The organism is Proteus sp. fly-1008 (assembly GCF_040140305.1).
GTDB lineage: Bacteria > Pseudomonadota > Gammaproteobacteria > Enterobacterales > Enterobacteriaceae > Proteus > Proteus vulgaris_B.
Genome location: NZ_JBEEWH010000003.1, coordinates 298,617 through 356,287, shown reverse-complemented (window position 1 = coordinate 356,287; position 57,671 = coordinate 298,617). Strand labels below are relative to the sequence as shown.

General features: G+C 37.4%; 49 protein-coding genes (1 of these 49 only partly in view). 14 read left to right on the top strand and 35 right to left on the bottom strand.

The annotated features are described in order from the left end of the window. Window positions 1–404, bottom strand: the 5' portion of a protein-coding gene (locus ABN256_RS08060) for a type I restriction endonuclease (RefSeq protein WP_197268921.1). Its footprint begins 751 nt before the window's first position; the window shows 404 of its 1,155 coding nt (coding positions 1–404); it begins with the start codon at window positions 402–404; its stop codon lies beyond the left edge, outside the window. A 522-nt stretch (window positions 405–926) separates the two neighbouring features. Between ABN256_RS08060 and ABN256_RS08055 the strand changes: the two genes are divergently transcribed. Together ABN256_RS08055 and ABN256_RS08050 are read left to right on the top strand one after the other, a co-directional pair. Beyond that, window positions 927–1,454: a hypothetical protein gene (locus ABN256_RS08055; RefSeq protein WP_196553931.1), complete on the top strand. Its 528-nt coding sequence runs from the start codon at window positions 927–929 to the stop codon at window positions 1,452–1,454. Window positions 1,455–1,905: 451 nt separating this feature from the next. Continuing rightward, window positions 1,906–2,199, top strand: coding sequence for a helix-turn-helix domain-containing protein (locus tag ABN256_RS08050; protein WP_196553932.1), 294 nt, complete (start codon window positions 1,906–1,908; stop codon window positions 2,197–2,199). Window positions 2,200–2,347: 148 nt separating this feature from the next. Here the strand turns inward: ABN256_RS08050 and ABN256_RS08045 are convergent, their stop codons facing one another. The 27 genes from ABN256_RS08045 to tssB all read right to left on the bottom strand — a co-directional run bounded on the left by ABN256_RS08045 (window position 2,348) and on the right by tssB (window position 36,286). Beyond that, the gene (locus ABN256_RS08045; RefSeq protein WP_196553933.1) at window positions 2,348–3,085 is read right to left on the bottom strand and encodes an ankyrin repeat domain-containing protein; all 738 of its coding nucleotides are present in this window, start codon (window positions 3,083–3,085) and stop codon (window positions 2,348–2,350) included. 401 nt (window positions 3,086–3,486) lie between these two features. Then, window positions 3,487–4,125, bottom strand: coding sequence for a hypothetical protein (locus ABN256_RS08040; RefSeq protein WP_340893563.1), 639 nt, complete (start codon window positions 4,123–4,125; stop codon window positions 3,487–3,489). 9 nt (window positions 4,126–4,134) lie between these two features. Next, on the bottom strand, window positions 4,135–5,511 hold the full coding sequence (locus ABN256_RS08035; RefSeq protein WP_340893561.1) for a VasL domain-containing protein: 1,377 nt from the start codon (window positions 5,509–5,511) through the stop codon (window positions 4,135–4,137). A gap of 90 nt (window positions 5,512–5,601) precedes the next feature. Further along, window positions 5,602–6,030, bottom strand: a complete 429-nt coding sequence (gene tssE, locus ABN256_RS08030; RefSeq protein ID WP_072070789.1) for a type VI secretion system baseplate subunit TssE — start codon at window positions 6,028–6,030, stop codon at window positions 5,602–5,604. Between the two features lie 2 nt (window positions 6,031–6,032). Further along, window positions 6,033–6,596, bottom strand: a complete 564-nt coding sequence (gene tssJ / locus ABN256_RS08025; RefSeq protein ID WP_196553936.1) for a type VI secretion system lipoprotein TssJ — start codon at window positions 6,594–6,596, stop codon at window positions 6,033–6,035. Beyond that, a complete protein-coding gene (gene tssG / locus ABN256_RS08020; RefSeq protein WP_349439338.1) occupies window positions 6,571–7,668 on the bottom strand; it encodes a type VI secretion system baseplate subunit TssG in 1,098 nt (365 codons plus the stop codon). The genes tssJ and tssG overlap by 26 nt, the downstream gene beginning before the upstream one ends. Then, a complete protein-coding gene (gene tssF / locus ABN256_RS08015; protein ID WP_196553937.1) occupies window positions 7,632–9,395 on the bottom strand; it encodes a type VI secretion system baseplate subunit TssF in 1,764 nt (587 codons plus the stop codon). The genes tssG and tssF overlap by 37 nt, the downstream gene beginning before the upstream one ends. Window positions 9,396–9,427: 32 nt before the next feature. Continuing rightward, window positions 9,428–11,050 carry a type VI secretion system protein TssA gene (tssA, locus tag ABN256_RS08010; protein WP_196553938.1) on the bottom strand — a complete coding sequence of 541 codons (1,623 nt, stop codon included), beginning with the start codon at window positions 11,048–11,050 and terminating at the stop codon, window positions 9,428–9,430. Between the two features lie 45 nt (window positions 11,051–11,095). Continuing rightward, window positions 11,096–14,452, bottom strand: coding sequence for an ImcF-related family protein (locus tag ABN256_RS08005; protein ID WP_349439337.1), 3,357 nt, complete (start codon window positions 14,450–14,452; stop codon window positions 11,096–11,098). After that, window positions 14,439–15,572: a KPHS_23130 family T6SS system protein gene (locus tag ABN256_RS08000; RefSeq protein ID WP_197268923.1), complete on the bottom strand. Its 1,134-nt coding sequence runs from the start codon at window positions 15,570–15,572 to the stop codon at window positions 14,439–14,441. The genes ABN256_RS08005 and ABN256_RS08000 overlap by 14 nt, the downstream gene beginning before the upstream one ends. A gap of 59 nt (window positions 15,573–15,631) precedes the next feature. Continuing rightward, entirely contained in the window at window positions 15,632–17,986 is a 2,355-nt protein-coding gene (locus ABN256_RS07995; protein WP_349439336.1) for a T6SS phospholipase effector Tle1-like catalytic domain-containing protein, read from the bottom strand. Next, the gene (tli1a, locus tag ABN256_RS07990; RefSeq protein ID WP_349439335.1) at window positions 17,971–18,522 is read right to left on the bottom strand and encodes a Tli1a family immunity protein; all 552 of its coding nucleotides are present in this window, start codon (window positions 18,520–18,522) and stop codon (window positions 17,971–17,973) included. The genes ABN256_RS07995 and tli1a (ABN256_RS07990) overlap by 16 nt, the downstream gene beginning before the upstream one ends. Next, on the bottom strand, window positions 18,507–19,052 hold the full coding sequence (tli1a, locus tag ABN256_RS07985; RefSeq protein WP_349439334.1) for a Tli1a family immunity protein: 546 nt from the start codon (window positions 19,050–19,052) through the stop codon (window positions 18,507–18,509). Before tli1a (ABN256_RS07985) ends, tli1a (ABN256_RS07990) begins: the two co-directional genes overlap by 16 nt. Continuing rightward, window positions 19,037–19,561, bottom strand: coding sequence for a Tli1a family immunity protein (gene tli1a / locus ABN256_RS07980; protein WP_349439333.1), 525 nt, complete (start codon window positions 19,559–19,561; stop codon window positions 19,037–19,039). Before tli1a (ABN256_RS07980) ends, tli1a (ABN256_RS07985) begins: the two co-directional genes overlap by 16 nt. 50 nt (window positions 19,562–19,611) lie before the next feature. Beyond that, window positions 19,612–19,869, bottom strand: a complete 258-nt coding sequence (locus tag ABN256_RS07975) for a PAAR domain-containing protein (RefSeq protein ID WP_349439332.1) — start codon at window positions 19,867–19,869, stop codon at window positions 19,612–19,614. A 48-nt stretch (window positions 19,870–19,917) separates the two neighbouring features. Next, complete coding sequence (gene tla1 / locus ABN256_RS07970; RefSeq protein WP_196553946.1) at window positions 19,918–20,700, bottom strand: toxin Tle1 chaperone Tla1; 783 nt, start codon at window positions 20,698–20,700, stop codon at window positions 19,918–19,920. Beyond that, entirely contained in the window at window positions 20,693–23,092 is a 2,400-nt protein-coding gene (locus ABN256_RS07965) for a type VI secretion system Vgr family protein (RefSeq protein ID WP_349439331.1), read from the bottom strand. The genes tla1 and ABN256_RS07965 overlap by 8 nt, the downstream gene beginning before the upstream one ends. A gap of 108 nt (window positions 23,093–23,200) precedes the next feature. Continuing rightward, window positions 23,201–25,873 (bottom strand): T6SS phospholipase effector Tle1-like catalytic domain-containing protein, encoded by a 2,673-nt coding sequence (locus ABN256_RS07960; RefSeq protein WP_349439330.1) that lies wholly within the window; start codon window positions 25,871–25,873, stop codon window positions 23,201–23,203. Next, window positions 25,858–26,325 carry a Tli1a family immunity protein gene (gene tli1a / locus ABN256_RS07955; protein WP_349439329.1) on the bottom strand — a complete coding sequence of 156 codons (468 nt, stop codon included), beginning with the start codon at window positions 26,323–26,325 and terminating at the stop codon, window positions 25,858–25,860. Before tli1a (ABN256_RS07955) ends, ABN256_RS07960 begins: the two co-directional genes overlap by 16 nt. A 47-nt stretch (window positions 26,326–26,372) precedes the next feature. Further along, window positions 26,373–26,903: a Tli1a family immunity protein gene (gene tli1a, locus ABN256_RS07950; RefSeq protein WP_349439328.1), complete on the bottom strand. Its 531-nt coding sequence runs from the start codon at window positions 26,901–26,903 to the stop codon at window positions 26,373–26,375. A 36-nt stretch (window positions 26,904–26,939) separates the two neighbouring features. After that, window positions 26,940–29,612: a type VI secretion system ATPase TssH gene (gene tssH / locus ABN256_RS07945; protein ID WP_349439327.1), complete on the bottom strand. Its 2,673-nt coding sequence runs from the start codon at window positions 29,610–29,612 to the stop codon at window positions 26,940–26,942. A gap of 358 nt (window positions 29,613–29,970) precedes the next feature. Continuing rightward, complete coding sequence (locus ABN256_RS07940) at window positions 29,971–30,462, bottom strand: Hcp family type VI secretion system effector (protein ID WP_023583757.1); 492 nt, start codon at window positions 30,460–30,462, stop codon at window positions 29,971–29,973. Between the two features lie 22 nt (window positions 30,463–30,484). Continuing rightward, a complete protein-coding gene (locus ABN256_RS07935; protein ID WP_349439326.1) occupies window positions 30,485–32,203 on the bottom strand; it encodes an OmpA family protein in 1,719 nt (572 codons plus the stop codon). Beyond that, window positions 32,203–32,871: a type VI secretion system protein TssL, short form gene (gene tssL, locus ABN256_RS07930; protein WP_349439325.1), complete on the bottom strand. Its 669-nt coding sequence runs from the start codon at window positions 32,869–32,871 to the stop codon at window positions 32,203–32,205. Before tssL ends, ABN256_RS07935 begins: the two co-directional genes overlap by 1 nt. Further along, window positions 32,868–34,205 (bottom strand): type VI secretion system baseplate subunit TssK, encoded by a 1,338-nt coding sequence (gene tssK / locus ABN256_RS07925; RefSeq protein WP_196553955.1) that lies wholly within the window; start codon window positions 34,203–34,205, stop codon window positions 32,868–32,870. Before tssK ends, tssL begins: the two co-directional genes overlap by 4 nt. 12 nt (window positions 34,206–34,217) lie before the next feature. Then, complete coding sequence (tssC, locus tag ABN256_RS07920) at window positions 34,218–35,765, bottom strand: type VI secretion system contractile sheath large subunit (protein WP_072069331.1); 1,548 nt, start codon at window positions 35,763–35,765, stop codon at window positions 34,218–34,220. 23 nt (window positions 35,766–35,788) lie between these two features. Further along, window positions 35,789–36,286, bottom strand: a complete 498-nt coding sequence (gene tssB / locus ABN256_RS07915) for a type VI secretion system contractile sheath small subunit (RefSeq protein WP_072069330.1) — start codon at window positions 36,284–36,286, stop codon at window positions 35,789–35,791. A gap of 1,221 nt (window positions 36,287–37,507) precedes the next feature. Here tssB and ABN256_RS07910 point away from each other — a divergent pair. After that, window positions 37,508–39,214 (top strand): phospholipase D-like domain-containing protein, encoded by a 1,707-nt coding sequence (locus tag ABN256_RS07910; protein ID WP_349439323.1) that lies wholly within the window; start codon window positions 37,508–37,510, stop codon window positions 39,212–39,214. 86 nt (window positions 39,215–39,300) lie between these two features. Here the strand turns inward: ABN256_RS07910 and ABN256_RS07905 are convergent, their stop codons facing one another. The 7 genes from ABN256_RS07905 to ABN256_RS07875 all read right to left on the bottom strand — a co-directional run bounded on the left by ABN256_RS07905 (window position 39,301) and on the right by ABN256_RS07875 (window position 46,861). Continuing rightward, the gene (locus ABN256_RS07905; RefSeq protein ID WP_349439322.1) at window positions 39,301–39,882 is read right to left on the bottom strand and encodes a DJ-1/PfpI family protein; all 582 of its coding nucleotides are present in this window, start codon (window positions 39,880–39,882) and stop codon (window positions 39,301–39,303) included. 5 nt (window positions 39,883–39,887) lie between these two features. Next, a complete protein-coding gene (locus ABN256_RS07900; RefSeq protein WP_197268927.1) occupies window positions 39,888–40,529 on the bottom strand; it encodes a bifunctional 4-hydroxy-2-oxoglutarate aldolase/2-dehydro-3-deoxy-phosphogluconate aldolase in 642 nt (213 codons plus the stop codon). Continuing rightward, window positions 40,510–41,481 (bottom strand): sugar kinase, encoded by a 972-nt coding sequence (locus ABN256_RS07895; protein WP_349439321.1) that lies wholly within the window; start codon window positions 41,479–41,481, stop codon window positions 40,510–40,512. The genes ABN256_RS07900 and ABN256_RS07895 overlap by 20 nt, the downstream gene beginning before the upstream one ends. Further along, complete coding sequence (locus ABN256_RS07890; RefSeq protein ID WP_072069325.1) at window positions 41,478–42,332, bottom strand: tagatose bisphosphate family class II aldolase; 855 nt, start codon at window positions 42,330–42,332, stop codon at window positions 41,478–41,480. The genes ABN256_RS07895 and ABN256_RS07890 overlap by 4 nt, the downstream gene beginning before the upstream one ends. A gap of 114 nt (window positions 42,333–42,446) precedes the next feature. Next, the gene (locus ABN256_RS07885; RefSeq protein ID WP_196553959.1) at window positions 42,447–43,922 is read right to left on the bottom strand and encodes a DUF2264 domain-containing protein; all 1,476 of its coding nucleotides are present in this window, start codon (window positions 43,920–43,922) and stop codon (window positions 42,447–42,449) included. Window positions 43,923–43,976: 54 nt separating this feature from the next. Beyond that, complete coding sequence (locus ABN256_RS07880) at window positions 43,977–45,587, bottom strand: sulfatase family protein (protein WP_196553960.1); 1,611 nt, start codon at window positions 45,585–45,587, stop codon at window positions 43,977–43,979. Window positions 45,588–45,625: 38 nt separating this feature from the next. After that, entirely contained in the window at window positions 45,626–46,861 is a 1,236-nt protein-coding gene (locus ABN256_RS07875) for an anaerobic sulfatase maturase (RefSeq protein ID WP_349439320.1), read from the bottom strand. Between the two features lie 535 nt (window positions 46,862–47,396). On the opposite strand from ABN256_RS07875, the gene agaR reads away from it, so the two are divergent. The 11 genes from agaR to ABN256_RS07820 all read left to right on the top strand — a co-directional run bounded on the left by agaR (window position 47,397) and on the right by ABN256_RS07820 (window position 57,416). Continuing rightward, window positions 47,397–48,176, top strand: a complete 780-nt coding sequence (agaR, locus tag ABN256_RS07870; protein WP_036912386.1) for a transcriptional repressor AgaR — start codon at window positions 47,397–47,399, stop codon at window positions 48,174–48,176. A 53-nt stretch (window positions 48,177–48,229) separates the two neighbouring features. Next, window positions 48,230–49,510, top strand: coding sequence for a tagatose-bisphosphate aldolase subunit KbaZ (gene kbaZ, locus ABN256_RS07865; RefSeq protein WP_349439319.1), 1,281 nt, complete (start codon window positions 48,230–48,232; stop codon window positions 49,508–49,510). Between the two features lie 12 nt (window positions 49,511–49,522). Continuing rightward, window positions 49,523–50,713 (top strand): SIS domain-containing protein, encoded by a 1,191-nt coding sequence (locus ABN256_RS07860; protein WP_349439318.1) that lies wholly within the window; start codon window positions 49,523–49,525, stop codon window positions 50,711–50,713. A gap of 24 nt (window positions 50,714–50,737) precedes the next feature. Then, window positions 50,738–51,232, top strand: a complete 495-nt coding sequence (agaV, locus tag ABN256_RS07855; RefSeq protein WP_349439317.1) for a PTS N-acetylgalactosamine transporter subunit IIB — start codon at window positions 50,738–50,740, stop codon at window positions 51,230–51,232. 49 nt (window positions 51,233–51,281) lie between these two features. Next, window positions 51,282–52,049, top strand: a complete 768-nt coding sequence (gene agaW, locus ABN256_RS07850) for a PTS N-acetylgalactosamine transporter subunit IIC (protein WP_069367637.1) — start codon at window positions 51,282–51,284, stop codon at window positions 52,047–52,049. Further along, window positions 52,039–52,929 (top strand): PTS system mannose/fructose/sorbose family transporter subunit IID, encoded by an 891-nt coding sequence (locus ABN256_RS07845; protein ID WP_072069318.1) that lies wholly within the window; start codon window positions 52,039–52,041, stop codon window positions 52,927–52,929. The genes agaW and ABN256_RS07845 overlap by 11 nt, the downstream gene beginning before the upstream one ends. A 99-nt stretch (window positions 52,930–53,028) precedes the next feature. Then, window positions 53,029–53,463: a PTS galactosamine/N-acetylgalactosamine transporter subunit IIA gene (agaF, locus tag ABN256_RS07840; RefSeq protein ID WP_072069317.1), complete on the top strand. Its 435-nt coding sequence runs from the start codon at window positions 53,029–53,031 to the stop codon at window positions 53,461–53,463. Then, window positions 53,460–54,629, top strand: coding sequence for an N-acetylglucosamine-6-phosphate deacetylase (gene nagA / locus ABN256_RS07835; protein WP_072069316.1), 1,170 nt, complete (start codon window positions 53,460–53,462; stop codon window positions 54,627–54,629). Before agaF ends, nagA begins: the two co-directional genes overlap by 4 nt. Window positions 54,630–54,671: 42 nt before the next feature. Then, complete coding sequence (kduI, locus tag ABN256_RS07830; protein ID WP_196553967.1) at window positions 54,672–55,502, top strand: 5-dehydro-4-deoxy-D-glucuronate isomerase; 831 nt, start codon at window positions 54,672–54,674, stop codon at window positions 55,500–55,502. Window positions 55,503–55,581: 79 nt separating this feature from the next. Further along, the gene (gene kduD, locus ABN256_RS07825) at window positions 55,582–56,337 is read left to right on the top strand and encodes a 2-dehydro-3-deoxy-D-gluconate 5-dehydrogenase KduD (protein WP_196553968.1); all 756 of its coding nucleotides are present in this window, start codon (window positions 55,582–55,584) and stop codon (window positions 56,335–56,337) included. Window positions 56,338–56,354: 17 nt separating this feature from the next. After that, window positions 56,355–57,416 carry a glycoside hydrolase family 88/105 protein gene (locus ABN256_RS07820; protein ID WP_197268936.1) on the top strand — a complete coding sequence of 354 codons (1,062 nt, stop codon included), beginning with the start codon at window positions 56,355–56,357 and terminating at the stop codon, window positions 57,414–57,416. Window positions 57,417–57,671 lie beyond the last annotated feature (255 nt).

The window sequence follows — 57,671 nt, the reverse complement described above, 5'->3', positions numbered from 1 at the left end:
AAAGGGGTTGGGTCCATTACATTTTTCTGTTTTAAATCAGTAAAAAAACGCCATTCAAGTCCATTAGTTATCGCTGATATTGTCACTTCTGGTGTAGAGTTAAAATATCGTGACAACTGAGGACAATGGTTATCAAGTTTTTCTGAATATCCTTTTGCTTCAATAAACATGACGGGAACATCTTGGCAGAATAAGGCATAGTCAACTCGCTCATTCGCTTTAACTCCTGGAAAATCAGCACCATATTCTGCTTTAACTTTTTGAGGATCATAAGGATTAAAACCAAGGATATCTAAGAATGGCAATATTAGTGCTTGTTTAGTCGTTTCTTCTGTTGAGCAGTGTTGCCCTACATTCTTAACATGATCCATGTGATTTTTTAGCTTCAATTTAAAACTTTCCATTATCCTCACCTTTAATAATTAATGACTAAATTCCCAAACATAAAACTAAACACATCAACGGCTTTCATTACTATATATGTGTAAATATATTCAAAATATGCCCTATTAACATTTACTTTAAAAATTTTAATCTATAATTTAAAAGATCAATAGCGATGTGCTCACATTTACAGTAAATCAGGCGGGAAGTTTTATTTCGATTTTTAATGTATTGATATGTATAGATATTTTTTAATATTTAATAATGTGCATAGTAGTTTGAAAATAATAAACACAATATATAATTTTTATTTAGAATAAATAATAATAGTGTTTTTTTATTTTTATAATATCTTTTTTATAATCTATTTAAGACTATAAATATTATTTATCTTTTTAAATAGAATAAAGCTAATTTTTTTATTCGGAATTATATTAACATTAGGATAAAACTTGTGTTTTTTAATGATTAATTAGGATATATATTGATTCATTTGCTTTCGAGAACTTTGATCTCAACTTTATTAGGTAAAGGATAAAATAATGAAAAAAACGCTCTTAGCTAGCATGGTGTTGTTGGTTTCATCCAGTGTATTTGCGACTGAATCACAAGATACAAGTATGATTAAAGATGGTGTAAAAGGATTAACCTCCAGTATTACGACTATGAGTAAAGACGCTTTATCTGGCTTGAAAGATGGTGTTGATGAAGGCCGTAAATCAGGTAGTAGTATTGATGGTGCTATCATCATTTATGATAAAGAAAACTTAAATAAGTATACAACGATCAGATCACTTTCAGTAGGATCTACAGGTGAAAACAGCTACCTAGTTACGCTTGCGGTTAAAAATAATTCTGACTCTCTCATTCGCTTAACTAACTTAAGTGAGAAAAAAAATATTTATGCGATAGATGCTGACGACTTTGTTGCTTATTTAGATGGTATTCAAGAAGATGTCAATATCCCAAGTAAAACTGCAGTTAAATTACGTTTGGTATTTAAAGATACAGAAGGTGAACCTGTAAAAATACGCTTATATGAAAATGAAGTTGAATTAAATAAAAAATAACATTGTAGGCGATTTTATTTTAAAGTCGCCTATTAAATAAAATAAGCTAGCGTAATATTTTAAACCTTTCTAAATTTCTTTCGTTAGTTAAATTACTAATCTTATATCTCTCGCATATATATTATATAAATTAATCATTATTTAATAATAAAATAGCAGATAGCTTCAATCACAACTATTGTGCCTTTCTTTTGATTACTCTATATCAAGTGTTTAATACTATAGTATTAATCTAAATTTGATTTATTTTAAAATAACATATAGAAATGTAAATTATTTTAAAGTTAAAATATCGGAATAACCTTATTAACAGAGTTCGTGAAAGTAAGTACTGTTACGAGTGTTCAATAAAAAATGGTTAAGTATTTTCAGTTTATGATTTGATCGTTTTTAAACTGTAATTCGGTGTTTTTTCGATATGATCATCTAATAAAAGAAGGAGAACAATGGGATGATTAACACCAAACTTGGAAATAGAATAAAAATGATAAGAAGACAATTGAAAATAACAGAGAATGAAATGTCTGAAAGGTTGGGAATAAGCATATTACATTATTCTCAATTAGAAGGAGGGCATTTAAAAATAACGGTAGATCAATTAATTACTATTTCTTTTGTACTGGGGGTTACACCTCAAAGCCTTATTTTAGAGGCTAAAAAAACAGATTTTATGATTTTTGAAGATAGAGAATCGATAACACAACCTAGTGAGATCGTAATATTTAGAAAGAAAAAAGTAGTTTAAAGAAATAGTATTATCATATTTTTATTGATATAAAATTAAGATGAATATATAAAACTGTATTTTTAGTTTTTTTATTAAATTTATACTTCTTAACATTTTATAAATAATAGCATAAATGCCATCTTATAATGAGATGGCATTTATGTATTTAATGGCAGGACGTTGTATTTGTTCTATGATTAATAGCACCATTTTTAATTAGTAGTTTCTGCATATCTTTAAGATCATTTTGGCAAGCATAGCTCAATGCACTTTGATCGTAAGAAAATAATGACTTATCCTGTGTTGTTGTGACAAGGTTAACATCAGCACCTTTAGAAAGAAGATATTTAACCGTATCAATGCGATTATTGCTTGCAGCAATCATAATAAAGGTTTCACCATCACTTTCTACTCTTTGATTATTGATCTCAATATCACTTCTCATTAAGGCGTGAATTTTTTTAACGACATTAACATTATTGCCTAATACGGCAGATTTAAAGACATTATAGACATCTCCTTTATCTGTAGCCCAAAGGTTAGCACCTTGAGAAATAAGATAATCCACCATTTCTTCATCACCAATAAATGCAGCCCAGCCTAGTGCTGTTTGGTTTAAGCTTCCTGTATCTTTTGCTTCAATATCTTGACCATTGGCAAGCATCTTTTTTACTTCATTTAAATCACCGTGTTTAACAGCATCAAACCATAGCGCATTTCTACCTGTACTTGGCGAAGTATAAAATACCCGATGTGGTAACCGTGATTTATTAGCTAATTCAACCATATCAGAATAATTTGATTTAAAAGATTGATATTCTGGTGGGTTATTTTCATTAATAATCAATGCTTGTGCACTAAAAGAAACTAATGCTAATGAAATAACAAACATTTTCATATTCATTTAAACACCTTAAAATATAAATAATTAACAAAACTGATTTAAATTAGTTTATTAAAAATTAATATTTATTAGTGTTGTGATTTGAAACAAAATGTAAGTAAGGTGAGCTTTGTTAATACGTATTTGTAATGAAGATAAATCTTATTAATTGATTTGTTATTATATTGATTAAATATACGTGATTTTACTTGTTTTTTTGAATATAATAAGGATAATTATTTTTTTATCTTTATATGATGGTTTTATTATGATGTATACTTATAATTTAATATCGTGATTCTATCATTTTCTTATTTTTTTATTTTTAATTTAAAGACTGTTTTGTAATAACTAGTTACTTTTTAATGGATATTGCTATCATTATAAAAAACAGTGTGATTATGATATTATTAATTCTTAAATTAATAATAGGTGGCTTTGTCAATTTTATAATCTTTTTCATCTATTATTATTTTTGATTTCAATATAGAGTGTTCGTTTTCAATTATTATATCTTCATTTTGGCTGTGGTTTTTTTCTGATTGAGAGTTAATAAGGGTTATTTTTAGTTTAAAAGTGTTCTTTTTGCTAAAAATATAAAGATCAACATAGGATAATTTATAATCAGGATAGCGAATATCTCTTTTACTATAATCAATTAATGGTAATTTATTTTCTCTATTGTTCATAAATAAATTTATTTTCGATTCTAGTACCTGATATTTGTCATTTTGATAATTAAGCTCTAATATAATCTTATATTCATCTTCATCAGGAAATATAAAGTCTATTGAGCCAATATTATTTTTAGATGAGAATATATCTTCTTGATTTAATGTGATATCTGCAACCGTTACTGTTCTTGGTTTATTATTATAATAAATAACAGGGTTTGATTGAGTATTTTGAGATGGGATTTTTCTTTCATCTTTGGATTCTAAGGTTATTTTAATTAAATCTATTGGACCAACAAAGATAAGTCCGCCATAAGGTGAACCCATAATACAGCCATTTAATAAATTAACAATGACAATAAGTATTAAATTTCTTATAACGTACATATTGTTTCCTTATTTAGACTGTAATAACGAATATCGATTTAATAGTTGTTTAAAATGATTGTCTATTCGTTGATACTCATAGTCTGGAATTGAATTTGGTGTTGGTTGTTTTTCAAGTAAGCGTAACTCTTCTTCTAAAGGTTTAGCTTGATTGAAATGCTGGCGAGCTTTAAAAATAATAGATTTTAATTCAGAGCCTGTAATATAGTTTTTAGGATTACCATCGAAGCTATCTAATCTTTTACTTAACCCATCCAGTTCGGTCATACCTTTAGACCATTGATTGAGTTGTTCATCTGTAGTGGCATTTATTTTTAGATTATTTTTCCAAAGCTGTGTAAATGATAAAAGTTCTGGATTGTCTTGATACTGCTCATTCAAATAACTGATAACTTCAAGCCCATAACTCTGGGCCCATGTGGGAGAAAGTAATGCGAGCTCATTTAAACGCTGTTGTATCACATTAATCTGCTCTGAATTGAGTGTCTGTGTTATATTTCTGCCACTTGCAGGTTGTTGTTCAATAAGAGAGCCTGCATGTGCATTAATGGTTGGAATATAAGGAAAAGCATCTGCTAGATTGTTACTTTTTAATTCAGATAACCAAAAATAAAATAAGATAATAAAAACCAAACTACTGGTTAATGTACCAATTAAAATACCTTTCCATAATTCTCGGTGGTTGTTTTTTTTTGCTGACGTCTGTAATGCAATCGATGGGGAGATGTAGGTTTTAGGTGGTATGGTATTTTTAGTTAAATGAGGGAGGGGTGATAATACTGATTTAGTACTTTGAGATTGATTGTTTTCCTCTGCATTAATAACAGGCGATAAATCAGGAGAATAAAAATTATTATCTAATGTATCTGCATTTTCTAGTTGTCTCGCTTGGGTGATAATTAAATTTTGTAAGTAATCAAACTGGACAAGATGTTTAATTTCTAATGTTTGAAGGTGATGATTAATGTTTTTTAATAATTCTTCAATTTGATAAAGAACAGGTAAGTCGGCATAAATAAATATTGTTCCTCGAATACCTGAAATTAATTGTTGGTTTAATACAGAAAGAATATTAACACGAGTATGTGTTTGTACAGGCCATACTGTTTGCCAATGTTGAGTTAATATCTTATGGGTTAGATAAAGGCCTTCATTTAAACCATCTAATCCAGACTGGTGCTGCCGAGACAAAACAAACCAAGCAACTGTTTGAAGATCAACCCCATTTTGATTAAATAAAGAAACACACAATTCATGGATATATTGCCAGTTAATATCAGGGCGTGCTGGATGAAAACGTTTATCAAGTTCTTCTTTAATATTAAGAAATTGATTAAATACACGAGGATCACCTCCAATAGGAAGTGAGTCTAAATAAGAGTTCATAGAAGCCTCAAGTTAATTTAAGGTCTAAATGTTATAAAATAAAGTAAAACAAAGAAAAATAGGCTAAGAATAAAATGAATAGAAATACGTTTATGATAAGTTAAATTGTTTTTTTAAATGATGGAGAAATATTCGTCCATCAGGAGAAAACTCTGTACCATAACGTATAAGTCCTCTTTCATGTAATTCAATATCTAAAGAATAACATAATTTTCCAAATTCATTCTCAGGTAATATACCTAGTGTTACTGATTTTATTCTAGGTTCATATTTGAGTAATGTTTTTGATAATATTGCCATTACTTTATGTGAGCTTCCTGGTAATCCTTGAATAAGTTTGCTCATATCAGGTAAGCCATAATCAGGTAAATGTTTTAATGTTCCTGCTCGTGAGTTTAATATTCGACGAATATTATCCATAACAGACAGAATAACTTGGTTTTCTTCGGAGATGGTATCAACTGGCAATCCGCCAGAAAAATACCCCGTTAGCATTTCATAAAGAGAGGGTTGTGGCATCGTTATTTTTTATCCAAAGGTTGTAATGTTAGTGTATTTTCAGCAAGCTCAATTTTTCGTGCTTTATTTGGATCGAGCTCATTTTTAGGAATAACAATTCGCCAGTTATTTTTAGTTTCATCAGGTGTGTGAAACATTACCGCTATTGCAACAAATTCTGTTTCTTTTTCCATTGGCATATCTAAAGAAATAGATTCTCCAGGACGAATACGTAAGTCTTTTTGTGCTAGCAATGAAGATTTTAAAATATCGTTATTTTGATTAAACAGTGATAGGTAATCACTATCATTAAAGGTGTCAGCAGATTTTAGTTGGAATACTCTAACAATGACGGAAAGCGAAGAACCGTTATCGTCAGTATTAAGTGCTTCTCGTGCAGTAAAATCTAAATGTAGTACTTTAATTTGCTTATAGAAAATAGATTTAGTTAGAGAGACAGTACCATCGCTAATAGTTTGTGTTAGACCACATCCGGCAAGAGTAAAAACACCAATAAGTAATAGTGCTAGCCGGTAAGTATGGGGGAGAAATATTTGTGGTTTAGAATTGATAATTGCCATATTCATCACTTTTATAATGTTGAGTGCGGAGTGTTAGATATTGATAAAAACCAAGGCCGATGGTGATAAAAGAGTTAATTGGCGGTTTTTCAATAATGTTATGAGGTCGCATTACTGCTGTTCTACCCAGTTGCACACCTTGGCTTTTAGAGGTGCTCAGTGTTGCATCAGGTAATAAATCTCTTGGTAGTGTTAAACGCAACCGTGCATTAACGCGTGAACCTAAATAAACACGAAGCAATGCCATAAAATCTTGATAAATACTACCATCAGGTAGCCAGCCTTTTGCTTCATCTTTATTTTCAGTATGTAACTTTATTAATACTTGGCTATTTACATCTATCGCATAACTGCCCAAAACGGGTTTATTTTCTAATGTAATAGGAGATGAACACGACATTGCAGTGGGAGCTTCTAGTGCTATTCTTCGTGGATCATGAGGAATAATATTGACCTTTGTTGATGGCGCTAATAATTTTACTAATGCACTAATTCCTTCCGCTGTACGTGTAGGTAGGCGTAAGATTCCTAATAGCGCTAAAAAGCGAGATAGGGGGGATTGCACCTGATTAGCACAACCTGGAATACCTAAACCAATTAAACCATAGAGGTATTGTGATGTATTATCACAGCCTCCTTCATCGAAAGTCGCAGGATAAGAATATTTACGCCAAATCCGATAAAATTGTGTAGTCAGTCGATGATTAAAAATATCTAAAAAATCAGTTAGTGGATCTGTGCCATCTCGATATTGTGCAATATCATCGAGATAAGAAGTAGGAAGCGGTGAGGTGATACCATAAAGCCCCAGAAAGGTAGTACGTAAGCTTGGTACTGTACTTTTACGGTATCTATCAAGGGAGTCAATTCCTTTGATTTCAGTCACTGGAAAACCCATACCGCGATGAGGGCGAAAACGAATAGGGTCGTCTTTAGGATCGTGAGAACGTCCTAATTCATAGAACTTAGCATTAGATTTTTCAAGTAATTGGCAAAAGCGATAGAAATTTATATAAGGTAATTTTTCGCCTAAAGCTTCAATTAACGGGGTAGCTGTGGATTGTGGATCTCTTTCCATTGAATACGTTTTCCTGTTGGTAAGATAATCAGTGTTAATTGATTAAACAGATGAACATCGGCATAAAGTGCAAAAAAGCGATTAAGCATTTCACCAAATAAATACATATCCCCTTCACCATTAAAACCATTACTGTCTAATGTCACTTCAATATCAATGCCTCGTTGTAAAAAGCCTTTCTCAAAACGCTCAATTAAATGGTGTTCAACATGAATAATGGCATCGAGTTTTCGATGATTCATATCATCATCTCGCCAGTCATAGAGTGCGAGCGTACCCCGAAGCACTTCGGCATTGTCCATCATATTAAGAAAACTTGAACCAAGGTGGCTGAGCACTCGCCAATGAAAGCGATCTTCTGAAGGTGGATAAAGCGGTAAAGTGGGTTTACATAAATTACGTACAGTTAATGGAATTTGTAAGGTTTGTTCTGTTCTATCAAGCAATGTGCTTTGTAGTGCTTTACGAGGTAATTGCCCATTAGTTCCAGTGAGTTGTAATGAAAGTGTTTCTGTTTCGGTAGCCAAATCAAGATTTTGTTTTTCACCACCTAAAATAAGCCAAGTATCATGAAGTCCCGCTACCCCACGTTTAACTCGAGTATGGTAATAACGTTCAGGGGCATTATGGCGTAACATGCCACCACGATGACGAAAGCTAGTAAATGGCACATAAATAGATTCATTTGTCCGTTGAGAACCATGTACGCTATCAACACTATAAATTTCAGTATGCCCATCTTGAATACGACGCGGGCGTAATAAATATTCACTTTCTAGTCCATTAACAGTGAGGGGATCGGCTTCTATATTAAAAAGGTTAATGACAGGAACACAATGTAAACGGATATTTTCCTCACTTAATGTGAGCGAGTTATCCCATAAAGTATTTAGAACAATATCTAACTCAAATTTTGATGTTTCTTCAGGAAAATGGATATCACCTAATCCATTAAGCGACACAAACATAAATTTTTCACGAAAAGAAAAATATTCCAACAGCAATTGATAGCCACTAAAAGTGGTATCACCTTTAGGCCAAAGGGCATCCGTATTTTTAAATCCTCCCGGCGAAAAAGAGAGAGGCACGGCTATTCTGTCTTTTGATTGAGGGAGTTTTAAATAGGTTTTTGAAACTTGTTTGGTTAATGCTAAATGCAGTGCATTAGTTGTTGGAATATCACCCGATAAATAAAACGAAAGTTTATGAAGGTTAACTTCAGGCCAATTAATCATTTCACTACATGTAAATTTCAACCGAATAACTGAACGTCCATCTGGCTCGGCCGTTAAATTAACGGTTTCTATTCTTATTGGATTAAGTGTTAAATCTTGCGTTGTTCGATAGTGACAAATTGTTTTTTTCGGACCAATAGGACGAGAAAGTACCTCAAATTGAGCCGATATTTTATCTGTCATTTTCATTTTTTGAATATCTGGTGTTAATTCAATGATTGATAATGAAGGAATTGTTTGTAAATAATGAGGCCACAATAAACTAACAAGGCCTTCTGTTAATTCAGGTAAATCATCATCAATTTTTTGTCTTAATTGCCCCATTGAAAAAGCAAAGCCTTCAAATAAGCGTTCAACAAAAGGATCGGGTGTACCTACTTTATCTAAATCGAGCATTGCGGCTCTATCGGGATGTGCTTGTGCAAACTCTTTTGCTGCTTCTTTAAGATAGCGCATTTCCGCATCAAAATAGCGAAGGGTTAAATCATCCATTAATTTGATACCTTGATTTGTTGAGTAAAATATTAAGAATATAAAATTGAAGAGCGTACAGGATCGATAGCCGTTAATTCACTGAGTAACAGTTCCATTTGTTGTTCAATGCGGTTTTTATCTGAAGTATTACGTTGAATTTTGGCTCTATAAAGGTGGAGTTGTCGTGCTTTTACTTCAAAAATATAGTTAGGCTCCCATTGTGTTAATGGCATCGAAAGTGCTTTTTTATCGAGTTCTCGTAATAAATTTAATGCCAGATCCTGGCGAGCAAATTGTTCTGCTACTCTTGCCATAACGAGGCTTAATAGCCATTTTTGTCTTGGTGTGTTGATATCAGGACGATGTTGTAGCCATTTTAAGGCAATCTCAATGCCTTCATTGTCTGCTTGAGTCATGGCTTCAGGCTCTAGTGCCAATATAGGCTCATCTTCGGATTGGTGAGATGATGAACACGATAAGCCCTGTATGGCATCAAAATTCTCTTCCATAACATGCTGTTTTATCCAACTTAAGGTTACTTCATCAGCAAAGGGAGTTCCATCTTCCCATGACAGTTTTTCTAAATCAGGGAGGCGAGTAAGAAATTGTTTTAAATCGTTTTTTATAACATCAGACCATGCATTCCAAGGAGCAGGAGATTTGCTGAGTGCTTGATATAAATACCATTGCACATCTAACCAAAAATGGTTAACACCTTCAGCAAAAAGCTTGTCAGCTTGTTCTGCAAGTTCTCCCCAACTTTGTTGTAAATAGAGGCGTTTAAGTTGGGCTCTTGCATCCGTTCTTGGGGGGGAAAGGCGAGTGCAACCTTGCTGATCTTGTGGTGGAAGTTGATGAAGCGTATCCCATCTCACTACTTTCATTAATCTATGTCCTGCTAACCAGCCACTAGGTTGATTTCGTAAGTAGTTAGCAAGCACTTTGGATTGATCTAATAATTCGCGACCTGATTGTATTGTTTCTATTGGCGTACTTTGTGATAAAGAAGAGGGCGTTGAAGACGAGTTATAAGAGGATTCATTTCTGCTGATATTTTGTGGTACTAATGAGCTTGTGCCACCAGACTGAGCAAGGCGTTTTTCGAGTGCTTGATGTAATCCAGCAAGTTGAGGTCGTTCAGCTTCATTCCATGTTGTAAGTTCTGTTTCAATTATCGCTAATAGCGCGATAATACGAGAAAATTCATTATGATCGACTTCGGGATAAAGCGATAAGCTATCTAAAACACGTTGTCCTGATAACCACTCTAAGGCAGATTTTCTACTGGTGGCTCGGCTAGGTAATAACGTATCGTGATAGCGAGTGAGCAATCCAGCCAAAAGTCCCAACGAATCCGCAAATCCATGTTCACCTTCTTTGTGCAAGCGAGCCCAAATATAATAAGTTACAACGCGCACATCTTTACAGGCGTTGAGCAGTAAATTTTCAGCAAGTAAGCAAATTAGTTCAGTATCGGCACCAGAGAGTTTATTGACTTCTTCTTTCATGCGTTCAAAGTCATCTTCATAGCAGGGATCATCACCTACAGGTTGATTAGGCGTAATGGGTAATAGCCAACGATCCCATAAAGCGATTTGTTGTTGAGCAAGTTGTTGCACTTTGTTTGTATCATCAGCAAAGCATGATGAAATTAAGGTATCCAATAAGGACATAGTGAGCATATTTCCTTTTAAGATAGTCGGGAATGTGATTTTTATTTAATCCAAAAAGATCTTTTCGGGTAAAACAAAATTGCGTAGTTGCAATAGCGCGATGGGGCCATCGCCCATTTCTGTCCTTAAAGTGTAGTTGAGGGATTGCCCATTTAAGGTTTTCCAACTGACAGAGTAACTACTGGTGCTGCCGGCATAAGGGGCTATATTGGCATCTTCCAATAAACGAATAATGCCCCAGACGCCACGATAATCGCCATAAATACGTGTACCTGTATTGGTGGTGATCCAACTGAGTGATGCACCTGAGGCGACAGTATCCGCTGGCCAAACGAAGCGTTGCCATTGCGGTTGTTGGTTATCATAGATAAGGGACTGTTTATCTATCATTAAGTGGGTTTGCATTATATTGGGTGATGTACCCGGACGTAATTCAAAATAAAGGCGCGCTTCACCATTCGCAAAAACCACATCCCCTAAATAGCTTAATTTATCTAAGGCTTTTAAGAACTCAGGGTTAAAGGTTAAGCCTTGGGCATTGGTGGTATCGGGTACCCAGTGCGTTCCTTCTTTATGTAAAACACCGTTAAGATGGGTTTCAAGGAAGCGTTGAATACGGCCATTATCAGGGCGTAGATATTGCGCCATTAAAGGTAATGAGATTTCACTTTGTGTATTTTTGAGGGGATAACGCCCCCCAAATGCCCTATTCCAATCATTCACAACGGCATTTCGCCATTGGGTATTGATACCTTGTGAGGTCGGCGCTAATAACTGTTGCCATGCCTGAGACAGGGGTTGTACAAGCAGTGTTTGCCCAAAGCCACTCCATTCTTGCCCAAAGCTTGCTGCGATTAAGCTGCCATAATCTTGTGTTTCGGATAAATCGACCGTTTTCCCTTCAAAAACACTTCGGGCTAAGGCTTGAGACATCGCTTGGGGATCGGGCGCATTCACTACTTGCTGGAGTTTTAAGCGCACTCGCGTTACACGTGTGAGATAGGCTTGTAAGCTCAATGTATCGCTGTTTTGTGCGGAAGATTGCGGATCAGTAAAAGCCAGTATTGGTGCAAAAACAGGCTCAAGTGGCCCTGTGAATTCCGCCTTTTGACTAATAACTGGTTGCTGTTCTTTGTTTAATAGATCTTTGGCAGAATTCACAAAAGAGTCTGCTAGCTTTTCTTGCTGACGACCGGTTTTACCTTGATAAGAGAGTGTATTCATTAAGGCAATAATGGGGGATTGTCTGACATCACTCATTAATGTGAGTTGATCAATCGTATCGGAGAGGCTTTGTGTTTCTCGCCACTGTAAGCCATTGAGAAAGCTTAACCAACTGCCCGAAAAATCATTAAAATAGCGCTCGGTGAGATTTTGTTGCAGTTTTTCCGGTGAGATATCAATACCCGTCTCTTTTTGTGTGTCACTTAATACCCAATCTATTTCTTCTCGTCTTTCATAAACGGCTTTTTTAATCGCCGGCTCAATAGAGTCTTCCCACGCTTTACGGGTAAAAATACCGGGTATAGTTTCTGTTGAGCTTAATAAGAAACTGACATCGGTATCCCCCGTCATATCATCCAAGGTCATATCCGCAAAGTTGTGTTGTGCTTGTTGTAAGATTTTTTGGTAAAGCGCAGACTCGCCATTACGTTGACCAATTTGACGAATAAGAATAGTACGGCTTCCGGCAACTAAAGTGCGATTAGGCTTGATTTTCCACTCATCGTGATACGGTAACTGAGAAGCATAGAAAGTGAATAGTTCTGTGCCTAATGTTTGCCATTCACCGTCTTTTAATCCGTGATATTCAGGCCAGATATTCAATGCACTTTCAGTGAAGAAAGCCGGATCAATACGGGACGGATCACTCATCATCAAATAGGCTTTCAGTGTTTGATAAGCAGATTGAGCGCCTTCAATTCGTTCAGCACTTTCAGGAGGGAGCTGCATAAATGCGTGAAGATAATTTTCGAGACGTTGTTGGGTCGAATCACGTAATAATGGCAACATTGCTTGGCTATAAACCGGCCATAAATGACTGAGCAATTGATTGTTGCTACTTAAGCCAAAGCGTAACCAAAATGGCACCGCAGTCTGTTCTCTATAACTCAATAACCCCAAGGTTTGTTGTAAGCCATATTGTGCCTGCAAACGGGCAAATTCAGATTGATGATTGTCTGTTGCCAACTGCGCTTGTTGGTGGCTTTGGGTAATTAATTGGCGATTCATAAAGTAAGAGACCACCATACCAATGCCCCACAGCGTCATGGCGGTTGCAACGGTATATTGCAAAATACGTTTTGAATTTAAACCTAACGGCGAGGCTTTTAACGGATAGGGCAGCTGTGAATTTGCCGTGAGGAGTGCTTTCCAATGGTGATTTAAAATCCATTGATTATTTTGTGATGAAGTTGCAGACACGTTATTGTAAGTGGGTGTACTAAAGAGCATGCCAGCAAACGGTAACGAGCGATAACCAGATAAAAGTGGCGCCAAGTTATTGGCGAGTTTTTCACCGCCTTCATGCTGTAAAAAGCGGGCTAAAGCCAATAAATAAGTGTGTGCTTGATTGTGTAATACAGCGAGTGTGCCTTGCTCAATAAGAGCAGGTAACAGCTTATTCATATCGTTTGAGAGTATTTCTGAAGTGGCATTTAATGGTGCAGAGTAAAGTACTGTTGGTGCCTCTTCCGTGGTCATATCTCCATTATTACTGATATTCCAAAGCCAAATAGGCGCTTGCCAGCGTAATTGACGAAAGAGCTGGTGGAAATAACGGCTTGCGGTGTCTGTATTGGCTGGGTTTAAGTGATTAAATAAAGAATGACCCAACGGTTGTTGCGATAAGCTGTTCTCAGAGACCCAAATAACCGCATCAAGCGGACGACGTCGGCGCAGTTGTTTTAAATCTTGAATTAAATTTTCATCCATACTTTGATTAATATCGCCCCCATAGATAAGTAACGTGCCGTTGTTTTCTTGCCAGATGTCCGTTGTTAGATTGGGAGTGAGTTTTTCGACAGAAAGGGGCGTGCCGATAAGGAGTATGCGTATTAAATTTTTTGAATTACGATGACCATATTGTTTAAATATATCATCAATAAATGAATTATTTTTTTTGTTTATTTCTGGTAATGTTTTTGTATTATATAAGAAAGGTTTACTGAGTAATGGAATAACTTTCTTCCATCCATAAATAAAAAATGGAAAAGCTAATAATAAAGCTATCCAACTGGAAAAAGTAAAAAATATAATTTCTTTAGGGGAGTAATCTGTTTCTAAGATCTTATTACCAAAAAGATAATAAAGTATACTTAATGTAAAAAGGGATATTGTAAGAATAACAGTATAAATAATAAATAAATCCCGAGTTGAAGAAAGCTTATCATTGATTTTCATCTTTATGAATAACCCCTGCTATATATTGATCGTTATAATATCCTGAAATCCATCCACAGCTACTAATGTCGTTATTCATACAATGTAGAACAGAAAATGAAATAGCTAAAAATGGTGATGAGCAACTACTGTTACCAAAGTAATCTTGTACGATATTATCGGCTGAATAGAGTTGTGTTGATAAAAAAGAATAAGATGCTTGAGTATCAATCGATATATTTACTTCTGGTGAGTTTTCTATCCCTGAATATTTCATTATTTGAGATGCTAACTCATTAGTGTTTTCATTATTTGATACTTCACAACGATGTAAATAGTAAGCATCTTTATTTGGAAATATTGTCCATAAAAAACCGGTTTCAGCCAATCTACCTGTATTGATGTCATCAAAAATATTAGAACCACCAACAAGATTATAATACTTAGCTTTATAGTGAAGATAATAATTATCAATAATGGTATCTAATGTGTTTACTGAGTCAATAAATATAGTTTTTAGTGGTGGTAAAATATGGTGACTTTTTAGATGCTCAATAAATTCATTTAGGCTGGATTGACTTCCTTTCCAATAAATATTATCGATTTTAATATTGTCTATGTTGTTTTCTTCTCCATTTATAAAATGATCTGCTAGTAATTTAGCCATCATTTCTTCTCTATTTTTTTTATTTCCGATAAGTGCAGAGCAAGGAATGCGCTCTTGACCATCTTCTATTATAGGAAGTGGTGAAACAGGTCTAATTTTTAAAACTTGATGCCATTTATGTTGATTCTCACCAAGAGAGCCGATAATAATTGCGTCTTTTATGGGGATTGAAGCACTATGGTATAACCACCATTTTTTATTATCATCATCGAATTGTTTTTTAAATAAGTTATTGTTGTGATTATTTAATGTTTTTAAAAAAAGATAAAGTAAAAATAAAAATGATGAAACAAAAATGGGAATGAAAATGCTGGATATTAAAATAAAATATTTATTTTCTACTTTACTGTTTGATGAAATAACATTGGTAAAAAATAAAGATAAACCAATAAGGATAAGCATCCATTTTAATAACTTTTTCCAATTTATTGGTTTATCTTGTGAAAATTCAGGGTAACGCGGAGGGTATCTCACGAAAAATCTCCTGATTTTTTAAAGACCGAATTTAAATAAATAGGATTGTTAATAATAATTTAAGCAATCTGTAAGATTTTTTTTGTATCAATAACTTGAGTCAAACTATTAATAACACCTTGTGTTTGCTCAATAACTGATTGGGCTACAGCAATTGATTGTACAGGCCCTGCATTTTTAGTCGGTTTAACATCCTCTGGATTAATAGGTAATGCTAATCCAGTTACCGCATTTACCACTTCATATTCCATTGACATAACGCCTAATGTGCCGGCAAAAGCACCTAATGCATTTTTAATATTCTTTTGTTTAACTACATACGCCATACCGCCAATAAATGTGGCAACACCAATGATTTTTCCGGCAATTGCAACAGGGGATAAAAATTTATTAGTTTCGCTACCTGCATAGATCATTCTATAACTAAAATAACTTGCCCAAGGTTCTCTAGATTGTAATGCATCATGCATAAACCAAGCTCGAGAATCATGAAATTGATTATCAAATAAATCTCTTGTTAATAATTCATCAGGATCAGGCGTATTGTTTTCTTTAAATAGAGGAAACCCTTCACCTTTTTGATAAATATCATCACCACTTTTTTTCATATAAAAATATTCAGTTTTTTCATCATCAGTATTTAATAAGCACATTATATTATTTAATAAATTATCGACAGAAAACTGTTTCCAATTTCGAATTTCTCTTCGCCCATTATAATAGTCAGCTTTAAACTCTTCAGCTGCTTCTCTTAATTGTGTTTTACCTAGCATGGGTTCATAAATACGAGGCCCTACAAGATCTCCTAGTGAAAGGGTGTCTGTACCATTTTTTATTTTTTCGTTTTGTGCTTTTTTTATATCACCTTTAGTAGTTTCCCATGTTTCTTTATCTTCTTTGATCTGTTCAGTTTTATGTTGTAATGCATTTTTATAAAAATCTTGATTAAAGAGATTCATATCGGCATATCTATCAATACGCCAAGCCGTCATCCATGCCATTTGTAATTCCACTATTTTTTCTAATGACATATTTGCACGGCAAGCATTGAATCTTCCTGAGAAATTGGTGGTAGAGACAGGTGGTAACCCTAAGGTGATTTTTCGCCAAGCATTAAAGCGTTGAATTAAGGTTGGGTTTATTTCAAATAAATTGAGAATTTCTGGTTCTACTGGTTCACTCATATTCTTTTTTGAAATTGTTAATGGAGATCGAACCGCTATATTAAGGGGGGAGCCAGCTTGAAATGCTGAAAGGTAGAGATCATGTAAGACGATTTGTGAAACTAACATGGAAGGATCTTCAAATGCCTTACCCTGATCACCGACCAAATATCCCCCTCCAATATCAGAGTGAACACCAGGGTAAACCACTTCTTCAATATCAGATATTTTAGGATAATAACCATGTTTGTTATCTTTATTATCCCAAACATAAGGACGCCTTATTGTGTCTAATGGAAAACAAAAACGTTGTTCATGGGCAGAAATAAAATGACGACAACATTTAATAAAACGAGGAAATAGTCTTTCATTAGGGAGTTGTTGAGTGTCATTTGCCCAATCCATATGGCCCGAAAAGAAGGGCGCTAAGTGCACTATACCCACAGAGGGTACGGTATCTAAAATGCCGATAAATTCGACTTTTACGTCAATACCACATAATTGCTGAATAGGTTTATCTGCATCTTTTGGGGTATCAAATAATTGAGTCACCCAATTAACAAAGGTTCTTGCTTCCGCCGCACCACGAGAGAAACCATAAACATAAAGTTTAATCGCTAATGTTTTAGGTTTAAGTTGCAACCCTTCAATAATCTCTTTTTTATTAATTAAAGAATGGATAACGGCACGGCGACGCCCTTTACCACTAATAGGAAGGTATGTGGGGGTCGCCATATCGTTTAAATGTGTTCTACATTCAGATATATTTAATCTCTTATTGCCAGAAGCTACGCTTAATGTATTGGCTAGCATTAATAAAGCCCAGTTAATACGATTCTCACCACCTGTTGCAAATATTAACCCCGTATTAGTGAAATTATATTCTGCTATTTCAGGAAAGGCTGTGCCGACACCAGGCATATAATATTTAAAATATTCTCTTTCTTTTTTATTAGGATTGTTTTCATCTTCATTGGTGGCTTCAAATAATCGAGTAATATTGGTGGCTGTTTTAGGCTTAGCCTTCATATCTTTATCTCGATTATTATTGGTGCCATCAAAAAAGAAACTGATATGTAAATTACGACAGCAGTTATTTTTTACGCCAGCAAGGCTGGAATTATGATTTCGTTTCTCTTCTTCTCGTATTTTATAATTATTCTCTATTTGTTGTTGCGTTAGTTCTAGTCGCCCATCATCTGGGAAATGATTAGGCACCCAAACTGGATCTGCTTTTATTTCTTCGAACATACGGCTGGCTCCTTCATATTATGAGGCTCATTAATTGGGTATTCAGGATCACCATAGCTATAGCAAGAGGTGGTAATTTTCACCTCATTACAAGGTAAAAAGTGGACATCGACACCACACACTTCTTTATCATATTGTGGAATAGGCACCCAGGCTTCGTGGCTTGAGGTATTATCGTGTAGCTTTTGCTTCCACTGACGATAGGCTTCTACTTCGTTAAAGTTAGGTGCCGGGAAGGGTAAATTATTTTTATCTACTTTATTCCATTGAATATGTGCGATTAAATTAGGGTGCCATTTTTCAGGGATCATTACACAGCAGACGGTGCCACCAATACTACCGTAACCTTCATTGATCGAAAAACCAGTGATACTGTATTGAGTGTGGTTATAGCCTTGAAGCCCTGCTCCTAACATCGGGTTTTGGGGTTTCGTACCCCAAGAGCCGGTATTGGCGCAACCAGAAAGGAAAAAAGAGATAATTAAGAGTGAGACAAGCTTGGGGAAAATTCGCCAAAAGGTTATTTTTGGGGACATACGGCGGGCTCCTTCATTTTCATTGGTTCAGTGATTGGGTATTCAGGATCGTGATAGCTATAACAGGACGTGGTAATTTTCACTTCGTCACAAGGTAAAAAATGGACTTTAACACTACAAGGTTCGTCATATTGCGGAATAGGCACCCAAGCTTCGTGGGTCGAGGTATTATCGCGGAGTTGTTGTTTCCAGCGTTTATAGGCTTCGACTTGACTAAATTTAGGTGCTGGTGGGAATTTTGTGGTATCGACCTTTTTCCATTGAATATGTGCGATTAAATTAGGGCGCCATTTTTCGGGGAGCATCACACAACAGACCGTGCCGCCAATACTGCCGTAACCTTCATTAATTGAAAAACCTGAAATTTCAAATTGAGTGTGGTTATAGCCTTGAAGCCCGGTCCCTAACATCGGGTTTTTCGGTTTTGCCCCCCAAGAGCCCGCATTGGCGCAACCAGAAAGGAAAAAAGAGATAATTAAGAGTGAGACAAGCTTGGGGAAAATTCGCCAAAAGGTTATTTTTGGGGACATACGGCGGGCTCCTTCAAATTATGAGGCTCATTAATCGGGTATTCAGGATGGCCATATCCTTTGCAAGACGTGGTGATTTTGACTTCGTCGCAAGGCAAAAAATGGACTTTAACGCTACATGGTTCGTCATATTGCGGGATCGGCACCCAGGCTTCGTGATAAGTCGTATAACGGTCTAATTCTTTTTCCCAGCGGTTATAGGCTTCGACTTGGCTAAATTTAGGTGCTGGTGGGAATTTTGTGGTATCGACCTTTTTCCATTGAATATGTGCGATTAAATTAGGGCGCCATTTTTCGGGGAGCATCACACAACAGACCGTGCCGCCAATACTGCCGTAACCTTCATTAATTGAAAAACCTGAAATTTCAAATTGAGTGTGGTTATAGCCTTGAAGCCCGGCCCCTAACATCGGGTTTTTCGGTTTTGCCCCCCAAGAGCCCGCATTGGCGCAACCAGAAAGGAAAAAGGAATAGGCTAGAATTAATAATATTAGTTTTAATTTAATCATATTACCTACTTTATTTATTATAAAATAATGATGAAATATAAATAATTAGTTTATGATTTAATATTTATATCAGAAAGGGAACTTACTAAAGTACAGCCACAAGCGCAATGATGTCCATCTAATGCAATTGCTTTTTTATTTATTATTGAGTTTGTTGCTCCTTCAATAATTTTATTTTTACCATGTTTATTACAAATAACAGTATCACCAATACAAGCGACAGGTTTCCCATATGCTAAGTATCTTCCGGTCATCACTTTTCCACCATAAGGATTTAAGGTATCTCCAACTCTAATTATTTTTTTCATTTTATGTTCTATCTAAGTATGAATTTAAAAAATAGTAATATGAATAATTTAATTATTAAAAGAGTGTTTGCGAATATATTCCTCTGTAGTGCCTAAGTAATCGCTGTTATTAGCTTGAATAGCAAGGTGATATAAGCGATTAAAGTTTTCTTCTTGAGTTATTGATGTGTTATTAAATTCAGAATATGACCTTAGTTCTTCAGCATCACTAATACAGCCAATTTTATTAATTTGTTCATCGTTAAATTGTATTATTGAAAAAGACTTATCCTCAATTTCTGGGTGATAGCTACCTAATAACCAACTCATATCATTATCTCTATCTAGCCAGCCCCAAATAAATGTAATATCAGTAAATCTTTTTTGTTGTTCAGGGGTAAGAATATCTTTTATTAATGTTGGAAATACTCGTGTATCATAAAAACGAAGTAAACAAGATTTAAATCCCCATTCTACTTCTGCAAGAGAAAGTAAAAAAGTAGATAACATATTAAATGAAAGAGGGGATGATGTTATTAATAATCTAGGCTCTGAATAAAGTAATTCAAACAACGCTTCTAACAAAATTAAGTGTGTACTTTTATTCCACTCAATACGAATAAGCAGGGGGGCTTGTTCCAAAAAACCTTCTTCTGGCATATTAGTGAAAAGAGAAAACCATCTAATGTCATTATCCATTTTTATTAACGCTGGAACAATAGGGTTCTCTATCCCCGCTTGATCAATAATAATATCAATATAATCTAGATGCGTTTTTTCTGAGATCAATTTTAATTGATTTATCCACTGCGTTGTTATTTCTTTTGAGGGGGCTTGCAATGTATTATTCACGAATGGCGACTCCCATAGCATTTTCTTGTGCTTTCTTTAAACACTCTTTACAAACAGATTGAGGAAGGTCAGGCAATGGAAAATCTTCACTCGCCGGCTCACTCCAAATGTGTTGTCCTTTTAGACTTAATCGGCTTGGTGAGTGGATTTCAATTTGCCCATCAGGCATTATTTTTATATATCCACCGCCACAACCTAAAGTAATTCCATTTTTAGCAGTTAATTGAATATGACCTTGAGTTGATTGAACGGTAATATCTTTAAGTGCTGTCGCTTCAAAGATATCGCCATGCGATTCTAATTCAAAAGGCCCTTTTCCTGAGACAATGCGTATTCCTTCTTTTTGAGATAGCATCGAAATTTTTTTATAAGCATTGACAGCTATATTCTCTGTACTAGATAAGTGCATTTCACCTTTCGTTTGAGCATAGAGTGCTTCAACACTTTGCATAAGTAATGTTTCATTGGTAACAATGCCTATTCCTTCTGGTGCATGCATTAGAATAGAAGGGGATGCTAGTTTATCTGTATTTTTTAAAAGATTATCTAACTCTTCTTTTTCTGGTTGGAGATTGTGGTGTGCTTGAGTAATTTCTCTGCAATCATCTAGTTGACTTATTGCACCTTTTATTAACGATATTGCAGGTTCCATTGCCAGCACTTCACCACCGGCTTTGGTTTGATTATCTGCACTAATAAATAATCCTTTACCCGCTCTTATTGCTCCCCAACTATCAGTGCGTAATTCAAAGCCTTCGCCACGTTTATCACGATTGGCATCAACAATATGCCCTAAGTTTAACTGAGATTTGCCCCCGTATTCAGTGCTGATTTTGATATGTTCTTGCCCGCGTTTATCTTCCATACGTAGCTTATTATTAGCCGGAGTACGAATAACATTACGAGTGTTATTTCTATCCGTTACATGATCGGGATGGCGTGAATCATGTAATGCATGGGCGATATAAGGTCTATCAGGATCGCCTTCATGAAAGGCGATAGCCACTTCTGTGCCTTGAATTAACGGAAAATGCATCCCATAGGTATCGCCGGCATAAGGTTTTGCCAAACGTACTGGCATACTTTCATAGCCCATCGGTTTTTCATCACGATCGGCATCAAATTTTACCCAATAAAAGCCGTCTTCATTTTGGTGTGCGTAAATATCGTTATCTTTAGCACTAGTAATACGTGCAGTCAGTGTGCCTGTAATCATGGGGCGGGGTTTAACAATAGGGCGCCAACAAAGTGTTTCACTATAAGGAATAGCATTAAATCGTACTTGTAGTGCTTTTTCTCGACCACCACTAAAGCGTACGCGGGTAATTAAAATCGGTGACTGAAACACAGACGGCAACGATGAAGGTATTGTGCTGTCAGTGATGGAAAGCACTTGTAGCGGTGATAAAAAATCCGCATTACTTTCGCCTTTTAAGCGCGTTTGACGAGTTAGAAAACGTTCATGATCAAGCCGTGCCCAAAAGTTTGCGGTTTCGGCTTCTGGTGTGATTTTATCACCACGAGTAAGGTGTCTTGCTTGGTAATGATAAACTTCACCATAATGAATATCATCCCCTTCACCACGGGTCATATCCGTTACTGCTGAAATCAAGGTGTCTTGTGATTGGCGGTGGTTATAGTCTTTGGTGAATACATTTTGTTCAACTACTTGATGATGTAATGATAATCCCCATACGCTTTCTTGGTGATTATCATTCATACCTGATGGGCTGTTTAAAGGCAGAGTTTTATCAAAGGTATAAGCACTTTGGCGATCAGCAAAACGGATCACTTCGGTTTGTGTTTGGTCTTGTAAATAGAACGAATAAAAAATACCGACTTCACTTAATAGTCGTTCTATAAATTGGCGATCACTTTCATTGTATTGGTTGATTTGCTCACGCTTGGGATATTCATTTTTAAGTGTAAATTCAAACTCCCAATCTTTGAAATTATGCTCACGTAAAATTTGGCTGACAACATCGGGCACCGACTGGTTGAGGAAGAAACGATGTGTACGGATTTGATGGCGTAATAATGCAAAAACAGGCTCAATCACGAGTTGATAACGCGCTTCATCAACCGAACCTGATAGACGCCGAAATTGGGTGACAACACCATGAACTTGCTTGGTGATGGGTTCTTGTGTAGCTAAATCAGTCAGGCTATTTAACGGTGGTGTAAAAGATAGCGTTGCACTACGGCGCAACAGTTGTTGCGGTTGTAAATCCTGAGCTTGGCAAGTAAACATTATTTGATAATGATAGGTATCACTTATTGCTTCGCGTCCGGTGAAGTGTTCTACATCAAATAAAATATCACAACCTTGTACATTAAGATGATAGCGATTTTGTCCATTAAGTAGAGTCTGAGCTGTTTTTTTCAAGTTCATAGCTGAGTTATATAAACATATCCCGTCTGTTTATTATGAACAAACTTTCTATGTTTATCCTTTTGAAAGAGTTTTAATTGATATAATAACGTTTAATAATTGTAGATATTATTTTTCAATGATTACTTGTAAATCTTGCATAGTATTATTTAATTCTTCTTTTTTTTGTTTCTTAATAAGCTCTGATATTTGATCAGCTAAATAATATGTTGGAGGGGGAAGTTGAGCCATATCTATAGGAATTTCTTTTCCTGTCGATAAATCTAAAAATATAATTCCGTATAAAGGTTTATATGCTATGCCTAGTAATTTTATTGTATCTAAATAATTAGATGTTTCTTCAGGTTGCATAATTAATTGCATAGATTTATTTGATCTATGGCCAAAGTAGATCATTCTTGATAAAAAGTAACTACTAAAAGGCTCTCGAAGTCCACTCTCTGAGTGCATAAACCATGCACGAGAATCATGTATTTGATCATCAAGTAAACTAATAACATTTTTAAGGTCTATGTCTTGAGTTATTTTTCTCATCGATAAAGACATTATTTTTTTAAATATGGTACTGCTCATAGCTTTTAAACTTAAATACTCTTGCCTTTCATCTTGAGTTGTAGCTATGTAAACAAGCTTATCAGCAGATTGAAATGCTTTTAGTAAATTTGCTTTTGATATAACATCAGGTGGAAAAGTAACTTCAGGATTATTTTTACAGTTTTCTAATTGTGTTTGATATATTGATGATCCTTCACCATGTACTTTTTTAAACCATTGTGCTTCTTGTTGACATTCTATTTTTGATTTTTGGTTTATTTTTATTAGTGGTGTAGGTCTGGATATTCCTTTTAAATCTTCTAGTTCAAATTTAAATTCTAAAGATGCCTCCCATAATTGCCCTCTGGCATTTGTTGCATCAAAAAGTGGTGGTCCCATATTTTTATCGCTTGGTTTCCAATTGGAAAGGTCGGTTATTTCTTTTTTTTCCTCGTTTCTTATTGATGCTTTTTCAGCAATATCCTGTATTTTTTTCTCATATTCTAATGCTAATGTGGTAGTTGCTTGTTTTGAAAATTCAGCTTCATAAGGTTGAGCTAAAATATCAGAATGTTGTGGTGCATTTTTAAAAAATGATTGATGCGTTAAATTAATTTCGTCACTTTGTTCTGTACCATAGCGACCAATTCTCCACGCTGTGATTAAAATAAGCTGAATTTCCATCGCATATTCTAAAGTACTCGCCGCAAAACGCGGAGGCATAAAACATGAGGTATTATCAGTCGTATTATGTGATAAGGCAGATTGTTCAGGTAGAGTATAGGTTCGCCAAGAGTTAAATTTATCTACTAAATCTTCTGATATTGCAAATTCATCGAGTAACTCATCACCCATAACTAAAAAAGAATATTCTTTTTTTATGTTAGGAACTAGATCAATACTCTTTGAGGAAAAAAGTAATGGTGCTCCAGCATCGATTGCTGCTGCATACATATCATGTAATGTAATTTGTGATAATAATTCTTTATGCTGGTTTCTTGCTTTACCTTGGTCGCCGGCTGGATAACCTCCACCAATATCAGAGTGTACTCCTGGGTAAATAACTTCAACAGAATTAGGGGGATAATGACCTTCGGGTGTCCGAATTGAGTCAACAGTAAAACATTGTCTTTGTTCATGGGCAGCAACAAGATGGCAAATATTTTTGACAAGTGATGACTTTGGCAACTGCTGTGTACCACTTGCCCAACCATTATGCCCTGTAGCGCCAGGGACAACATTAGCTAATCCCACTGCGGCAACAGTGTCAAATAAACCTAAAAATTCAACGGAAACAGGTAAACTATAAATGGTTCCCAAAGGACACGGTTTTTTCCATGCGTGGGGTAATTCTTCAAAATGATAATTTAAAAATTGATTAAGCCAGTAAACAAAAGTGCGTGCTTCTGCTGCACCTCGAGAAAATCCATAAGCATAGATTTTTAAAGCGACAATATGCGGTTTTACTTTAGATATTTTCCATTTTAAAGGCTTAAGAAAATCGTTTAACGGTTTGACGGGATTATAGGTTTTATTGAATTTACTGTATGCGGATCCAACGATTAACCCTAAGATCCCCATAGTAGCAGCTCCTGCAGTGCCATAAAAAGCATCAGTAGAGTCTAGATCGGTATTTGTCATTGATTCAAAATTTAAATCTGTACTCATTTCTTTAAGTAAGGCTCGTTTATCTGATAAAGAGAGCCCATCACCTGTTACTGCATGATAAATGGCATCACAAACTTGAATTAATCCCCAACTTATTCTGGCTTCACCACCGGTTGCAAAAATTAACCCATCGGAATAATACTCATCTGTACCAATATCTGGGAAAGGGGTACCAACACCAGAAATATAATAACTATAAAAACCTTGATTCTTAACTTCATTCTTTTCAGGAGAAGAGGCATGATAAAGCTTAGCAACATTAGAGGGATGAGGCGGAATTGATGCTTCAGTATCATTATAATTGTTATTATTTGTGCCATCAAAAAACAAACTTACGTGTAAAGTTTTACAACATAGTGCTTTTTTTTGTTTTTTAGCGTTTTGATAATATTCTATTTCTTTATTCGTTAGTTTTTCATGATTAGTACTGATTTGTTCTTTTGTGAGCGCTAGGCGTCCTTTTTTAGGAAATAGAGGTGGAGCCCAACAAGGATCACCTTGGGATCTTATGGTTGAAATAGCTTTAGTGGCTTCGGTTTCTATCGTTTCAATAAAGATGGAGTTTACTTGCTTGGACATATTTCTGGCTCCTCCATTTTTGTTGGAACCGAAATAGGATAATTAGGATGCCCCGGAGAATAACAAGACAAGGTGATCCGAACTTCTTGGCAGGGAAGAAAATGCACTTTGACATCACAGGGGTCGTCATATTCAGGGATTTCTACCATTTTGCTATAACGACGATAATTGGCTTCATGTAACCTCATATAGTCATCGTAAGTAGGATCATTAAACTCAGGAATATCACCGGGGTAAGCATCAGGATCGACTTCCCATTCCACGTTGACCCATTGATTCGGCGTCCACTTGGCGGGCACAACAATGCAACAGGTTCCGCCCCCGCCTTTGCCATAATAGCCATTGACTTTAAACCAGTTAACGGAGGTGCCTTTGACATGGTTAAAGCCGTGTAAATTTCCAGCTAGGTAGTCATCTTGTGGTTTTTTTTGGGGGAAAAACAGTGAACTCACGACGATAATGGCCAGAATAGCCCCAACGACAATAACTTTTTTACGGGTTAATTTTTCGAGCATACTGCAGGCTCCTCCATATCATCAGGTTCATTGACAGGGTAGTCAGGGTGCCCCCATGATTTACAAGACAAGGTGATCCGAACTTCTTGGCAGGGAAGAAAATGCACTTTGACATCACAAGGGTCATCATATTCGGGGATTTCTACCATTTTGCTATAACGACGATAATTAGCCCTATGTTGTTTCATGTAGTCATCGTAAGTAGGATCATTAAACTCAGGAATATTACCTGAATAAGCATCAGGATCGACTTCCCATTCCACGTTGACCCATTGATTCGGTGTCCACTTGGCGGGCACAACAATGCAACAGGTTCCGCCCCCGCCTTTGCCATAATAGCCATTGACTTTAAACCAGTTAACGGAGGTGCCTTTGACATGGTTAAAGCCGTGTAAATTTCCAGCTAGGTAGTCATCTTGTGGTTTTTTTTGGGGGAAAAGCAGTGAGCTCACGACGATAATGGCCAGAATAGCCCCAACGACAATAACTTTTTTACGGGTTAATTTTATAGGCATGCTTAGATTTCCCTATTCCTTAATGATATGCATTAATCAATGCTGCAACTCATCACTAAAGCTCAGCGTTATTCCATCTTCATCGTTATAGCCCAAAATGACATACTGTGATTTCTCTGCATTGGCTTGGCGTAAAAGAAGTTGTTGGCTAAGAATAGGGAGTATTTGTTGATTAAGCAGACTATCGATATTTCGTGCACCGGTGTCTGGTAATAAACAGGCATCTACAATGGTGTCGTAGAGGGTTTCTTCAACAATTCCCGTTAATCGATAGTGAGTGTAAAGTCGCTTGATCACATTTTTTAATTTCATCTCAACAATAATACGTAGTGCTGTTGCATCAAGAGGACGGTAAATTAATGTTTGGAATCGAGCCAATAATGCGGGTTGAAAATGATCACGTAAAATAGGGCGAAGTGTTTCTTGTAAATCGCTATCGGTACTTAATGGTGACTCTTCCAGTTGTTGCATTAAATAATCACTGCCTAAATTTGCAGTCATTAAAATAACGGTATTTCGAAAATCAATTTCTCGCCCCTCACCATCACGCATAAAGCCTCTATCAAATACTTGATAGAAAAGATTGAGAACATCACGATGGGCTTTTTCAACTTCATCTAATAACACAATGCTATAAGGGCGTTTTCTTACAGCTTCAGTTAATACACCACCTTGACCATATCCCACATAACCCGGAGGTGACCCCTTTAATTGGCTGACAGTATGTGCTTCCTGATATTCAGACATATTGATAGTGATTAAAGACTTTTGACCACCAAATAAGCATTCGGCTAACGCAAGCGCAGTTTCTGTTTTACCGACACCACTTGGACCCACTAATAAAAATACGCCTTGAGGGCCATTTTCAGACACTAATCCTGTTCTGGATGCACGTAAACGTTGGGCTAACGCGAGTAAGGCACTGTCTTGACCAACGACATATTTTGATAAGTTACTTTCTAGCTCTAACAGGCCAATTTGTTCATCTTTAAGTAGGCTTGAAAGCGGAACGCCAGTCCAATCAGCAATAACAGTTGCTACAGTACGAACATCAACATCGGGATTTAATAATGGAGCGTCTTGTTGTAACTGAATAAGTTGTTGCTGAAGTTGTGCTGAAAGCTCTGCATTTTCAGGATCTCGACGACTTTCAATTAACTCATAGATAATCTTTTTTTCTTGTTCAAATCGTTGTTTTAATGTTTCGAGTTGAATAGCAAGCTGGGCATCTTGAGTAGATAAATCGGGTAGTTTGATTTGATTCGCTAAATTACCAATAGTGATATCATCAAAAATCGCTTTTTGTTCTAGTTCGAGTGCATGACGCTTGGCTTTAATGCGAGTGAGTTCTTCAGGTAAGGTATCTAAACTCATCCGAATACGCGCACTGGCAGTATCAAGTAAATCAACGGCTTTATCAGGAAGTTGGCGACCAGTTAAATAACGGCGAGATAAGGTGACGGCTGCTTTTACTGCATCATCGGTAATATGTACACCATGATATTTAGCATAACGGGATTTAAGTCCTCGTAACATTAAAAAAGCTTTTTCATCATCCGGCTCGTCAACTTTTACGATTTGGAAACGACGTTCTAATGCCGCATCACGTTCAAAATATTGTTTGTATTCTGACCAAGTGGTTGCTGCGATGGTACGTAATTCACCACGTGCTAATGCTGGTTTTAATAAATTAGCGGCATCGGCACCACCGGCTTGGTTACCTGCACCAATAATGGTATGAGCTTCATCGATAAAAAGCAGTATTGGCGTGGGTGATTGTTGAACGGCATCAATAACATTTTTTAGTCGTTGCTCAAATTCACCTTTTACGCCAGCTCCTGCTTGTAATAAACCTAAATCGAGGGTGCGTAATGAGGTGGTTTGTAAGCTGATAGGGACATTTTTTTCAGCAATACGTAATGCTAATCCTTCAACCAGTGCGGTTTTACCGACACCCGGTTCACCAACAAGAATAGGGTTGTTTTTACGCCGACGAGAGAGAATATCAACCATTTGGCGAATTTCGTCATCTCGACCAAATACGGGATCAATTTCACCAAGGCGCGCTTTTTCTGTTATATCAAGAGTGAATTTATTTAAGACAGCAAGAAGGGCATCACTTAATGTATCGCCAATAATGGCACTATCTGCTGTTGAAGATGTTGTGGTGGCTTCATTATTTGGCGCAAGCGGGGCTTTAGGTAAATGATTATAAGAAGCCAATTGCTGAATTTCTGGCCTTTCATCAGATTGAGCATCAAGTAGAGGTCTTAATCGTTGTAGTTGTGTCTCCCCCAATGTCATTAAAGGCCAGAGTGCATCAAGTTGAATTAATGCTGGCTGTTTTGTCATGGAATGCAAGAGATGTACACTGCGAATGTGTTCTATATCTTCATCAAGAGATGCAATAACCCAAGCATTTTTGATTAATTCTAGTAAGGGCTTGGATAATTGAGGTCGGCTATGTATAGAGCGAGGTAATTTATCAATTGCATCAAGTAAGCTTTGCCAAAGTGCCGTTAAATCCCATTCATAACGACGGGCTAATACAGTAATGTCACTTTCACCGAGTTCGAGAATTTTTAATAACCAGTGTTCAATAGTCACTTCTGCATGGGCACGGGTTTGGCATAATGAGGCCGCAGCTTCCAGCGCTTTTGCACAATAAGGATTTAAGCGACGTAATAGCATGACAGATTGATTTTCCATATTTTTTCCCAGTATTGAAGTTCCTATTGAGGGGGTTTAGGTACGCTACCGCCCTTAGCCATAGACCGAGGCTCATAAGGTCATTTCTTACTCGTCATATTTCGAGTTGTAGCGTTACTCGTCATATTTCAAGTTGTAGCGTTGTTGACTGCACTCACTCGCACTAGTCACATACTTATGTATGCTCCTAGTGACTCATTCATTTGTCGCCTAGCTACACCTTGAACTATTTAGACGTACTTTGAGCTATTCAGAGTATTGCTCGTCGTGCTTTGAATTATTTAGGGTGTAATTAGGTAATGGTGTTTTAATTTAAATGTTTTTAAAAACAGGCGGTTAACCGCCTGTTTTTTTAGTGTTACGCAGTAGCGCGTTCATTCCATGAATCTGAATGAATGATATTTCCGTCTTTGTAAGTCCAAGTGATTTTTTCGTAACGCAATTCAACTTCTTCAAGGTGATTGTGTTTCTCTTTGGTTGGATCTTTGATGTTGTGCATCTTAGGAGCCACTTTTACGACTTTGACGTTTTCAAGTGTGGTGTTGAAATATTCAACTTCTTGACCTGCGTCATCGATGCGATACCACTTAAATTCTGCCTTTTTCAAGGTTTGTCCCGTTGTAACTGCCTTGTACAAATACGGGCTAGAGGCATCGATTTCTTTAACGAAGATAAATGGAGTATGGATACGTGTACCGGTTAATTTGCCAGTATTGTTATCTGTTGGAATGTACAAGTTGTGATCTTGAGCGACGACTTCAATACTGCCTTCACGATCTTGAACATTCACAGAGCCTTTGATATCAGCATTACCGTCATCTTTTAACCAGAGGTATACAGGAATAGCCATAATTACATCTCCTTTCTAAGGTTTAGTTGCCACCATCCTTCAGTGGCGTAAGGTCATCAGCTAATACCTGACAAGCATCGGCTTGAGGTATCAGGCGAATTTCAACTCGACGATTACGGGCACGCCCGTCGAGTGTTGAGTTATCTGCAACAGGTTGATGTTGACCATATCCTTGCACTGCAAAGCAAGATGGTGCGATATCACTAGTTTTGATCATCCAGTCGCGTACAGCTTCAGCTCTTTTGAGCGAGAGTTTTTGGTTTAAATCAGAGTTACCGGTATTGTCGGTATATCCTGAAATGACAATTAACCAACCCGGCTTCGCTTTGATATTGATAAGTGCATCAACAAGGACTTTGGTGGCTTCATTTTTTAATTCATATTGACCAGAAGCAAAGAGAGTAAGGCTATCTAAAGTCACCATTTCAGGGACTTCTTGTACGATAATGGGAGCTGGTGGTAGTGGTGGGGACCATGAACTGAGTAAAGCATGCAAGTAAGGCAGTATATTATTACCTTGGTATAATGCTAAAGAGTAGCGAGCAGGAATACCTTCTCGTTGCCAATGGGAGAGAAAAGCTGCATCTGAAAGTAACTGTTTATAAGCTACTTTTTTAGGCTCTAAGTTTTCATCGGTAAGACTTTTAAAGTGATGAATATCATTACCTATATCATAAATTAGCTGTTTGTTATGATGATAACTTCCTGATATTGCTCCAATAAGAAATAATCCACAGATCATGCCAACAACACCAAAGGTGGTTTCTATTTGCAGTAAGTTGACATCGTGGGTGAATTTATTAATCAGGAGATCAGGTAATGGCAATTCTTCACTTTGATTGGGTGCTTTAGTAATAGATGGGAATAATGTAGTTTTATGATGAATAAACTGAGCCCAGCAGCTATTTGAAACAGTGGATACAGTAGTGAATTGTATTGCCCAAGCTACAGGAATAAGGCTTGGAGCACCAGATTGAGCAACTGTAAGCAGGGGAATAAACGTATTTTTTAACCAAGCAAGTAATTGATCAATCCAGAGTGCCATAGTGAGTTGATGTTCAACGTGCTTAGTGTTTCGTGATAACCATTTTGAAATAGGCTGTGTTGCTAAGTTATCAGAAACAACGAGTAATTCTTGCTGATCTTTTAAATGAATGATCCATGGTGTAGTGTCATCAAGATGTGAGTTTAGATAATCAATGGGTGAATTAAGATAGAGAGTCACCCAAAATGGCAGTGATTTACCCGCTTTCTTATTACATTCATTAATAGCTCTACGCCAATTTAGTGTCTCTTGGGTAACTTCATCTATGTGTGATAGTTGTTCCGGTAAGAGAGAATATAACAGTGATAAACGGTTAAATTGAGTAGGAGAAACATCACTAATATGCTGAGTAATGTTAATCAAATCAATTGGTGATGACGCACAGATATACCAGCCTTTAGCTGTTTCTCGATAAGTTTGATTTTCTTCAAAAAGAGCTAGTGATTGACCACAAACAATAACAACATCACCTTGGTAATTTTCAGGAGGAAGTTGGTTTGTTTGAGTATCTTTAAGATAAGGTATGCTTTTTTGTTGTCGGAGAAACCAAATACATAAAGAGAGTGTGACGATACAAATAAATGCCGTCAGGAAAAAAGAGATCTCTTTACCAAAAGACCAAAATCCCCAAATTAACCATAATAGTAAGCTTGCTGAAAACAATGTAACACACTGTTTTATTCTATTTTTTTGCATCACTGTCCTTGAATTACCCATTGTTGAAGTAAATGTTCTAATGACACAGAAAAGCCCCACCACAATGCTGCAATCACGATAAATCCGCCTAACCACCCTAACCAATATAGGTGGCGACGATTCATTCGGTTTTTGGGTTTTATTACTAAAGGTAAATCACTTGATAGGGCATAAGTGGGAAGTTGGGTATTAAGTAACTCAATTATTTGCTCCCGCTCTGGAGCATCGGTTTGGCGATATTTGCCGACAAAACCAAGCGTAATAACACGATGAAAACAGATAAGCACATCATGATTTGGTGCAGGTTCATTTAATAGATTACGCAATCTATCCCAAAGTTTATCTCCTGCTTCTAACGTATTGAAATATTTGGCTTGTAATGGAGATTGTATCCACTGTAAGTAACCATCATCACGAGTGGTTCTATTCATCACGCTTTCATCAATTAAAGCACATTGTGCGTAGAGCATGTTTTCAATGGCGGATGGTGAGTAACCTTTTTCAGTAAGATTTTGGCGTGTTTTGTCAATATGTTCGCAAACGCGTCGGTAAAACGTTTTGCCATCGGAGATTTCGGCGCCTTGGCGTAACTGACATACCATTAACCAAGTATCAGCAAAAAGGCTATCAATAAGGTTATTTTTAATTGTTCTTGAATGAGTCATCATGAGCGAAGTACCGCAAAAAGTTCGAGTTGAATTTCACCTAATGTTCCTGGTACATAAAAGGCGCAATGACCTGAAGACAGCATGGCTTGGCCCGCTGAATTATTGAGTTCAAGAGCAAAATAGTGGTTTTCTAAACGTAGAGGGATAGCGGCAGGAACATGCGTTAATGGTTGTAATGGAATACCGTTAAGTGCCACGTTAACGACACTGGCAACATCGTCATTACTACCTGCTTTACAAAGCAATGGAAATTGAGTGATCAACAAGTGAGCAGGTAATGCAGAACGTACTGAAAGATAGAAATCAGCATCTTCGCGTAGGCGAGGATCATGCAACTCACCACGCCAGAATGGCCCTTCTTTATCAAGAGCAATACTAATTACGCGTGAAGGTAAACTCGCTTCTAACAGGGTATTAAGTAAGCCAAATAAAGGTGGAAAAACCTGTTCAGGGGATGAATGTTGATAAAGTGGAATATCGCCATTTTCATGATCAAGTGAAAATGTCAGTAGCGCCCCCGCTAAACGCACTAATTCACGATAAAGAAGCTCCGGGTGACGCCCCATTGATGATAGTAATTCACTTAATACAGGTTCCGCACTGTTAATTGCATTTAGTAGCCAAAAGAGTGACACATCAGCAACAGCAAAATCAGCCATTTGCTCATTATTTTCGCGGCGCATCGTCATTAAGCGACGACGTTTCGCTACTAAACGATGCATAAACTCTGAAAATAATGTAGTTAATTCAACGCTTGCATTACAACTGAGCAACGGGGGAATAAAGTGTTGATCGAGTTCCCATGCGCCTTGAGTGTTACGAATTAACCGAGCAACAGGGCAAGTCATATAGGCGCTGTTTTCTTCATGAGCATAGCGTAAAGTAATACTGTGGCGTAATACGGCAATATCCGTTTGTTCTTGACCAATTAAATCTTGGACTTTCATCCACTCCTGATAGAATTGTTGCGGTCTATCAGAGCGACCCTCTTGCATTAGATTGCCACCATTGGCTTGCAATAAAGGTAGAGCTAATACGATATCAAGTGTTTGATGTTGGGAATAATGGCTGAGTTCATTGACTGGCGGTAAATTATCAGCAAGTGTCGTATCGATCAGAGTTCCATCAGGAAAACGCACAATTAATTTTTGTGCGCTAAGGCGTGAAATAGTTAAAGCACTTTCATCAAATTCAGCACAAATCACGCCCCATGTTGATGCTATCGTCATATTGGCGATAGTGCTAATGAGATAGCTATCCCATCTTGCTTGTTGTTGAAATTGCTGAGGAGCCAAAAAGGCCCCATCACTCCAGAGGGGGCGGTATATTTTCATCCGTGCTTCACCTTATGCTTTCGCTTTTGGCATTTGAGATACTAACGAGAGATCTACATCCATTCCTTCTACTTGGAAGTGAGGAACGGCATACAGTTTCACTCTGAAAAATCCTGGATTATCTTCAATATCTTCTACAACGACTTTGGCATCACGAAGTGGGTGAGAAGCTTGTAAATCATCACTTGGGTCAGTCATTTCAGTGACTAAGCTACGAACCCAATTATTTAATTCGAGTTCTAATAAGCGACGATCTTTCGTGGTACCAATATTTTCACGCTGAATTAATTTCAGATAATGTGCGATGCGTGAAAGGAGAAAAATATAAGGTAAACGCGCATTGATACGACTGTTTGCCGTTGCATCAGCGGTATCATAAATCGCGGGTTTCTGCGCAGAATTTGCAGAGAAGAAACAAGAATAATCGCGGTTTTTGTAGTAAGACAATGGAATAAAACCGAGGTTAGCAAACTCAAATTCTCGTGTTTCAGGGATCATCACTTCAGATGGAATTTTTACCTGACTTCCTGTTCCTAAATCATAAAGATGAATAGGTAAATCTTTTACCGCTCCGCCAGCCTGAGGGCCTCGAATTTGAACACACCAACCGTTATTAATGAAGCTTTTCACCATATTGGCGGCAAAAGCAAAGGTTGCATTTGTCCACAAATATTTCTCATGATCTGGGCCTTTTACTTCTTCAATATAATTAAAACTACGTACAGGAACGGTATCAGGGCCATAAGGAAGGCGACCTAAAACACGAGGCATTGTTAAGCCAATATAGCGGGCATCGTCAGAGTCGCGGAAAGATTTCCATTTGATGTATTCAGCACGGTCAAAATAGTTGCTGATATCTTTTATGGCGGCGACTTCTTCCATAGAGTCTTTACCAAAAAATGCAGGGCCAACAGAGCCAACAAATGGCATATGTGCGGACGCTGAAATTTTTGCAATATTACGTAATAACGCAATATCTTGTGGGCTACGATCAAACTCATAATTAGAGACAATGGCTGCAATAGGTTCACCACCAGGAGTATCATACTCTTCGATATAAGTATGGTGATAAAGACCACTTTGAATAGTTTCAGGGCAATCTTCAAAATCTTGGCGTAAATCGTCTTTAGCTACATCGAGTAATTCGATTTTCACATTTTGGCGAAAATCAGTGCGATCCACTAAGAATTTTAGTCCACGCCATGCTGATTCTATTTTTTGGAAATCAGCATGATGCATGACTTCATCAAGTTGTTCGCTAATTTGTCTATCTAAATCTGCAATATGGTGATCGAGTAGATTTCTATCTAAACGTTCAACCTTTTGGCCTGAAGATTTCAGCCGTTCGAGAAAAACTTGAACCGCAACTGTAACGCGTTCATTTGCAGTTGTATCAGCCAGAGCACTATTGTCTTGGAAGATATTAATATCGCTCACCTGAGAAACGGGTGTGAGATTGATTTTCTCAAAGAGAGAGGCGTAAACACCGCTATTGGTCGGTTCATCAAGTACAGTTGTTGTACTCTTTGAAATACTTTCGCTATTCACTGACATAAGCATAATCCTGTAATGATAAAACCCAATTAATCTTTTTTCGGAGCGAGTTGAGAGAGTTCTTCGCGTAATTCATCACTTAATGCAGGATCTTTAAGGATATTTTCGAGTTCACGGCGAAAAGTGATGTTATCGAGGAGGTTAGATTTCAAGTCACGCAAGAGATTACGCATTGCTAGCATGGCGCGAAGTTGCGGTATTTGGCGAGCAACTTGTTCTGGCTCAAAATCAGCCATTTCTTTAAATGACAGATTAATATTTTCTTCGTTGCCATCATTCGTTAATGTATTTTTTACGGTAAGACTGATCGATGGGGAAAATTCAGTAAGAACACTATTGAAATTATTTTTATTAATATTGACCTTCTCTCTTTCTGAAAGAACACGTTTATCTTTTCCGTTACTGTAGTCACCAATGGCCAATAGTTTTAAAGGTAATTCAACTTTTTTCTGTGCACCACCTGTGTGTAAGTCGAGTTTTATATTTACCCGCGCTTTAGGAACTTCATTTTGAAAACTATCTGACATAATAAAATCCTTGTATTAAAACGAATAAAGGATCTCTTGAGAGTGGTCATAATAAGTAAATTCACTACCAAGAAATTTAACTTAAGGTATGGTTGTTTATATTAAATAATTTTAAATAAATCAATTTATCTTAATGAATTTAAGAGGTATCTCTAAAAAATAAAATGTAACAATAAAAATGAGTAAATACTTTATTGGTTTTATATTTCTATTATCATTTTAATTTTAAATTATTATATAGTCTTTATTGATTAACTTTTTATTTTATTCTGTTATGGGTTGTAAAGAACACCGTTACTCAGTATTTGTACATAGAATATATGTTTAATAATTTACTCTGTATATTATAACCTTTTTTTTAGTTTTATTAAGTTAGTAATTAAGGATGGAGAAACAAGAATGTAAGTTAAGTCATGGAGAGATATGAGCTAAATCACTTTGGATCTAATTGGTCAGACATTAATTAGTAATGAAAAAACATTGAAGAGAGTGATAACTATGCGTATGCCGATAATGATACTTGATGGGATATAGAGGATAATGACAGTATATTACATGATATTTAGCTATTTTCTGTTCATAGGCATTATTATCAAACAGAAGAAAAAATACGTGAAGGTAAAGTCTAGACAATAATTAGATTCAAGATTATTTATCTCAAAATCTATAACGAAAGTATTAAACAGATAAAACTGTTTTTGAGATAACTCCCCCAATAACAGAGTTAGTTATTATTAGGGGGACTTTGGGGAATGTCAGTCTTAGTAAGTCCTAAGGTATCTCTTCTTGATTTAACTCTATTTGCAAAACTCATATTTCCTCCTGATAAAAATAATAAAGCTATACCTGTTAAATATTATTTATAAAAGAGAGTGAGCTAATAAATAATAATTAATAAGGAGTGATTGATAGGTCAATAAATATAGATGTAACTATTTTTTAGTTTGATAACAACAGTTATTTATTATTAAACCACTATTATTAATAATAATTTATTTATTATTAATAACACCTAAAATATAAGGGGTTGGTTTTTTGTTTTTAATAAGAAAAGAGAGTGAGTATTATGTGGAAATAATTGAAATTATATCAAGTTGTCATATGTGTGATAAAAATGCTTTATAGGAATGAAAATATTTCATCTATCTTAATTAAAAATCTAATTATTTAAATTTTTATTTAAATAATATAGTTGTCCTGTATATAAAATAAAGGAATATTATGAAACTTATTGATGGATTAAAAACAGAATTAAAAGGCTTCTTCAATGAAACATCAGAAAATAATTATGTGAAGATTTTTGATACTCCTCATGTATGGGGAATGCCATTTGGTAAAGAAATTATGCCAAAAGCGATAGAACGTGAGGCTGAGTTTGAACAGGCTATTACATCTATCTTAGATAAAATGTTGTATCGCTGTGATATTTCATCGCTTAATGCTCCTGATGAGGAGTGGCGTAAAATTATTCTTACTGCAATTGATAAATCTTTTTCTGAAAAGAAAGGGCGTAAAGAACGTACGCAAATTCGATTTTTATTTGCACAAACACCAACCGTTTTATTAAACGGTGTGAAATATTATTTTAGTGGAGCACCTGAATATCTGGCATTGAAAAAAGATCTTATTGAATTGATTAAAGAGCGTGGGAAATATTGGGAATGTATTCCAGATATTTGGATTGGTCGTTTTTATCGTATTATTGATGGCTTAAAAGTTTCTTTAGAAAAAAAAGTGCTACCAGAAGATTTTATTTCTGAATTAGATACACGAATGACATGGAATCATACAAAGATTATTGCTGTCGATGGTAGTGAAGCTTTTGTTGGTGGTCATAATTTAAATATGGATCTTTTTAAAAGCTATCCACCGGTTCATGATGTTTCAGTTAAAGTTATTGGTGAGTCTGCACTTCATTCACAGCTATTTTTAAATAATATGTGGGATGTGGGTAAGGATTTAATTACAAAAGAATATTTTGATAGTAAAAAAAACAAATGGGTTGCTAAAAAAGCAAGTTATCACATTGCCGATCCATTAACGAAAAAAAGTATTCTAAAAGAAATTAAAAAGATAAATGAAGAAAGCTTAGCTAAATCGCCAGATGAAGGCTTTTTTAAAACTGACCGTATTTTTTCAGTAGGAAAATATTGGGAAGGAGCTGATATGCGCACTGATTATAAGAAAGGTTCCGAAAAAATGAAGGAATACCTTATAAAAAATGCGAAGAAAAAAATTCGTATGTCTCAGCAAGATGTTGTGAGCGCATGGAAGAAAAAATGGAAAGATCACTCAGTTTGCCATTGGATCATTGAAGCGTTATTAAAAAATCCAGAATTAGAAGTTGAAATTGTTGTTTCACCATTAGATGCAGCTGCGGGTGCGAATGGCGATCAATATTCATTTGGCTCTGGTGCACAAAGAACATTTGAATTATTTAAATATTATCTGACACATGATATCGAGACCGATGCTGTTATTTCTGATCCCGATAAAATTCGTGAGTCAGCACTACGTCGTATTAAAATTGCACCATTCTTTTTTACCGATAAAGTACCAAAAGCACTACAAACGGAAGGTAAAACTTATAAATGGCCTGATGCAGATGAATCATCTTATACAGCCACACTAAAAGAAGCACCTCTGAGCGAAGATCCCCCTAAAAAAGGTGATATTGGACATCCGTTCTGGTCATTGGTTAATGCGAGTGGTATTTATTCTAAAGTTGCGCCAGCACCAGGGAATCATGCAAAAGTGACTATTATCGATGATGAATTGTATATTGTTGGTTCAGATAATATGTACCCAGGATATTTGTCAGAATTTAACTATCTTGTTGAAGGTGAAGAGGCTGTTAGCACCTTTATTAAAGAGTATTGGGATAAATTGTGGCACTACTCTGAGCCTCATGCATTTAAACAAAAATAATTTTTGTATATTGATTTATCATTATTAAAAATGAAAATATAAAGGGGAGTAAATCCCCTTTATATCGTTAATAATAATTAAGTTAGCTATTTTAGGTAATCTAACGGCCAGTGTTTGAAATAAATATGATTAGCTTGCCAGTCTACTTTTTCTGTATTGTCGCTTAATAAATGGCGAGCTACAGTAAACGCAAATTCAAAACTTACACCTAATCCTTTTGCACTGATAAATTTTCCATCGACAACGACATCTTGATCAAGATAATTGCCATCATCATATTTATCAGCCAATTTATCACCTGTACTGTAGTTACGGCCTTCAAGAAGATGATGTGCAGCTAATACTTTTGCCCCAGAAGAGCATAGCGAACAAATGTATTTATCTTCAGCAATATGGCGTTTAATAAATTGAATAACTTGTTCGTTAGCACATAAACGATCGGTACCTTTAGGACCACCAGGCATCATTATTGCGTCATAATTGTGTGTCAGCTTTTCTGTTAATAGAAAATCCGCACTGATTTTAGTTTCAAAATAAGTATTTAATACTAACGTATCCATGCAAGAAAGCACATCAACATGAATATCAAGACGGCGCATGATATCAATAAAAACAACGGCTTCACCTTCTTCGAACCCGTCTGCTAATAAAACGGCAACCTGTTTCATTTTATTTATCCTTTATTGATATTTAGTAATGAATGGATACTTTGAATCTGATTAACAATGGTTTGCTTATCTTGTTTATCAATCGCTTTGGTAGTTGCAATCCAACTACCGCCACATGCCACCACTTGTGGAATAGCGAGATAATCACTGACATTATTTAAGCTAATGCCACCAGTTGGCATAAATTGCACTTGTGCGTAAGGTGCCGCAAGTGCTTTTAGCATTTTTACACCGCCAGAGGCTTCTGCAGGGAAGAATTTAACTAAAGTTAGGCCTCTTTCAAGGGCAACTTCTATCTGGCTTGGATTGTTAATTCCCGGCACAATGTCGATTCCATTATTCAGGCAATAATCAACTGTATTTGGGTTATAACCTGGAGAAATGACGAAGCTTGCTCCTGCTTCTTTTGCCATATCTGCTTGTTGTGCCGTTAATACTGTTCCTGCGCATAAAATAAGCTCAGGAAAATGCTCATGCATTAGCTTAATAGCTTTAGCTGCCACAGGTGTACGAAAAGTGATTTCAGCAACAGGTAATTGATTTTGGGTTAGAATTTCACCCAGCCAGATTGCATCTTCAGCGCGATTAATTTGGATCACGGGGATCACTTTCAGTGAGGAAAGTGTATCAACAATTGACTGTGTCATGGTTATCCTTGATTAATGTATAGAATGAATCGGTGACTTTATGAGGGATGATGGCGCCGTGATGTTGAATAACGAGTCCAGCTAATGTATTTCCCCATAAACAGCAAGTTGGTAAGTGATTGTTTTGTAGCCAAGCGGCAATAAAACCAGCATTAAACGAGTCGCCCGCAGCGGTAGTATCAACAACAGAATCAATCGGTTTTGGAGCGATATAGCCCGTATCTATGCCATCAGACCAGAAAGCACCATGAGCACCGAGTTTAACAATCACGTTTTGATTACCCCATTGATGAAGGCGTTGTGCAATGCTTTGTTCTGTCAAAATGGGTTGTTGCCAAAGCATTTTTTCATCATCCCCCGTAACTAAAGCGATATCGCTAAGTCTGTACAGTTTTTCAAACCACTCTTGCGCATGAGGTATTGAATCCCATAAACGAGGTCGATAATTTGAATCCACAATTAAGGTGATCCCATGCTGTTTAAGGTGGATTAATTGTGTGAGTAGAGACTCTTTCCCTTTTGGCGTTAAAATAGCAAGAGAAATTCCGCTGAGGTAAATCACACTATTATTAGGTAGTGCATTGAGATGTGTTGTAAAGCGGCTATCTGTTGCAATATAACGTGCGGCCGCATCATTACGCCAATAGTGAAAACTACGCTCACCGCAAGGATCAATTTCAATGGCATATAGGCCGGGAAGTTTTTCAGGAATAGTAATAACAGACTGGCAGTTAATTCCTTCTTCTTCCCATGCTTTTTTCATTAAGGTACTGTAAGTATCAGAGCCTAAACCTGTCATATAGTACGGATGTAATGTAGGGATAAGTCGCGCTAAGTACAGTGCTGTATTTAGCGTATCACCGCCAAAGCGCTGTTGTTGTGGTAAGAATGGTTGGCCACTAAGCTCTATCATACATTCGCCAATAATGGCGACAGTTTTATTTGTTTTCACAGTTTCCCATCACTTTTACAGACACGAATTTTATCTGCAACCACCGCTTTCATTGCGGCTTTGCCCGGTACAAGGTAATGGCGAGGATCACTTGCATCAGGGTTATCTAAAAAGTACTGCTTAATCGCGTTGGAAAAAGCAATTTTTAGTTCAGTTGCAACATTGACCTTGCAAATACCTAAATCAATACAACGGCGCACATCATCATCAGGGATCCCCGATGCACCATGGAGAACTAACGGAATATCAGTCTTTTGGCGGATAATTTCTAAACGATCAAAATCAAGATGAGGTTCATGTTTATACATGCCATGTGCGGTGCCGATCGCCACAGCTAATGAATCAATGCCAGTTGCTTTAATAAATTGTACTGCCGAATCAGGATCGGTGAATAGGGCATCTTTAGCATCAACGATAAGATCATCTTCCTGTCCACCAAGGCGACCTAATTCAGCCTCTACAGTGCAATCCCAATGATGGCAGAAGTTAACAACTTCTTTGACGATACGAATGTTTTCTTCAAAATGAAAATGAGAGGCATCGATCATGGCTGATCGCACGCCTGAAGTGACTTTATGGCAAATATCAGGAATGTCTTCATGATGATCTAAATGTAGTGCAACGGGAATTCGGTATTGTTCTGCGGCTTGCTGACAAATAGAGATCAAATAATCACTACCTGCATAAGCAAACGTACTTGGTGTACCTGCTAAAATAACGGGGGATGCCATTTCAGCAGCCGTCTCCATCACAACTTGGATAGTTTCCAAGTTGTGAATATTAAAAGCAGGCACAGCATAATTTTCACGCTGTGCTTTATTGAGCATATTACGGGTAGAAACCAGATACATGTTTGCCTCTCATCTTTCGTTTAATTACGAATCATAATAAACGAAAGAAATAGAAAGGTAAAAGATCTAAATCACATTTTTATTCCCTTCGCACTGAAAGCAAATGAAAGGTGATTAGAAAAAATGTGCCATTTTCGAGCTATAACTGGTGATCCCTTTGCGTAATAAATTATTTTTCGGTCGTCTAGACTGTCCTATCACGGTTTCCGCGACTTTTTGTGCTAAGGTTTGGTTTTCTAAACGGCGAGTTAATGGGGTTTGCTGAGTCGTATAATCTTCGCAAAAAATGACGGTTACCTCTTGCGTTGCTTTCACTCCAGTTACTAAAGCTTGAATTGCAGGAATTTCGAAACGAAAGTTATCTTTTTCTATGGGTAAAGGAAGTGAAGGTGTTTGCCATAAATTGATTCGATCGGCACAATAAAGCGCGATAATGACGGCACGTAATGACCAAAAACTACTAGCAGGACCGCTGTAGTTATCAACTAAACGGGGATCGTGATTAAATAAACCTTGAGTTGGCGCACCATTTTTTAATGCGCCTTGAGAAATAAAATAACGTAGGCTACTTTCAAAGGCGCGTTTTGCCTCGCCTACTTTGACTGAAGGGCAATGCAAATCGACACCCGCTAATAATGGCACAGAAACCGCAAGGCGGTAGCAGGCGCTACGACCAAAAAAAGGAATACCTTTTGGGGTCATAAAATAAAGGTAATGTTGATTAAAGGTGTTAAGTGATTGAGTAATAAATGCCGTATCGAATTGAGGGTCAATTTGTGCTAACCAATACAGTGAATAGTAAAAACCCCACGCATTGTAGTAATCATAATTACCTTTTGCACCATCACGAAACCATCCATTACCAACATAAAATTCTTTTAATCGTTCATAACGCCAATGGGTAATCGTGTCTTTTCCTGTGAGTGCTTTAATCACAAACTGGACGGTAAGAGGGAAGAAATGCCAATTATTATCAACAATTTCACAGTGATTAACTTGTTCAAACCAAACAATAATTTGTTGTTGTGTAGCAGGTGTTAATGTATCCCAAACCCATTCACGGCTTATCCAGAGAGTGAGCGCTAAATCCGCTGCCTCACAAATTCTTTGATCGTAATTTTCAAGTTTTCCCCAATAGCCTTTATGAAGCGGATCAGTGCCATGAATAAAACTTTGTTTGATCATTAATGGTAAATTAAATACTTGCTGATTTAATCCCATTAAGGTGCTTTTTTTGCTACTGACAATCCATGCCGCCAATAAAGGAAGAACTCGACTCACTCCTTCAAGGGCATCTGTTCTGGCGGTTTGTTGTCCAGGACTGCCGGGATAATAAGCATGGGAGTAACCCCAGACTTGATAATGATGAAAAGCCTGAGTGACATACTGTGTCAACATTTCACATAAAGAGAAAAGTGACTGATTTTCATCATTAAAAAAGTGAGTGATCGTTTTATCATAGCGACGATAAGCTGATTTTCTGACTAATCGTCGAATAATATTTTCCTTAAATAAGCGTTGATAGATTTCTACGTTTGGGTGCTCATAAGGGAGTTTTGGACGTACTGAAGATGCAATTTTAATAGCCATTTTCGTATCTCAGAAAAAAGACGCATCCTTGCGAAACAAAACGGAAGTTGAATATTAAGGTTTTGCAGAATCCACTAATATTTGATAGTGATCTTGTCCCCAAAGAACGGGCTTTGGCTTATCTTTGATCCACTGGTAATACGCATTTTTTAGCTCTGTCACTTTTTGTGGATTTTGTTTAGCAAGATCGATTGATTCAGCCGGATCGTTTTTATCGTTAAAAAGTTGAGGCTGATTTTTCCCGTCATCATAAAAATAGAGTGCCCATTCACCATCACGCACAGCCCAAGCACCTTTAGAGAGTTTTTCTAAATTAGGATTTATAGGCGGTGTTTTACGTTGATAGGTTATCCATTGGTGATATCCGTGCCAAAACTCTTGGTTTTCTTCACTGTAATGTTTAGTGCCAGGACCTGCCCAATAAAGATAGTTGTGAGGGGATTTTGTTGTTTCACCTTTGAGTAAAGGCATGATGTTTTTCCCTTCAATATTTAGATTGTCAGGAATAGCAATACCTGCTGTTTGTAGCGCAGTCGGTAAAATATCAAGTGCGGAGATCATCTCATCACTTTTTGTACCAGCTGGAATAGTGCCAGGTTGATAAGCAATAAAAGGCACTCTGACCCCACCATTAAACATTTGTCCTTTAAAGCCTCTATCCATTGCATTCATTGGCATTGGTGATTCATTAACTGCGCCATTGTCGGATAAGAAAAAGATAAGTGTATTTTCTAATTCACCATTTGCTTTTAATTTTGCAATTATTTGACCAATGCCTTCATCGGCTGCATTTAAGGCAGCAAAGTATTTATCTGCTTCAACATTGCCAGTATCAAATTTCTCCATATATTTAGCGGGTGAGGCTTGTTCTAACGGAATATGAGGAACGCTATAGGAGAGATTAATAAAGAATGGTTTATCTTTGTGCTCATCAATAAATTTTAAGGTCTCATCCGTTAACAGATGCGTGGTATAACCTGGCGCGGGAACATTGACACCATTACGCCAAAATGCAGGCGAATTCCATAAAGCCACACCCGATGCGTAATAGCTAAAGTCATAATCAAAACCTCGTTCATGGGGCGCGTAACCTACTTCTGGTGTTGAGATCATGTTGTCGTGATAATCACGAGTTTGCTTACTTTCATTAATTTTCGGTTTGTGGATCACTTTTGCATTGTGCCATTTTCCAATACTGGCTGTGGCATAGCCATTTTCTTGAAAAAGTGAAGGCAATAGTTTTATATCTTTAGGAATACCTAAAATAGCATCATCATTGCTATAAGTACCAAAGCTTGCAGGAGAACGCCCCGTAAAAATACCAGCTCGAGATGGTCCACAAACAGGATGAGCAACAAATGCATTGGTCATTTTGGCACCATTTGTAGCCATTTGACTGACATTTGGCATTGCAATGCGTGCAGCTTCAACCATCTTATTGATATCGCCTTCATAACGCGACGGTGTTGGTCTTTGTGCTAATTCATCGGCATTTAAGGTATCCAGTACAAAATCAAGTTGCCCTGTACCTAAATCATCCATCACTATCAGCAAAATATTCGGCTTTTCAGGTGTACCACCTGCATTGGCAGTGATTGGAATACTTAAACATGACGTAGCAATCAGCCCAGCGAGTAAGCTTTTTTTAACAGAAGGTAAGATCACGGATTGTCTCCAGAATAAACAAGATAAAATAAAAAGAGTTACTTTAAGTAGTTTTTTTTCATCGCAGGAAGTGCATCACTAGCAAGGCCCCCACGTGAAATAGCTTGTTGCATTAATTGCATGCCTATCGCGGTATGGTGAAATATTTTTTTATAAGAGCGACATAGGTAGTTATGGCGATATTTTTCGCCTTCAATAGCAATAATGCGATGTTTAGGGCAACCGCCATAACATAAGCTTTGCACTTCACACTGTTTGCAAAGGCTTGTTTGTTTATCATATTTATTTTGGCCAAAGCGCTGTTGCTGTTTTGATGTGACTATATGAGCAAGGCTGTTTTGATGAATATTGCCCAAATTATTGGCGGGATAGACATAGTGATCGCAAGAGTAAACATCGCCATTGGCTTCAATGATCAATGCTTGACCACAGGTTTTAGATTGAATACAGGTTGATGCAGGATATCCCATCCATGTGCCTAATAAACTATCAAATAAGCGGATATATATTTTCCCGATATCGCCTTGCCGTACCCATTCATCAAATACTTCAGCCATAAATTGTCCATAGCCTTCTGCTGGAACAGAAAAAGGCGCTAATTGTGCATTAGGGCCCGGTGCATAATGTCCTCCATGAGTATGAGGAAAGCGTCTATCGACTTCGACGATGGGAATAAATTGAAAGAAAGTAGAACCTAATTCTTTTAAGGCTTGATAAGTTTCTTTTCCTTTATTCCAGTTTTGGTCATTAACGACAGTGAGTGTATTAAATTCGACGCCATATTCATTGAGTAATTTAATTGCACGTTTTACTCGTTCAAAAGTAGGGCTTCCATTGACAGAAATACGATATTTATCATGAACAGCTTCAATACCATCAATTGAAACGCCTAATAGAAAATGATTATCAGCAAAGAATTGTGCCCATTGGCGATTAATGGCAATTGCATTGGTTTGTACACTATTTGTAATTGTCTTACCGTTGGCAAATTGTTTTTGGTATTTGACAACTTGTTCAAAGAAATCCAATCCTGCAAGTGTTGGCTCTCCACCTTGCCAAGAAAAATCAACCTGATCACCGCTGTGTGATTGAATATAATCTTTAATATAACGACGAAGCACACCATCTGGCATCACAGTATGGCCTGTCTCTTTTTTTTCATCTGGAAAAATATTTTCTTTTTCCAGATAAAAGCAGTATTCACACTTAATATTACAGTGGTAGCTTGTAGGTTTTGCCATCATATGAAAATAAGCAGGTTGATTTAATGCCATTAGTCATTTCCTGAGTTTCTTTTTTATCCTGTTACATTACGTAAAATTTATCAAAACAAAAGAGATTAAAATCACAAATACGAAATAACGAAAGCAAATGAAAGATTTTTTCGAAAGTTAAATACTGTTATTTTCGATGAAAATACTTTCGATTCGATACTATTTCATATTCTATTGACTATTTGAGCTATTTATTTTGATTTGTTTTTCGAAAATAAATGAATGTCATGAAGTTTTAATCTGTATCTTGTGAGATAAGACGAAATTAAATCTATATTATTGTGTTTTACCTAGTTGTATGTGTTGTAATCATAAGTATAGTGTTGCGTTATATCATTTTATTTATTGGAAACTGATGGCCTGAAGGCTATTATTGAAATGACACGAAAATAATCGTAAGCATTCGATGATGAATCGAAACTTTGTGAAAGAGATCAAAAGTTTTGTTTTTTTGCATTGTCGGTTAAAATTGGCGTAGTAAACTACATTCGAAACCAATCGAAAGAAAGTCTTTTGGTTTCGTAAGGAGACGAAAGTGAAAGCGGCAGTTGAGAGGCGTATGGAAATCCTCGATATGGTAAACCAGCAAGGTAAAGCCAGAGTCGAAGATCTCGCTGAATTATTTAAAGTCTCAAGTGTCACTATCCGCAGCGATCTAAGTTTTCTTGAGAAAAATGGTTATATCGTTCGCTCTCATGGTGCAGCAATTCCTAACACAGGATTTATTGCCGAATTGAGTATCCACGAAAAACGTGGACAAAACGCGGGCATAAAAACATTAATCGGGAAAGCTGCCGCAACGCTGATAAAGGATGGAGACACCGTCATTCTTGACTCGGGGACAACTACTCGCGAAATCGCGACACATTTAAAGTCGCGCGAAAATGTAGTGGTCATGACTAACGGTCTGGATGTCGCAATGGAGTTAGCAAATACCTCAGGTGTGGAAGTATTAATGACCGGTGGTGTATTGCGAAAAAGTGCGTTGTCTTTTTCAGGCTCACAAGCTGAAAATAGTCTTAGAAATTACCGTTTTGATAAGGTTTTTCTAGGTGTTGACGGATTCGATTTACGTGTTGGTATTACTACACACAATGAACAGGAAGCCAGCCTTAACCGTTTAATGTGTGATATCTCAGAAACGATTATTGCGGTTGCAGATTCTACGAAATTCAGTAAACGCAGCTGTCATATGATCAGAGAATTTGGTGATATTGATATATTAGTGACCGACTCAGGTATCCCTGAAGAATATATTCAGGAACTGAAAGATCACAAAATCGAAGTGATTATCGTCGACGATAAGGCATCGTAATTTGCTAACTCCATTAGCAACACCGCCGGTGTTGATTATGGAGTTAGTATTTAATGCATCCTTTAGAAAAGATTGTTCAGCAACACAAATCAGGCAAACAGAATGGTATTTATTCTGTTTGTTCTGCCCATCCTTTAGTAATAGAAGCAGCTCTATTACAAGCGCTGGATAATGATTCCTTTCTGCTAATTGAAGCCACCTCTAATCAGGTTGATCAGTTTGGTGGTTATACGGGAATGACTCCCGCTGACTTCTACCAATATGTTATCGAACAGGCTGAAAATGTCGGTTTTTCTATCGAGAAACTTATTCTTGGTGGTGACCATTTAGGGCCTAATCGTTGGCAGCATCTAAACGCTGAAGAAGCGATGGCGAATGCAGATGTGTTGATTGCACATTATGTTGCCGCTGGTTTCAAAAAAATCCACCTTGATTGCAGTATGTCTTGTGCTGACGATCCTGTTCCTTTAACTGATGAAATTGTGGCATCCCGTGCTGCACGTCTTGCTGTTATTGCAGAACAGACAGCAAAAGAGACTTTTGGTTATAGTGATATTGTCTATGTGGTTGGTACCGAAGTGCCAGTGCCGGGCGGTGCCGCTGAAGAGCTTGATACTGTTGAAGTTACTTCACCTGATGCTGCACGTAAAACCTTAGAATGCCATCGCCAAGCTTTTCAACATGCTGGTGTAGGTGATTGTTGGGAACGTGTTATTGGTTTGGTGGTTCAACCCGGCGTTGAGTTCGATCATACAGGGATTATTGATTACCAATCCGAAGAAGCACAATCATTAAGCCAAGTCGTGAACGATTATTCTCATCTAGTTTTTGAAGCCCATTCTACGGACTATCAAACCCAAGCGGCTTATAAACAACTCGTTCATGATCATTTTGCCATTTTAAAAGTAGGACCCGCATTAACCTTTGCAATGCGCGAAGGATTATATGCACTTTGCGCCATTGAAGAAACATTATTCCCTCAAGAACAGTGTTCTAAATTGCGTGAAAAAATGGAACAACTGATGTGCCGTGAGCCTGGATTTTGGCAAAAATATTATCACGGTGATGAGCAACAACAAGCCTTTGCTCGAGTGTATAGTTTTAGTGATCGTATCCGTTATTACTGGCCTGATGCTGAAATTAATGCTGCTATCGATACGCTAATGGATAACTTATCCGTTAAACCAATTCCATTGCCGTTACTAAGCCAATACCTCCCTTATCAATTTACCCAATTTAGAGAAGGCATGATTGACGGCTCCCCTGAATCTTTTGTTATTGCGAAAATTCGTGATGTGTTATCGGTGTATGCCGATGCGTGCTATGTCCATTAATTGAGGGAAACCATGGAATATTTAAGCTATCAGATCGCTAAATTAGAGCAACTGAATGCATTTTGGACTGCGAAAGAAATTGAGCAACAACCAGAATGTTGGAAGAAAACGTGGCAATCAGTAAAAGAGAAACGTGCTGATATTGAAGCTTTTTTAGATAAAGCGCTCGCAGAGACTCATGCGCGAATTATTTTAACAGGTGCAGGTACATCCGCATTTGCTGGAAAAGCATTAGCCCCTATTTTAAGTGGTCATACAAAACGCCGAGTAGATGCGATTGCAACAACCGATTTAGTGGCTGATCCACAAGAATATTTAGCAGAAGACATCCCAACGTTATTAATCTCTTTTGCTCGCTCAGGGAATAGTCCTGAAAGTGTGGCAGCGTTAGATATTGCGACTGAATGCCTATCTCAATGTCATCACTTAGTGCTGACATGTAATGCAAATGGCAAGCTTTATCAGTATTGCCAAAACAACAGTAGTGCATTGGCATTGTTGATGCCTGAAGAATCCAATGACCGTTCTTTAGCGATGACCTCTAGCTTTTCATCCATGATGATGGCTGCAGTGACTATTTTTTTAGGGGATAACGTCTTTAGTGATTCTATCGCACCTTTTTTTAGTCACTATAAAGCGCAGTTTAATAAAGCGAATCAAATTATTCGAGATAAATACGCGGGTAAGTTTAAACGGGTTATTTATTTAGGAAGCGGTGGATTGCAAGGTTTAGCGCAAGAAGCTGCACTGAAAATGTTAGAGCTTACAGCCGGTAAGGTGGTAGCGAGCTTTGATACTCCATTAGGCTTTCGACATGGACCTAAGTCTATTGTAAATAAAGAAACTTTAGTGGTGATGTTCTTCTCAAATGATCCTTATACACGTCAATACGAGACTGACTTATTACGAGAGGTTATTCACGATAATGCATCAGGCAAGGTGATCGCGATCACCGCACGAAATGATAAAGCTTTTTCGCCAGAGAGTTTTGTTTATATTCCTGCGTTAGAGAACTGTTCAGATGTGGCGCTATTGTTCCCTTACTTGATGTTGGCGCAATCATTCGCATTTCACAGTTCCATTGCACTAGGGAATACGCCTGATAACCCGTCTCCAACAGGAGAAATCAACCGCGTTGTACAAGGCGTCACTATTTATCCGTTCTCATACAAAAAAGACGACACACAGTCTGCTTTAAATTAATAAAATATAATAAGAGAGCTAATCATGAACACACCGAATATTGTCTGGACCCGCATTGACGAACGTTTACTCCATGGTCAAATCCGCATTACATGGGGAAAACATACAGAAGCAAACCTGATTTTAGTGGCTAATGATGACGCAGCAGAAGGCCCAAATGCCGCATTTATGCAAGCTGGAATGAAAGCATCAGCAGGGGGCGAATATGCTGTTCGCTTCTTCTCTATTCAAAAAACCATTGATGTTATTAGTAAAGCATCACCTCGCCAGAAAATTTTTGTGTTGTGTAATAACCCAAAAGATGTTGCCCGTTTAGTGGAAGGTGGTGTGCCCATTACTCACTGTAATATTGGCAATATGCATTTTCATGAAGGGAAACGTCAAATTGCAAAAACAGTATCCGTTGATGAAACCGATATTGATGCGTTTAAACGCCTTGTTGCAAATGGGGTAACTTGCACAATTCAAAACACTCCCGATCAGACTCCTGTTGATGTATTAACACTCGCATCTGCTTGATAAATTCCTGAGTAAAAAAAACCTGCATTAGCAGGTTTGAGGATTATTTATGATTTTTGAAGCTTCTTTAGTGGCTTTATGGGCCTTCTTTTGCGGTATAGATAAGTATGACGTTGCATTAAATATCCATCGTCCATTAATTACAGGACCTGTTGTCGGCCTGATTATGGGCGATATGCAGGTTGGATTGATTGCAGGCGCAACATTAGAACTTGCTTGGTTAGGGCTTGTTCCTAACGCCGGTGCTCAGCCACCAGATGTAACTTTAGGCACTATTGCTGCGGTTGCTTTTGCGGTAATGACAAATCAATCACCTGAAGTTGCTATGGGTATTGGTATGCCAATTGCTGTGTTAATGCAAATGTTGGTGATTGGCTTCTTTGCAATGACGGCGTTCACTATGGGAAAAGCCGATAGATACGCAGAAAGAGCCGATGCGGGTGGTGTGTCTCGGTTACTGATTATCACGATTATAGTACGTTCATTACTCTATGCATTAGTTGCCTTCGTAACGGTCTATTTCGGTGAACATGCAGCTCAGTGGATTGATGATAATACCCCGAAAGTGTTGCTTGAAGGCCTCGGTATTGGTGCGAAGATGGTTCCGGCTATTGGTTTTGCAATGTTGTTGAAAATCATGTGGTCAAAAGAAGTTGCAGGTGTGTTCTTTATTGGTTTCGTCATGACAACTTATTTAAAACTCCCAATTATGGCGGTTGCTATTTTAGGCGCATCAGCTGCTGCACTCTACTTCTTCTTTAGTGGTAACAACAAAAATACAAGTCAGCAAAATGAGGATTTCGAAGATGGTATCTGATAACAGCACTGCATTGAAAACACAGGATAAACCAGAAACGGGTTCTTTGATTGATGGTATTGATGAGTACCAAGATACTACGGTCAGAAAAGTTATCACTAAAGGTGATCTTTGGAAGTGTGCGTTCCGAGGGTTATTTATGGAAGGTAACTTTAACTTTGAACGTATGCAAGGTGGTGGATTTGCCTTCTCAATTATTCCAGCATTAAAGAAGATCCATGGGAATAATAAACGCGATTATGCAACATCACTGAAAAACCATCTGCAATTCTTTAATGCCAGTCCTAAACTGTTTACCTTTTTATTAGGTACAGCCGTTGCAATGGAAGAAAACAAAGAAAAACCATCAACTGTTAACGTGATGAAAGTTGCAGGAATGGGGCCAACAGGAGGCATTGGCGATGCTATCGATCATATGACCTTAATGCCACTGACATTAGCATTGGGTGCATCCATTGCAATGGAAGGTTCGATTGCGGGACCTTTTGTTTTCTTCTTTTTATATCAAATAGTGCACTTTTTAGTGTATTTCGGGCTGATGTTTATGGGGTATCGCGCGGGAACCGCCGCGATGGTCAATATGAGTGATGCCACTGAAAAACTAGCCAAAGCCGCCAATATTATGGGGATCTTTGTTATTGGGGCGCTCTCCGCGACCTTTATCAAGGTGCAAACCACCGCCTCGTTAGAGCTGGGAGGAAAGGTGGTCGAATTGCAAAGCGCGCTCTTTGACAAAATCATGCCGAATTTATTGCCTCTGTGCTTAGTTTTCCTGATGTACAAAATGGTAAAAAGCACCGGTTTTTGGGGTAAACCTCCGGTATTAATTTTCTCAACTCTTGCATTTGGCGTTGTCGGCCACGTATTAGGATTCTTATAACAGAGAGCCTTTACCACCGTCGTTATTGTCAATCGAAATACATTATTAACTTGCTATAAACGGGCAGGAGGGTCTTCTGCTGCCCGCAAGGAGTCACTCATGATAGGTCTTATTGTTTCAGGACATCTTAATTTTGCTTCTGGTATGGCATCAGCCGTAAAAGCGATTGCTGGCGAGCAAGACGATATCGCATTTATCGATTTTGTTGAGTCAATTTCTCCTGATGAACTTGAAGAAAAAATGCGTGAGGCGATTAACTCAATGTCATGTCAGCAATATCTGTTCTTAACAGATTTACCCGGTGGAACCCCTTGTAATCGAGCAATGGCCATTATGATGCAAAACCCTGCTGTTGAGGTATTAGCGGGTGTGAATTTACCGATGATTGTTAATGCAGCTTTTGAACGAGAAGGGTGTTCAACATCAGAGTTAGTGCAAACATTACGCGAAATAGGTCAAGACAGTATTCAAGATATTCGTGAGCAATTAGCACAAATAGACAGTAATAATGCTGATGAAGAAGACGGCTTATGAGTCAGCGATATGCGATTTTGGCAGATAGAACGTTTACGCCTGAAGGAATTCGTTATCTCTATTATGTCTGTGTTAGGGGCGATGTCATTGAATCGATCACCTCGCAAGCACCAACAGATTGCCCCATTATTCGACTAAAAGGGAAATCATTATTACCCGGTTTTGTGGATATCCATATTCATGGTCGTGAAGGTGCGGATGTCATGGATGCGACTGAACAAGGGTTGCAAACCATTGCTGATGCTTTAGTGAAAACAGGTGTTGTTGCGTGGGTTGGTACAACGGTTACTGCACCTATAGATGATATTCGCCTCGCATTATCACAAGTACGTGAGTTCTTATCAAAGCCACAAACATCCGGTGCGTTGTTACTTGGGAGCTTTTTGGAAGGGCCTTATTTTACTGAGCGTCATCGCGGCTCTCATCCTGTGAAATATCTTAAAGCACCGACAATATCAGAGTTAGAAACACTGCTCGAAAGTGCAGGTGACACATTATTGCGTGTCGCTGTTGCGCCAGAAGCACAAGGTTCAATAGATGCGATTGATTGGTTGGTCAATCGAGGTATTAAGCCAAGTGTGGCGCATACAGCGGCAACTTACGAGCAAACTTCAGATGCGTTTTTGCATGGTGCTGATTGTGGTGTGCATTTGTATAACGGTATGACGGGGCTTCATCACCGTGAACCGGGATGTTGTGGTGCAGTGTTATATCACAATGTATTAGCGGAATTGATTGCCGATGGCATTCACGTTCATCCCGTGATGATGCAATTAGCGTATCGCATGAAAGGTTATCAACAACTCGCTTTAATTACAGATTGCATGCGTGCCGGGGGATTGCCTGATGGTGATTATACGCTAGGTGCACAAACAGTGAGTGTTACTCAAGGTCAAGCTAAAACAGCCGATGGCTCTTTGGCTGGGAGTACCTGTAGCTTAGATAGTGCATTGCGAAATATGGTGAAACTTGCGCACATACCTGAGTGGGAAGCTGTACAAATGGCGACTGCGATCCCTGCGGAGTATCTCGGTATCGGCGATAAATTGGGTTATATCAAAGTAGGGCAACAAGCCAGCTTTGCTGTGGTGGATGAATGTTTTCATCTCACCGATACATTCATCAGAGGAAATCATATTTACTCTGTATCCGGGGAAAATGTATAGCTTTTCAGTTATGCACCCATCAGTAAAAATGAGGTATTTATAATGGAAATTCGTCAGCCAATTCATAGTGAACATGCTAAAAGGCTTGATACAGAAGGACTTCGCAAGGAGTTCCTGATAGAGAACCTATTCTGTGAAGGGGAAATGAATCTCACTTATAGCCATATAGACCGTATTATTGTTGGCGGTATTGTTCCTACAACGCAGCCTTTAGCATTAATGGCGGGTAAAGCCTTAGGCGTTGATTTCTTTTTAGAACGACGTGAGCTAGGTGCCATTAATATTGGTGGCGCTGGTAAAGTAGTTGTTGATGGTGAAGTGTTTGATATTGGTCCTCGTGAAGCCATTTATATCGGAATGGGCGCTAAAAGTGTTGAATTTATGAGTAATAATATGGAAGCTCCGGCTCGTTTTTATATGAACTGTGCGCCGGCTCATCATACTTATCCAACACGCAAAATAACGCAACAACAAGCATCACCAGAAAAAATTGGTAATACAGAAAACTGTAACGTTCGTACTATCTATAAATTCTTACACCCTTCAGTGTTACCAACCTGTCAATTATCAATGGGCATGACGATGCTTGAGCCAGGTAGTTTATGGAATACCATGCCATGCCATACTCATGAGCGTCGCATGGAAGTGTACCTCTATTTTGATATGAAAGATGACAACGTAGTATTCCATTATATGGGAGAACCAACGGAAACTCGTCATTTGGTTGTTCGCAATGAACAAGCTGTTATCAGTCCTAGCTGGTCAATTCACTCAGGTGTGGGCTCTGCATCTTATACCTTTATTTGGGGAATGGTTGGTGAAAATCAGGTCTTCCACGATATGGATCATGTGGCAATGAAAGATCTGAAGTAACCATAAATAGTCACATTTTCTTCTTACCCTACTAATAAAAAAGGTGTGGCAATAAAGCCACACCTGAGAGGTTACCGCTATGAATTTATTCGATTTAAATGGCAAGATTGCTATTGTTACAGGTTGTAATACAGGTTTAGGTCAAGGTATGGCTATTGGTTTAGCCAAAGCGGGTGCAGATATTGTGGGTGTGGGTATTCAAGATGCACCTGAAACTCGCCAGCAAGTAGAGGCTTTGGGTCGTCGTTTTCATTACATTACACAAAATTTAATGAAACAAGATGGGTTACAAGCGCTGGTAGATGAAGCCGTTTCTGTTATGGGGCGTATTGATATTTTGGTGAATAATGCAGGGATTATTCGTCGAGAAGATCTATTAGAATTTAGTGAAAAAGATTGGGACGATGTGATTGATATTAATCAGAAAACATTGTTTTTTTTATCCCAAAAAGTAGCTCGCCAATTTGTGAAACAAGGTGAAGGTGGAAAGATAATTAATATTGCTTCTATGCTCTCTTATCAAGGCGGTATTCGAGTTCCTTCCTACACAGCAAGTAAATCCGCAGTTATGGGGTTAACCCGTGCATTGGCAACGGAATTATCTCAATACAATATTAATGTTAATGCAATTGCTCCGGGTTATATGGCAACAGATAACACTAGCGCGCTTCGTGCTGATGAAGCACGTAATGCAGCTATTTTAGAACGTATTCCAGCAGGACGATGGGGAACTTCCGAAGATGTTGCAGGCCCAGCAATTTTCTTAGCATCCAAAGCGAGCGATTATGTTACTGGGTATACCATTGCGGTTGATGGTGGTTGGTTAGCTCGTTAATTTTATGGAGAAATAGGATGGAACACGCTAATACAGATACTTTGCAAAGAGGGCTTGTATTACAAAACATGAAGCGAGTGTATCGTTATCAATCGGCTAATCAAGTTCGCAGTGTTCGTCGCCGTAGTGGTAAAACCCGTTTTATTAAAGATACCGATTGGGAACGTGGTGTTTTATGGAGTTGTGTTAGTGCAGCATGGCAAGTAACACAAGATGAAGAGTATCTCAATGGTGTGCTGAATTACACTTTACATACTGGATTTAGAACAGGTCCCAACGCACGTTTTGCAGATGATCATGTTTGTGCACAAGCTTATCTAGCTATCAGTCCACTTTTCGAACAATTTGAAGTGGTTGAACCAACAATCAAAGCGTTTGATATTATGCTTAATGAGCCAAAACTTGGTCGTGAGGATTGGTGGTGGTGTGATGCGCTCTTTATGGCACCTCCGGGATTTGCTGCACTTGCTGAAATTACCCATGAGCGACGTTATTTAGATTATATGCACACAGCTTATTGGGATGCGATAGACCATTTGCGTGATCCTGAAACAGGGCTTATTTTTCGCGATCATCGTTATATTCCTGATGGTCAAGGAAATGAATTACGTGAAGCCAATGGTGAAAAAGTTTTTTGGAGCCGTGGCATTGGCTGGGTTTTAGCTTCAATACCTCGCATTCTTCAATATATGCCTGATGATTATCATGGTCGTGAGCGTTATATCGCACTGTTTAAAGAATTAGCGACATCCATTCTAGATTATCAACATGAAGATGGTTTTTGGCGAACAAGTTTACTCGATCCTGATAATTTTCCTGCACCAGAAAGTTCAGCAACAGCACTATTTTGTTATGGACTAGCATGGGGAATTAATCAGGGAGTATTAGAGAATGAAATTTATTTTCCTGCTTTAAATAAAGCATGGTCGGCATTACAAACCTGTATTCATGACAATGGCATGATAGGTTGGGTTCAACTTCCAGCATTTAACCCTCGTGACGTGAAGTTTGAACATAATATGGATTATGGTGCTGGTGCTTATTTATTAGCAGGAAGTGAAGTTTTAAACCTTTTGTAAATTGCTAGAGCTTTGATATTGACATTTTGTTGTTTTTCTTGCGCTTTACATGCCTTCCGCGCAATATTTTCCTAATTTTCCTATCTAGGAGCCGACCAAAATAGAGGTCGGTTTTTTTTATATTTAATATAATAATAAGAGGTAACAATAATCTGTTACCTCTTATTATAAGTTAGGGTGCTTAGATTCAAACCCAATAATGAAGGCAGGAAATTGTGGGGGATCGCTCCCCCACAAGATTAATATAAAATAAAA

Bases quoted from the DNA above. Each gene is read 5' to 3' on its own strand.
- ABN256_RS07910 (WP_349439323.1), top strand. From the start codon at position 37,508: ATGAAACTTATTGATGGATTAAAAACAGAATTAAAAGGCTTCTTCAAT.
- tssH (WP_349439327.1), bottom strand. From the start codon at position 29,612: ATGGAAAATCAATCTGTCATGCTATTACGTCGCTTAAATCCTTATTGT.
- ABN256_RS08050 (WP_196553932.1), top strand. From the start codon at position 1,906: ATGATTAACACCAAACTTGGAAATAGAATAAAAATGATAAGAAGACAA.
- tssL (WP_349439325.1), bottom strand. From the start codon at position 32,871: ATGATGACTCATTCAAGAACAATTAAAAATAACCTTATTGATAGCCTT.
- ABN256_RS08005 (WP_349439337.1), bottom strand. From the start codon at position 14,452: ATGAAAATCAATGATAAGCTTTCTTCAACTCGGGATTTATTTATTATT.
- ABN256_RS08055 (WP_196553931.1), top strand. From the start codon at position 927: ATGAAAAAAACGCTCTTAGCTAGCATGGTGTTGTTGGTTTCATCCAGT.
- ABN256_RS08045 (WP_196553933.1), bottom strand. From the start codon at position 3,085: ATGAATATGAAAATGTTTGTTATTTCATTAGCATTAGTTTCTTTTAGT.
- ABN256_RS07935 (WP_349439326.1), bottom strand. From the start codon at position 32,203: ATGCAAAAAAATAGAATAAAACAGTGTGTTACATTGTTTTCAGCAAGC.
- ABN256_RS07860 (WP_349439318.1), top strand. From the start codon at position 49,523: ATGGAATATTTAAGCTATCAGATCGCTAAATTAGAGCAACTGAATGCA.
- tssE (WP_072070789.1), bottom strand. From the start codon at position 6,030: ATGCCACAACCCTCTCTTTATGAAATGCTAACGGGGTATTTTTCTGGC.
- kduD (WP_196553968.1), top strand. From the start codon at position 55,582: ATGAATTTATTCGATTTAAATGGCAAGATTGCTATTGTTACAGGTTGT.
- ABN256_RS08035 (WP_340893561.1), bottom strand. From the start codon at position 5,511: ATGAACTCTTATTTAGACTCACTTCCTATTGGAGGTGATCCTCGTGTA.
- tli1a (WP_349439328.1), bottom strand. From the start codon at position 26,903: ATGCCTATAAAATTAACCCGTAAAAAAGTTATTGTCGTTGGGGCTATT.
- ABN256_RS07875 (WP_349439320.1), bottom strand. From the start codon at position 46,861: ATGGCATTAAATCAACCTGCTTATTTTCATATGATGGCAAAACCTACA.
- ABN256_RS07975 (WP_349439332.1), bottom strand. From the start codon at position 19,869: ATGAAAAAAATAATTAGAGTTGGAGATACCTTAAATCCTTATGGTGGA.
- kduI (WP_196553967.1), top strand. From the start codon at position 54,672: ATGGAAATTCGTCAGCCAATTCATAGTGAACATGCTAAAAGGCTTGAT.
- agaW (WP_069367637.1), top strand. From the start codon at position 51,282: ATGATTTTTGAAGCTTCTTTAGTGGCTTTATGGGCCTTCTTTTGCGGT.
- ABN256_RS07965 (WP_349439331.1), bottom strand. From the start codon at position 23,092: ATGAACTTGAAAAAAACAGCTCAGACTCTACTTAATGGACAAAATCGC.
- tssJ (WP_196553936.1), bottom strand. From the start codon at position 6,596: ATGAATATGGCAATTATCAATTCTAAACCACAAATATTTCTCCCCCAT.
- ABN256_RS07845 (WP_072069318.1), top strand. From the start codon at position 52,039: ATGGTATCTGATAACAGCACTGCATTGAAAACACAGGATAAACCAGAA.
- ABN256_RS07890 (WP_072069325.1), bottom strand. From the start codon at position 42,332: ATGTATCTGGTTTCTACCCGTAATATGCTCAATAAAGCACAGCGTGAA.
- ABN256_RS07900 (WP_197268927.1), bottom strand. From the start codon at position 40,529: ATGACACAGTCAATTGTTGATACACTTTCCTCACTGAAAGTGATCCCC.
- tssK (WP_196553955.1), bottom strand. From the start codon at position 34,205: ATGAAAATATACCGCCCCCTCTGGAGTGATGGGGCCTTTTTGGCTCCT.
- ABN256_RS07905 (WP_349439322.1), bottom strand. From the start codon at position 39,882: ATGAAACAGGTTGCCGTTTTATTAGCAGACGGGTTCGAAGAAGGTGAA.
- tli1a (WP_349439334.1), bottom strand. From the start codon at position 19,052: ATGTCCCCAAAAATAACCTTTTGGCGAATTTTCCCCAAGCTTGTCTCA.
- kbaZ (WP_349439319.1), top strand. From the start codon at position 48,230: ATGCATCCTTTAGAAAAGATTGTTCAGCAACACAAATCAGGCAAACAG.
- tssF (WP_196553937.1), bottom strand. From the start codon at position 9,395: ATGGATGATTTAACCCTTCGCTATTTTGATGCGGAAATGCGCTATCTT.
- ABN256_RS07940 (WP_023583757.1), bottom strand. From the start codon at position 30,462: ATGGCTATTCCTGTATACCTCTGGTTAAAAGATGACGGTAATGCTGAT.
- tssB (WP_072069330.1), bottom strand. From the start codon at position 36,286: ATGTCAGATAGTTTTCAAAATGAAGTTCCTAAAGCGCGGGTAAATATA.
- agaV (WP_349439317.1), top strand. From the start codon at position 50,738: ATGAACACACCGAATATTGTCTGGACCCGCATTGACGAACGTTTACTC.
- tssA (WP_196553938.1), bottom strand. From the start codon at position 11,050: ATGTCCTTATTGGATACCTTAATTTCATCATGCTTTGCTGATGATACA.
- ABN256_RS07960 (WP_349439330.1), bottom strand. From the start codon at position 25,873: ATGTCCAAGCAAGTAAACTCCATCTTTATTGAAACGATAGAAACCGAA.
- nagA (WP_072069316.1), top strand. From the start codon at position 53,460: ATGAGTCAGCGATATGCGATTTTGGCAGATAGAACGTTTACGCCTGAA.
- agaF (WP_072069317.1), top strand. From the start codon at position 53,029: ATGATAGGTCTTATTGTTTCAGGACATCTTAATTTTGCTTCTGGTATG.
- tli1a (WP_349439335.1), bottom strand. From the start codon at position 18,522: ATGTCCCCAAAAATAACCTTTTGGCGAATTTTCCCCAAGCTTGTCTCA.
- tssC (WP_072069331.1), bottom strand. From the start codon at position 35,765: ATGCTTATGTCAGTGAATAGCGAAAGTATTTCAAAGAGTACAACAACT.
- tssG (WP_349439338.1), bottom strand. From the start codon at position 7,668: ATGGAAAGAGATCCACAATCCACAGCTACCCCGTTAATTGAAGCTTTA.
- ABN256_RS07820 (WP_197268936.1), top strand. From the start codon at position 56,355: ATGGAACACGCTAATACAGATACTTTGCAAAGAGGGCTTGTATTACAA.
- ABN256_RS07885 (WP_196553959.1), bottom strand. From the start codon at position 43,922: ATGGCTATTAAAATTGCATCTTCAGTACGTCCAAAACTCCCTTATGAG.
- ABN256_RS07995 (WP_349439336.1), bottom strand. From the start codon at position 17,986: ATGTTCGAAGAAATAAAAGCAGATCCAGTTTGGGTGCCTAATCATTTC.
- ABN256_RS08040 (WP_340893563.1), bottom strand. From the start codon at position 4,125: ATGTACGTTATAAGAAATTTAATACTTATTGTCATTGTTAATTTATTA.
- tli1a (WP_349439333.1), bottom strand. From the start codon at position 19,561: ATGATTAAATTAAAACTAATATTATTAATTCTAGCCTATTCCTTTTTC.